Annotated in this window: 59 protein-coding genes and 1 pseudogene (1 of these 60 cut by a window edge); 35 read left to right on the plus strand and 25 right to left on the minus strand. The window is 59.9% G+C overall.

What is annotated here, in order from left to right; all coding sequences use genetic code 11:
* Positions 1–58: 58 nt before the first annotated feature.
* The 3 genes from AC1D05_RS33625 (at position 59) to AC1D05_RS33635 (ending at position 6717) form a co-directional block, all read left to right on the plus strand.
* A complete protein-coding gene (locus AC1D05_RS33625) occupies positions 59–2986 on the plus strand; it encodes an AAA family ATPase (RefSeq protein WP_477447128.1) in 2928 nt (975 codons plus the stop codon).
* 281 nt (positions 2987–3267) lie between these two features.
* Positions 3268–3879, plus strand: coding sequence for a cell envelope biogenesis protein TolA (locus tag AC1D05_RS33630; RefSeq protein ID WP_477447003.1), 612 nt, complete (start codon positions 3268–3270; stop codon positions 3877–3879).
* A 1563-nt stretch (positions 3880–5442) separates the two neighbouring features.
* Entirely contained in the window at positions 5443–6717 is a 1275-nt protein-coding gene (locus AC1D05_RS33635; protein WP_477447005.1) for an FAD-dependent oxidoreductase, read from the plus strand.
* A gap of 67 nt (positions 6718–6784) precedes the next feature.
* On the opposite strand, the gene AC1D05_RS33640 is transcribed toward AC1D05_RS33635, so the two are convergent.
* Together AC1D05_RS33640 and AC1D05_RS33645 are read right to left on the minus strand one after the other, a co-directional pair.
* Positions 6785–8029, minus strand: a complete 1245-nt coding sequence (locus AC1D05_RS33640; protein ID WP_477447007.1) for a PAN domain-containing protein — start codon at positions 8027–8029, stop codon at positions 6785–6787.
* A gap of 159 nt (positions 8030–8188) precedes the next feature.
* A complete protein-coding gene (locus tag AC1D05_RS33645) occupies positions 8189–8359 on the minus strand; it encodes a hypothetical protein (RefSeq protein ID WP_477447009.1) in 171 nt (56 codons plus the stop codon).
* 649 nt (positions 8360–9008) lie between these two features.
* On the opposite strand from AC1D05_RS33645, the gene AC1D05_RS33650 reads away from it, so the two are divergent.
* Positions 9009–9695, plus strand: coding sequence for an outer membrane protein (locus AC1D05_RS33650; protein ID WP_477447011.1), 687 nt, complete (start codon positions 9009–9011; stop codon positions 9693–9695).
* Between the two features lie 144 nt (positions 9696–9839).
* Here the strand turns inward: AC1D05_RS33650 and AC1D05_RS33655 are convergent, their stop codons facing one another.
* A complete protein-coding gene (locus AC1D05_RS33655; protein WP_477447013.1) occupies positions 9840–10298 on the minus strand; it encodes a hypothetical protein in 459 nt (152 codons plus the stop codon).
* Positions 10299–10508: a hypothetical protein gene (locus AC1D05_RS33660; protein WP_477447015.1), complete on the minus strand. Its 210-nt coding sequence runs from the start codon at positions 10506–10508 to the stop codon at positions 10299–10301.
* Between the two features lie 123 nt (positions 10509–10631).
* On the opposite strand from AC1D05_RS33660, the gene AC1D05_RS33665 reads away from it, so the two are divergent.
* Both AC1D05_RS33665 and AC1D05_RS33670 read left to right on the plus strand, forming a co-directional pair.
* Positions 10632–11225 (plus strand): hypothetical protein, encoded by a 594-nt coding sequence (locus AC1D05_RS33665; RefSeq protein WP_477447017.1) that lies wholly within the window; start codon positions 10632–10634, stop codon positions 11223–11225.
* Positions 11191–11937, plus strand: coding sequence for an SOS response-associated peptidase (locus AC1D05_RS33670; protein ID WP_477447019.1), 747 nt, complete (start codon positions 11191–11193; stop codon positions 11935–11937). Before AC1D05_RS33665 ends, AC1D05_RS33670 begins: the two co-directional genes overlap by 35 nt.
* A gap of 535 nt (positions 11938–12472) precedes the next feature.
* Here the strand turns inward: AC1D05_RS33670 and AC1D05_RS33675 are convergent.
* Genes AC1D05_RS33675 through AC1D05_RS33690 form a run of 4 tightly spaced genes read right to left on the minus strand, consistent with a single transcriptional unit; the run spans position 12473 to position 14033 of the window.
* Positions 12473–12694: a DUF768 domain-containing protein gene (locus AC1D05_RS33675; RefSeq protein WP_477447021.1), complete on the minus strand. Its 222-nt coding sequence runs from the start codon at positions 12692–12694 to the stop codon at positions 12473–12475.
* A 24-nt stretch (positions 12695–12718) separates the two neighbouring features.
* Complete coding sequence (locus AC1D05_RS33680; RefSeq protein ID WP_477447023.1) at positions 12719–12907, minus strand: hypothetical protein; 189 nt, start codon at positions 12905–12907, stop codon at positions 12719–12721.
* A 57-nt stretch (positions 12908–12964) separates the two neighbouring features.
* On the minus strand, positions 12965–13183 hold the full coding sequence (locus AC1D05_RS33685) for a hypothetical protein (RefSeq protein ID WP_477447025.1): 219 nt from the start codon (positions 13181–13183) through the stop codon (positions 12965–12967).
* Positions 13149–14033 (minus strand): ATP-dependent DNA ligase, encoded by an 885-nt coding sequence (locus tag AC1D05_RS33690; protein WP_477447027.1) that lies wholly within the window; start codon positions 14031–14033, stop codon positions 13149–13151. The genes AC1D05_RS33685 and AC1D05_RS33690 overlap by 35 nt, the downstream gene beginning before the upstream one ends.
* 86 nt (positions 14034–14119) lie before the next feature.
* Between AC1D05_RS33690 and AC1D05_RS33695 the strand changes: the two genes are divergently transcribed.
* Together AC1D05_RS33695 and AC1D05_RS33700 are read left to right on the plus strand one after the other, a co-directional pair.
* Entirely contained in the window at positions 14120–14305 is a 186-nt protein-coding gene (locus AC1D05_RS33695) for a hypothetical protein (protein WP_477447029.1), read from the plus strand.
* Positions 14306–14640: 335 nt separating this feature from the next.
* Positions 14641–15468 carry a thermonuclease family protein gene (locus AC1D05_RS33700; RefSeq protein WP_477447031.1) on the plus strand — a complete coding sequence of 276 codons (828 nt, stop codon included), beginning with the start codon at positions 14641–14643 and terminating at the stop codon, positions 15466–15468.
* Between the two features lie 452 nt (positions 15469–15920).
* Here AC1D05_RS33700 and AC1D05_RS33705 read toward each other — a convergent pair whose 3' ends face one another.
* On the minus strand, positions 15921–16115 hold the full coding sequence (locus AC1D05_RS33705) for a hypothetical protein (protein WP_477447033.1): 195 nt from the start codon (positions 16113–16115) through the stop codon (positions 15921–15923).
* A gap of 774 nt (positions 16116–16889) precedes the next feature.
* Here AC1D05_RS33705 and AC1D05_RS33710 point away from each other — a divergent pair.
* From AC1D05_RS33710 to AC1D05_RS33720, 3 genes are all read left to right on the plus strand, one after another.
* Positions 16890–17126, plus strand: a complete 237-nt coding sequence (locus AC1D05_RS33710) for a hypothetical protein (protein ID WP_477447035.1) — start codon at positions 16890–16892, stop codon at positions 17124–17126.
* Positions 17127–17346: 220 nt separating this feature from the next.
* On the plus strand, positions 17347–17517 hold the full coding sequence (locus AC1D05_RS33715; protein WP_477447037.1) for a hypothetical protein: 171 nt from the start codon (positions 17347–17349) through the stop codon (positions 17515–17517).
* A 1000-nt stretch (positions 17518–18517) separates the two neighbouring features.
* A complete protein-coding gene (locus AC1D05_RS33720) occupies positions 18518–19336 on the plus strand; it encodes a DUF3800 domain-containing protein (protein ID WP_477447039.1) in 819 nt (272 codons plus the stop codon).
* A gap of 360 nt (positions 19337–19696) precedes the next feature.
* Here AC1D05_RS33720 and AC1D05_RS33725 read toward each other — a convergent pair whose 3' ends face one another.
* The 3 genes and pseudogenes from AC1D05_RS33725 to AC1D05_RS33735 form a co-directional block, all read right to left on the minus strand.
* On the minus strand, positions 19697–20548 hold the full coding sequence (locus AC1D05_RS33725) for a transglutaminase-like domain-containing protein (protein ID WP_477447041.1): 852 nt from the start codon (positions 20546–20548) through the stop codon (positions 19697–19699).
* Positions 20549–20625: 77 nt separating this feature from the next.
* A complete protein-coding gene (locus AC1D05_RS33730) occupies positions 20626–21501 on the minus strand; it encodes a transglutaminase family protein (protein WP_477447043.1) in 876 nt (291 codons plus the stop codon).
* 135 nt (positions 21502–21636) lie between these two features.
* Positions 21637–21837: pseudogene (locus AC1D05_RS33735) on the minus strand (SOS response-associated peptidase family protein); the annotation flags it as partial.
* A 742-nt stretch (positions 21838–22579) separates the two neighbouring features.
* Here AC1D05_RS33735 and AC1D05_RS33740 point away from each other — a divergent pair.
* The 10 genes from AC1D05_RS33740 to AC1D05_RS33785 all read left to right on the plus strand — a co-directional run bounded on the left by AC1D05_RS33740 (position 22580) and on the right by AC1D05_RS33785 (position 31878).
* Positions 22580–24757, plus strand: a complete 2178-nt coding sequence (locus AC1D05_RS33740) for an alpha/beta fold hydrolase (protein ID WP_477447045.1) — start codon at positions 22580–22582, stop codon at positions 24755–24757.
* A gap of 210 nt (positions 24758–24967) precedes the next feature.
* Positions 24968–25354, plus strand: coding sequence for a hypothetical protein (locus tag AC1D05_RS33745; protein ID WP_477447047.1), 387 nt, complete (start codon positions 24968–24970; stop codon positions 25352–25354).
* 47 nt (positions 25355–25401) lie between these two features.
* Positions 25402–25569 (plus strand): hypothetical protein, encoded by a 168-nt coding sequence (locus tag AC1D05_RS33750; RefSeq protein ID WP_477447049.1) that lies wholly within the window; start codon positions 25402–25404, stop codon positions 25567–25569.
* Positions 25570–25602: 33 nt separating this feature from the next.
* Positions 25603–25896 carry a GYD domain-containing protein gene (locus tag AC1D05_RS33755; protein WP_477447051.1) on the plus strand — a complete coding sequence of 98 codons (294 nt, stop codon included), beginning with the start codon at positions 25603–25605 and terminating at the stop codon, positions 25894–25896.
* Positions 25897–26209: 313 nt separating this feature from the next.
* Positions 26210–27127 carry a ketopantoate reductase family protein gene (locus AC1D05_RS33760; RefSeq protein ID WP_477447053.1) on the plus strand — a complete coding sequence of 306 codons (918 nt, stop codon included), beginning with the start codon at positions 26210–26212 and terminating at the stop codon, positions 27125–27127.
* 29 nt (positions 27128–27156) lie between these two features.
* Entirely contained in the window at positions 27157–27897 is a 741-nt protein-coding gene (locus tag AC1D05_RS33765) for a class I SAM-dependent methyltransferase (RefSeq protein WP_477447055.1), read from the plus strand.
* Between the two features lie 19 nt (positions 27898–27916).
* The gene (locus AC1D05_RS33770) at positions 27917–28693 is read left to right on the plus strand and encodes a GNAT family N-acetyltransferase (protein ID WP_477447057.1); all 777 of its coding nucleotides are present in this window, start codon (positions 27917–27919) and stop codon (positions 28691–28693) included.
* A gap of 32 nt (positions 28694–28725) precedes the next feature.
* Positions 28726–30105, plus strand: coding sequence for a pyridoxal phosphate-dependent decarboxylase family protein (locus tag AC1D05_RS33775; protein WP_477447059.1), 1380 nt, complete (start codon positions 28726–28728; stop codon positions 30103–30105).
* Between the two features lie 127 nt (positions 30106–30232).
* Entirely contained in the window at positions 30233–30448 is a 216-nt protein-coding gene (locus tag AC1D05_RS33780) for an AMP-binding enzyme (RefSeq protein ID WP_477447130.1), read from the plus strand.
* A 1127-nt stretch (positions 30449–31575) separates the two neighbouring features.
* Positions 31576–31878 (plus strand): YdhR family protein, encoded by a 303-nt coding sequence (locus AC1D05_RS33785; RefSeq protein ID WP_477447060.1) that lies wholly within the window; start codon positions 31576–31578, stop codon positions 31876–31878.
* 703 nt (positions 31879–32581) lie between these two features.
* Here the strand turns inward: AC1D05_RS33785 and AC1D05_RS33790 are convergent.
* A complete protein-coding gene (locus AC1D05_RS33790) occupies positions 32582–33526 on the minus strand; it encodes a ketopantoate reductase family protein (RefSeq protein ID WP_477447062.1) in 945 nt (314 codons plus the stop codon).
* 264 nt (positions 33527–33790) lie between these two features.
* Between AC1D05_RS33790 and AC1D05_RS33795 the strand changes: the two genes are divergently transcribed.
* Positions 33791–34684, plus strand: coding sequence for a methyltransferase domain-containing protein (locus tag AC1D05_RS33795; RefSeq protein WP_477447064.1), 894 nt, complete (start codon positions 33791–33793; stop codon positions 34682–34684).
* A 52-nt stretch (positions 34685–34736) separates the two neighbouring features.
* Positions 34737–35081, plus strand: a complete 345-nt coding sequence (locus tag AC1D05_RS33800) for an antibiotic biosynthesis monooxygenase family protein (RefSeq protein ID WP_477447066.1) — start codon at positions 34737–34739, stop codon at positions 35079–35081.
* A 213-nt stretch (positions 35082–35294) separates the two neighbouring features.
* On the opposite strand, the gene AC1D05_RS33805 is transcribed toward AC1D05_RS33800, so the two are convergent.
* From AC1D05_RS33805 to AC1D05_RS33845, 9 genes are all read right to left on the minus strand, one after another.
* Positions 35295–36740, minus strand: a complete 1446-nt coding sequence (locus tag AC1D05_RS33805) for a DUF5939 domain-containing protein (RefSeq protein ID WP_477447068.1) — start codon at positions 36738–36740, stop codon at positions 35295–35297.
* 145 nt (positions 36741–36885) lie between these two features.
* Complete coding sequence (locus AC1D05_RS33810; RefSeq protein WP_477447070.1) at positions 36886–37185, minus strand: putative quinol monooxygenase; 300 nt, start codon at positions 37183–37185, stop codon at positions 36886–36888.
* A gap of 44 nt (positions 37186–37229) precedes the next feature.
* Positions 37230–38306, minus strand: coding sequence for a class I SAM-dependent methyltransferase (locus tag AC1D05_RS33815; protein WP_477447072.1), 1077 nt, complete (start codon positions 38304–38306; stop codon positions 37230–37232).
* Between the two features lie 389 nt (positions 38307–38695).
* Positions 38696–39403 (minus strand): NAD(P)H-dependent oxidoreductase, encoded by a 708-nt coding sequence (locus tag AC1D05_RS33820; protein ID WP_477447074.1) that lies wholly within the window; start codon positions 39401–39403, stop codon positions 38696–38698.
* A 26-nt stretch (positions 39404–39429) separates the two neighbouring features.
* Positions 39430–39906 (minus strand): DoxX family protein, encoded by a 477-nt coding sequence (locus AC1D05_RS33825; protein ID WP_477447076.1) that lies wholly within the window; start codon positions 39904–39906, stop codon positions 39430–39432.
* Between the two features lie 11 nt (positions 39907–39917).
* Positions 39918–40703, minus strand: coding sequence for an HvfC/BufC family peptide modification chaperone (locus AC1D05_RS33830; RefSeq protein ID WP_477447078.1), 786 nt, complete (start codon positions 40701–40703; stop codon positions 39918–39920).
* Positions 40690–41724: an MNIO family bufferin maturase gene (gene bufB / locus AC1D05_RS33835; protein ID WP_477447080.1), complete on the minus strand. Its 1035-nt coding sequence runs from the start codon at positions 41722–41724 to the stop codon at positions 40690–40692. Before bufB ends, AC1D05_RS33830 begins: the two co-directional genes overlap by 14 nt.
* A 42-nt stretch (positions 41725–41766) precedes the next feature.
* The gene (locus AC1D05_RS33840) at positions 41767–42036 is read right to left on the minus strand and encodes a BufA1 family periplasmic bufferin-type metallophore (RefSeq protein ID WP_023766714.1); all 270 of its coding nucleotides are present in this window, start codon (positions 42034–42036) and stop codon (positions 41767–41769) included.
* Between the two features lie 230 nt (positions 42037–42266).
* Positions 42267–43100, minus strand: coding sequence for a patatin-like phospholipase family protein (locus tag AC1D05_RS33845; RefSeq protein ID WP_477447082.1), 834 nt, complete (start codon positions 43098–43100; stop codon positions 42267–42269).
* Positions 43101–43443: 343 nt separating this feature from the next.
* Between AC1D05_RS33845 and AC1D05_RS33850 the strand changes: the two genes are divergently transcribed.
* From AC1D05_RS33850 to AC1D05_RS33875, 6 genes are all read left to right on the plus strand, one after another.
* On the plus strand, positions 43444–43602 hold the full coding sequence (locus AC1D05_RS33850) for a hypothetical protein (protein WP_477447084.1): 159 nt from the start codon (positions 43444–43446) through the stop codon (positions 43600–43602).
* Between the two features lie 79 nt (positions 43603–43681).
* A complete protein-coding gene (locus AC1D05_RS33855) occupies positions 43682–44050 on the plus strand; it encodes a hypothetical protein (RefSeq protein WP_477447086.1) in 369 nt (122 codons plus the stop codon).
* 209 nt (positions 44051–44259) lie between these two features.
* On the plus strand, positions 44260–45174 hold the full coding sequence (locus AC1D05_RS33860; RefSeq protein ID WP_477447088.1) for a LysR family transcriptional regulator: 915 nt from the start codon (positions 44260–44262) through the stop codon (positions 45172–45174).
* A 193-nt stretch (positions 45175–45367) separates the two neighbouring features.
* Positions 45368–45850, plus strand: a complete 483-nt coding sequence (locus AC1D05_RS33865; protein ID WP_477447090.1) for a cupin domain-containing protein — start codon at positions 45368–45370, stop codon at positions 45848–45850.
* A 92-nt stretch (positions 45851–45942) separates the two neighbouring features.
* The gene (locus AC1D05_RS33870; RefSeq protein ID WP_477447092.1) at positions 45943–47145 is read left to right on the plus strand and encodes an MFS transporter; all 1203 of its coding nucleotides are present in this window, start codon (positions 45943–45945) and stop codon (positions 47143–47145) included.
* Between the two features lie 29 nt (positions 47146–47174).
* Positions 47175–47639 carry a DUF302 domain-containing protein gene (locus AC1D05_RS33875; RefSeq protein WP_477447094.1) on the plus strand — a complete coding sequence of 155 codons (465 nt, stop codon included), beginning with the start codon at positions 47175–47177 and terminating at the stop codon, positions 47637–47639.
* 65 nt (positions 47640–47704) lie between these two features.
* Here the strand turns inward: AC1D05_RS33875 and AC1D05_RS33880 are convergent, their stop codons facing one another.
* Positions 47705–48616, minus strand: coding sequence for a LysR family transcriptional regulator (locus tag AC1D05_RS33880; protein ID WP_477447096.1), 912 nt, complete (start codon positions 48614–48616; stop codon positions 47705–47707).
* Between the two features lie 285 nt (positions 48617–48901).
* On the opposite strand from AC1D05_RS33880, the gene AC1D05_RS33885 reads away from it, so the two are divergent.
* The 5 genes from AC1D05_RS33885 (at position 48902) to AC1D05_RS33905 (ending at position 54504) form a co-directional block, all read left to right on the plus strand.
* Complete coding sequence (locus AC1D05_RS33885) at positions 48902–49684, plus strand: 3-hydroxybutyrate dehydrogenase (RefSeq protein ID WP_477447098.1); 783 nt, start codon at positions 48902–48904, stop codon at positions 49682–49684.
* Positions 49685–49707: 23 nt separating this feature from the next.
* On the plus strand, positions 49708–50865 hold the full coding sequence (locus AC1D05_RS33890) for a patatin-like phospholipase family protein (protein ID WP_477447100.1): 1158 nt from the start codon (positions 49708–49710) through the stop codon (positions 50863–50865).
* Between the two features lie 34 nt (positions 50866–50899).
* On the plus strand, positions 50900–52294 hold the full coding sequence (locus AC1D05_RS33895) for an NAD(P)/FAD-dependent oxidoreductase (RefSeq protein ID WP_477447102.1): 1395 nt from the start codon (positions 50900–50902) through the stop codon (positions 52292–52294).
* Between the two features lie 36 nt (positions 52295–52330).
* On the plus strand, positions 52331–53659 hold the full coding sequence (locus AC1D05_RS33900; RefSeq protein WP_477447104.1) for a dihydrolipoyl dehydrogenase family protein: 1329 nt from the start codon (positions 52331–52333) through the stop codon (positions 53657–53659).
* Positions 53660–53799: 140 nt separating this feature from the next.
* Positions 53800–54504 carry a peroxiredoxin-like family protein gene (locus AC1D05_RS33905; RefSeq protein ID WP_477447106.1) on the plus strand — a complete coding sequence of 235 codons (705 nt, stop codon included), beginning with the start codon at positions 53800–53802 and terminating at the stop codon, positions 54502–54504.
* Here the strand turns inward: AC1D05_RS33905 and AC1D05_RS33910 are convergent.
* Together AC1D05_RS33910 and AC1D05_RS33915 are read right to left on the minus strand one after the other, a co-directional pair.
* Positions 54488–55393, minus strand: a complete 906-nt coding sequence (locus tag AC1D05_RS33910) for a LysR family transcriptional regulator (protein ID WP_477447108.1) — start codon at positions 55391–55393, stop codon at positions 54488–54490. The genes AC1D05_RS33905 and AC1D05_RS33910 overlap by 17 nt on opposite strands.
* Before the next feature lie 173 nt (positions 55394–55566).
* A complete protein-coding gene (locus AC1D05_RS33915; RefSeq protein ID WP_477447110.1) occupies positions 55567–55866 on the minus strand; it encodes a hypothetical protein in 300 nt (99 codons plus the stop codon).
* Positions 55867–56074: 208 nt separating this feature from the next.
* Between AC1D05_RS33915 and AC1D05_RS33920 the strand changes: the two genes are divergently transcribed.
* Positions 56075–56653, plus strand: the 5' portion of a protein-coding gene (locus tag AC1D05_RS33920; protein WP_477447112.1) for a chloride channel protein. It continues 765 nt past the right edge of the window; 579 of the gene's 1344 nt are visible here — the first part of the coding sequence; its start codon is at positions 56075–56077; its stop codon lies off the right edge, out of view.

Here is a 56653-nt window from a genome sequence, read left to right on the forward strand (position 1 = left end):
CTGTGTCGCCTGTGTCGCCGATACGGTCGCCCACTTCGGCGGCTTTGTCGCCAAGTATATGGGCGACGGAGTTTTGGTGTATTTCGGCTACCCGCAGGCGCACGAGAACGCCGCCGAGCAGGCGGTGCGCGCTGGCCTTGCTCTCGTCAATGCCGTTAGGCGACTTCCAGAGCCCGAGCCATTGCGGGTTCGTATAGGTATCGGCACCGGACAGGTCGTCGTTGGCGATCTGATCACCGCCGGCGAAGGGCAAGAGCGCGGCGTCGTGGGAGAGACGCCGAACCTCGCCGCCCGCCTGCAAGCTCTTGCCGAGCCCGATTCGGTCGTGATCGGGCCGCAAACGCGGCAGCTGGTCGGCGATCTTTTCGAATATCGCGATCTTGGCGCCGTCGAGGTGAAAGGCTTTCCGGAGCCGATCCATCCCTATCAAGTGTTTCGTGAGAGCGCTGTCGAAAGCAGGTTCGAGGCGCTGCATGGGACGACGCCCACGCCGCTGGTCGGGCGTGAGGAGGAGGTCGACCTGCTCCAGCGCCACTGGCATCGCGCGAAAAGTGGTGAAGGTCGTGTGGTGCTGCTCTCAGGCGAGCCCGGCATCGGAAAGTCGCGCCTCACCGTCACCTTGCAGGAGCGGATCCAGAATGAGCCACACACCCGCTTGCGCTATTTCTGTTCGCCGCACTATCAAGACAGCGCGCTCCACCCGACCATTGCGCAGCTAGAACGTGCCGCCGGGTTGGAGCGCGACGACCCACCTGAGAGGAAGCTGGATAAGCTTGCGGCCCTGCTTGGCCCGGCCTCGCCGGAGGACATGGCGCTGCTGGCCGAGCTGCTGTCGTTGCCGACCGAAGGTCGCTTCCCGCCTCTCCAACTGACGCCCCAGCGTAAGAAAGAGAAGACATTCAATGCGTTGCTCCGGCAGCTCGAAGACCTGGCGCGACAAGGTCCGGTGGTGATGCTCTTCGAGGATGTGCACTGGATCGACCCCAGCTCGCGCGAGCTGCTCGACCTAGTCATCGAGCGGGTGCCGCGCCTGCCAGTTCTGCTTCTCCTCACGTTCCGCCCCGAGTTTCAACCGCCGTGGACCGGGCAGGCGCACGTCACGGTTCTTGTCCTCAATCGGCTTGACCGTCGTGAAGGCGCCGCGCTGGTCCAGCGGGTCGTCGGCACCGGAGAGCTGCCGAGCGACGTTGTCGCGGAGATTATCGAACGCACGGATGGGGTGCCACTGTTCGTCGAGGAGCTGACCAAGGCGGTGTTGGAGGGCGGCAACGCCAGGACAGTGCTCTCAAGAGTTGCTGCGACGGCGTTGAACGTGCCCGCCACGCTGCATGCCTCGTTGATGGCGCGGCTTGATCGCCTCGGCTCAACCGTTAAGGAGGTCGCACAGGTCGGCGCGGTTCTCGGTCGGGAGTTCTCCTACGAATTGCTGGCAGCGGTCGCACAGCGAAATGCCGCTGATCTAAATGGCGCACTGGATCAACTCGGAGGCGCCGGTCTGGTGTTCTGCCGCGGGACGCGGCCACTGGCCACTTACCTCTTCAAGCATGCGCTCGTTCAGGATGCAGCGTATGGCACGCTGCTGCGCGCTAAGCGCCAGGAGCTACATAAGCGTGCCGCAGATGTGTTGGAGGAAACGTGGACCGAAATCACTGAAGCGCAACCTGAGCTCCTCGCCCAACACCTTCAAAAGGCCGGAGATTTGGCGGGCGCGGTCGATCACTGGCAAAAGGCGGGAGGGGCCGCCCTGGCCAGAGCTGCCACCCGGGAAGCCGTGTCGCACTTTTCCAGTGCTATTGACTGCAGCAGGAGACTTGGCGACGTCTCCGGCGGCGCCGAACGGATGACACGTCTTCACCTTGCGATGGCCAATGCCTTGATGCAGGCCGAAGGGTATCGCTCTGAGCGCCTTGGGAAGACGCTTGAAGATGCACGTCTTGCTGCCGCGAACACTGCATCGGTCGAATTGCAATGTGACGTTGCGCTTTCATCCGCTCCATTTTTTTTAGCCACTGGGCGCAATCACGATTACCTGACCCTAGCCGAAAAGCAGCTCGCAGACGGTGCCGATCTCCTTCCACCGGCCTATCTGGGCGGTCTTTGGGCAACCAAGGGGATGGCTCATTATAGCCGGGGAGAACAACCACAGGCAGCTGAAGCTTTGCGGAAAGGCTTAGATTTGATCGATCATGTTGACCCAAATAGGGGTATCTTGTTCGATCAACTCCGTGTCGCTGCCGAGGAATATTTTAGTGAATCGCTGATTATATTGGGTTTCCTTGATGATGCCGTCGAAGAGAAAGAGCGCCTAATTCGAAATTTTGACCAGGTCGATAAGCCCTTCGAATTCGCGTGGCGTCTTCTCGGGCATTGCGAATTGTGCGCGCTACTCGGTCAATACGAGGAACTCCTTGAGAACGCTACGAAGATCGTCGAGATTTGCGATCGGCATGGCTACACGGCGCGTCGAAGCAGCGGCATTAGGTGGCGTGGCCATGCCCGCTCGCATTTAGGCGAACTGGATGCCGGCATCGATGACGTCCGGGAGAGTTTGGTTCTTTGGCGTGGGCACGGCGTCGTATTTCATACCCCTGAGAAAGCATGCGAGCTTTGTGATCTTCTCCTGCGGGCCGGTCGCACCGAAGACGCATCGCAAGTGCTTGATAATGTCGATACCCTCGTTTTCGATACGGACGAGGCGAGCCACCTAGCAGAATGTATTCGCATTCGTGGCCAAATCGCCGCTGGCCGAGGTGACCTGACGAGTGCCGCGCACCTATTCGAAACAGCAATTGCCACTGCCCGTCGGCAGCAAGCGAGACTCTTCGAGCTTCGCGCCTCGACGCAACTAGCACCAGTTCTGGCACGTCAAGGTCGTGTCCATGAGGCCGCGACGCGTCTGCAAGCGGTGGTCCACACATTTAAGACTAGGTATCCAATCGTCGACCTCATCGCGGCACAAAGGGCGCTGGACGCCCTGGGCCAATGACTTTCGCAGCCCTGCGTTGGGGCTCCGATGACGTAGTAGCGTGGATTCGATGAAAACTGTGGCGCCCGCCCGATCTCGTCGGGGTCTGCGATATTTGCCACGTCGACGATGCGTGAGGGAACGGACTGCAGCGTGTGCCGGTTGAGTGGTCAGCGCGGGACCCGAAGCCCACGCCATCGGTTGCTCTGCACCGGTGGCAGTGTTTCACTGTTTCCCTCACGGGCGCAAAGGTCCAGCGACAACTCAAATCCACCAGACGGGCATGTGAGGGTCTCTATCGGATGGCGAAGAAACTCAAAGTTTATCAAACCTCCATCGGCTTCTTTGACCTTGCCGTCGCCGCACCGTCGATGAAGGCTGCCGCGGAGGCATGGGGGTCGGACCCCGACATCTTCAAACGCGGGTTCGCGAAAGAGACTGAAGACCCCAAAGTGGTGAAAGCAACGATAGCCGCGCCAGGTGTCGTGTTGCGGAGGCCGGTCGGGTCGCATGAGGAATTCACTGAAAAGGCTGTGCTTCCGAAAGCACCCGAGGAGACTCGGCGGGCCCCGCAGGATCGTGCGGAAAGCGCGGACGGCAGCAAGCAGGCCGACACGAAATCCGACGATAAAGCAAAACGGAACGCGGCGGCCGCTGTCGAAAGGGAAAGAAAACGTGAGGCCCTCGACCGCGCAAAAGCGGAGGCCGAGCGCGAGCGTGCGAAGAAGCAACGCGAGCGGATGATCGCCAAGGCCAATGCCGCTTTGGAACGGGCTCGTAGCCGGCATGAGGATGCCATGAATTCCATCAGACAGCGACGAGAGGAGCTGGACAAGGACGAAGCCCGCGAGGAAGAAAGATGGCAGCGTGAGCAGCAGGCGCACGACGACGCGTTGAAGGAGGCAAAGGCGTAGGCTGCGAGGAAAGGTGTCGCCCATCGACCGGTCGGATCGCGTCGGACGGTCCGGAATAGGCGCAATAGGACCGGCGGTCATTGTCCACCTCTAGAGCTGTTGTCGGATCAAGGAACGCGCCAATCGCCGGCGTCAAGACCGCTGCCGAAACCAACGAAGCCCAATGAACAAGTGTGAGACGATCCGCAGGGTCGAAAATCGGATGGCTGCCGCCAGTGGCTCGGATGCGTGGATCGTTGCCCTTCGTATCGTCGATGGGGACGAGCAAGTAGTGTCAATAGCGGATGCAATGAAGCGAGATATAGACCGGACTCGCTCCACAAAGGCTGCGAGACCTGCAAAATAGAGACTGATATCGTGCTGGTTGAACGCGAATTTTATATCGCCCTCAAGCAAGAATGCGGACCGCGAGCATGGAGTGCGTGTTCGGTCAGTCCCGCTAATCCAGCGAAGGTCGACGAAGTAGGCGCACGCCAGGGAGTGCATCGCCAAGGCAATCGGGCGGCGGTTCTGGATGCCGTGGTAGGAAGCTGACAAACCTCAACTCGATTTCGGGGAACCAATCAGCTTTATTTGCGAAACCGGATGAACCCCACAGATGGAAGTCCTAGGTTTTCCATAGTGAGATCTAGGGGATGCCTTTTGTCGCCGGAGCAAAAATATCATCAATGCACCGCTTTGTGTGGGGTGCGGGCTGGACGTCTGAAAGGGAACAGGTTTGATCAACGCCCAAGTTGACAAACGTCAACTTATCCTCGCGATCGCCCACGATCCGGAACCAATTCTGTCAACCAGGAAGCATGCGTTCTCTTAAGCGGTAAGAGAGCGCTTTACGCTAAGTTTACATCAAGTTGACAGAAACAGCCGAAATCCACTTTTTGGGAAGCCGTCAACTTCGGCTGGAATCCGGGAGCTGCGCCGTGCTGAGGAGGCTACCGCAGTGGAGGCTGGCGGCTGGGCGCATCGGGCATACAAGCCCCGATACCCCAAGGAACCTATTTCGTGTCATTCCGAATTCGGAACCCGCTGATCCGCTAAGGCTCTGACAGGTCACACATAAATAGATGCATTTACAGGGCCGAATGCAGGTGCTCGGGAGACATGCGAGACCTGGGCGAACCGACTTCACCCCCTGTTTCCCCGGTAGAGAGTCCCGGGATGCTGCGATCTCAGCGCGATGGCTTTCTCAGTCGATGTCGTTCTCTATGATCGTTCATGCACCGCGCGTCGTCTTTGAGGATCTGAAGAAGTCCAGGAACTAACCGATGCCATGGAGGTCAGCGAGGTGTCGAAAGACTGCATCGGTCGCAGGGCGCCGAATTCGCTCGCCACGCTTGCAGGGGCGGCCGCCAGAGAGTGCGGTCGGGCGCCGTGTCACATTTGCAGCAGTTCGGTGGTCGAGCTCGCCAGTGAGCTCGCCTGGAACGCTCATCCCTGTAAATAGCCAGTTGAAGAAATCACTATCTAGAGACACTGGCGGGGCGATGCTCGTCGCCGTTTGACTCAAAGGTGGCGCAAGTTCAGTATATTAGCTAGATAGAATATTTCCCGTGGGCGTGGGCCATGGCGGACAGGAAAAACGGCGAAACCTCGTTGTCCGGCCGCGGTGGGGCTGACTACGACCTGATCATCGTTGGCGGTGGTCTTGCAGGTTCTTCGCTGGCCATCGCCCTTGCAGGTCGCGGGGCGAGGATACTCATTGTCGAACAGCAGGACCGGTTCAGGGATCGCATCCGTGGCGAAGTTCTCATGCCATGGGGAAGTCTTGAGGCGCAGCGGCTGGGCATCTATGATTTGCTTGTCAAAAGCTGCGCCATCGAGGCGGGCTATTATACCAGGTTCAGGACTGGCTCACCGCCCGCAGTGCGAGATCTGCTCGCCACAACGCCAAGTAACACCTGCTGCGTGACATTCCCCCATCCCGAGATGCAAACGGTTCTCTTGAATCACGCGGAGACCCTGGGAAGCGAGGTCAGGCGCGGAAGCGCTGCCACTGCGGTGACATTTGGAAATATGCCACGCGTTCATATCGGGAGCGATACCAAAGGTGTCTCAGCCCGCTTGGTTGTCCTGGCAGACGGTCGGGATTCACGGCTGCGTTCGCTCCTTGGCTTCGAGGTCAAGCACGACCCGGAGCAACTCATTACGGCCGGTATGATACTGGAGGGCGACGTCGATTGCTCGGAGCTACTCGAAGGCAATGCTCAGCAACCGGCAAATACGATCAACCTCTTCTATGATCCCAGGGCGGCACGGATGGTCATCGCCATGCGGATTGCGCCCGAGCGTAACCGTATCTACCTGATCTACCACAAGGACGTCCTGCCGAAGCGCCTATCCGGTCCCCATTCTGTGGCCGAAATGGTGCGCCAGCTTCAAGCGGTAGGCGCGCCAGGTCACTGGTTCGACCGGGGACGGCAGGCAGGTCCTTTCGCCAGCTTCGATGGATCGCACCGGTGGGTCGACAGGCCCTATCGTGATGGTGTTGTGTTGATCGGCGATGCGGCCGCTGCCACCGATCCCGCTTGGGGTAGGGGGCTATCGAGGACATTACGCGACGTCCGGCTACTCAGGGACCGATTGCTGGAGAACTTCGACTGGCGATCGGCAGCGGAGGCCTTTGCACACGATCATGATGATTTCTACGGTCGGATGCGACGGCTGGAAGCGATGGAAACTACCCTGCTGTTCGAACGCGGAGAGGCGGCCGACCAGCGACGCGAGCATGCATTTGCACTTTTTGCTGCTGATCCAACACGCGTTCCCGATGTAATAGGCCTTGGGCCCGAGGCGCCGTCGGATGAGCGGGCGCGTGCCCGTTATTTCGGAGAAGTTTGAGGTCTAGAACGACCGACTCAAAAGACAAGAAAAATTGACCGCCCGTTGGGCGACGCTCGCGTCGACTTCATTCGAGGCTGATGATCGACGCAGGCGCAAAGGTCGACATCTTCTTGAGGCCGCTGATCATGCCGTCTGCATATCGCGGCGCGCCAACTGCGCCTTTCAGCCAGCATTGGCTCTTGCGCTTCATGTAGGTGAATCCGATGCAACGATCGTTTGCAACACAGGCCAATCTGCACTGCGACGCGCTCACGCTCCTCCCGAAGGGTCTCCGTGACAGATCTCCCCCAGGCAAGTCGACGTTCTCGAACAGGGCCGTCTTAGGGTCGATCACTCCCATCGAGAATGTATTAGGATCTGGGTCGGCGCTGCTGAGAAATTTCCCAGAGATTGCGGCCGAGTTGCCGTCGGCTCTACCTTGGCTGGCCTTCAGAAAGCAGTTTGGACCTGCCGTGACACGCGGGTCGACATTGAATGTGAATGCCTTGCACTGGCCACCCATGGACAGACATGCTCTCGCGCAATTGGCAGCATCGGCCGTTCGCTGAGAGCTGATGTCATCGCCGTAAAGGTCCAGGCCGGCGAAGACCGCCATTCGTGTCGGCCGGCGGGTGTATTCCTCGATCGAAGACAGTTTGGACAGCGATGGGCCGTCAACTGCACTCGTCTGATTTCCTGTGGGCACCGATGAGGGGGCCGTCACCACCGAAGGCTGGTCCGAAGCTGTTGCTACACGGGTTCCTTCGTTCGGGCCCGTGGATTTCGGACTGTCTCGCCTCCGATCAAGCCCAAAACGTGCGACTTCGTCAGGAGTGAAGACATGCATATCCTTCGGAGGTGTCTTGAACATCGCCGTGAGGACCTCGACCGGCGTTTCGAAACGATTGAGACGGTCAATGATGTCCGCGATGGAAAGCTGAGCGCTGACAAGATCCGTAGAGTCAGATGAGATCTGATGGACGCCAAGCTCGCCTTCGACCTGGCGTTCGACGCCGGCCAGGAAAACATATGCACAGGCGGAATAGCAGCCCGCTCCTTTTGGGATGTAAGTGGCAAGCTTCCTCTCGTGCACATCGTCAGCGATCAGAAGGGCGATCTGCACGACACCGCCAGGGCTGTTCAGAATGACCAGCTTGGCATTGGGGGCAGCTTCTGCTGCGCGCCGGAAATTCAGCGCAGCGCCGACATCGATCTCGCCGTTGAGAGAAATAATGTCCGAATGGGCGTCATCGACCGAAAATGGGCCAAACGACTGCACTGCCGCTTGAGCGGAGCACAACTGAACCGCCAACAACAAAACGACCGGCATAAACCGGCTCATGCAGTATGAAAACGATCGCACCACTTTCGCCCCCCAACGGCGAATTTTCGATATGAAGACACCGGGTAGACCCAAGTAGCAAGGGCCAATTGAAGATCTCTTGATTGGCGGTTAACAGGGGTCGTAAGAACGCTAATTGCGCTGACTTCAGCTCTTCACCTTCGGCGTGATCTCCTCGACCCGAACCTTATCGCCGATCTCCTTGGCCATCGCCAGCGCCGCCTGCTTGTCCTTCGTAGTCAGCACCGTGCGCCAGTGCGGTTTCTCGAACAGGCTCACGATGTAGGTGGTTCTTGCGGACTCAGGTCCGGCTGGCATACTTCACCTTGCCCGACTGGTTGCATTGAGGACACAAAGGACGGAGATAGGCCAACTTGTCGCCCGGAATATTCCCGGAACTGGTGATCGTCAGGCTACCGCCGTTGAAACCCTCCAAGCTGTAGGATTCCCAAGTGCCGCTGACAGGCTGATCGTCTTCTCGTAGTTTCAGATACCCGGTGCGACCGCATTCGCAAACGAGCTTTTCCCGCAATACAGTTGAGAGCACTTAAGGACTGACCTTTCCCATGCGGCAAACAAGCCCGATGCTACATGGGCATTTTACGCCTGCCGCCATTCATTGTGATGATTGCGGAACAACGCTTGCGGACCAAAGGGGCGTCCCGATCGGAGGGGCCGCATGCCCGGCGCGGTGGGGCATGCTTCGGGGGTTTTGGGCCGCGCCGGCCATCGCGGGTTGGGGTAATGGAGGGTCCCCGCACTGATTAAATTATAGGCATATTAGCAATCATGCAATTAAGCCTATCGGGCTACCCGGCGGCGGGAGGACGCACCGGTCCGCGGTGCGCCGGCGTCAGGCTGAAGTCATAGATATTTCCGGGGTGTTACAAGAACAGCACAGATTATATGAGCAATTGCTGATCTTATCTGGACTCAAGCTATCGCCTGGCTTGGGGATTTTTTCAAAATGCGCATCCTGTCCATCCTGCTCGCAGGGCTTTTGTCACTCGTTGCCGGCGCAGCGCTTGCCGCCGACGCGATATCGATGGACGTTGCACCGACTAATTTCAACTGGTCCGGTGCCTATGTCGGCGGTGTTGCCGGCTATGGCTGGAACCGTAACACCTATACTTACGCTCCCTTCGCCTCGTCCGTTGACTTCGATGCAAACGGTTTTGTCGGCGGCCTGACCGCTGGTTATAATTGGCAGCGTGGTCAAGTAGTGTTCGGCGTTGAGGGTGACGTTTCCTACGCCAACATTCGCGGCAGCGACCGCGAAGTTCCACTTGTCGCACCATGCGCTTTTCAAGGTTGCTCGGCCAATGTCAATTGGTTTGGCACAGGTCGTGCCCGTGTCGGCTACGCCTTCGAGAATTTCCTTCCCTACGCCACGGGCGGCTTTGCCGTCGGCCACGTCAAAGGATCAGCCGATCTCGGGGCGTGCTTTCCCGCTCCAACCTGCGGCTATAGTGATACCAGGTGGGGCTGGGCCGCTGGCGCCGGCATCGAATGGGCCATGAACCAGAAGCTTTCCTTCAAGGCCGAGTATCTGCATGTCGACCTGGGCAAGCCCAGCTTCGATCCATTCGATATTCCCTCTACCGATCGCATCGATTTCGATACGGTTCGGGTGGGCATAAACTACCACTTCTAGTCACGATGAACGCTTCGGCGTGATCTCTTCGATCCGCACCTTGTCGCCGATCTCCTTGGCCATCGCCAGCGATTTGGTGGCAACTTGTCACCGGCTGGGGGCGGTGAAGCGGGTCGGAGTCGGCGATCTGCCGGCCTTTCTAAGCTATCCCCGCGGCAGCTTGTGGATCTCCAGTCGAACCGGGCCTCCTCTGTCGCAACTCGTGCAGAATAGCGCTCTTTCGACGGTGCTGAGCAGCGCACCCTTGCCGTATCGTCTGATTAGGCCGGCAGGCTTCACCTCCGCATGGTGCGAGCACTTGCACCAGGCCCGCAGTGTGTGCCATTCGCGAAGGTCGCCAAGGGCCACGTCCAGGGCGGCATGGACGCTGCCATTGATGATTGTTTGAGGCGGGATCTTCACCTCGCCTGGCGTGACGAGCTTTTCCATGATGTGCCGGCTGTTGTAGTGGATTAGCAGCATGCCCGGCCGACGGCGTATCGCCGCCTGCCATGCCGCCTGGCTGACCATCGCATCCGGTGATCGACAGATCGTTTCGAGGTGCGTCTTCTCCTCGCTATCCCAAACCTCGATCCGAAAATTGTCCTCGGCCGTGTCCACCATCTAGGGACGCGCCTTGTGCCAGCCGCGAGAAAAGCCGTTCGAGACCGCCGCGCGCGACAGGGCCAGGTCGCGCTCCAGCCGAGCGCACCTGGCAAGAGCATTGAGCAAGGCAACCACAGGATCGCCGTCGGCAGCAGCAAGGGCCTGCTGGGCAGCCAATTCTAGTTCCGACATAGCTTCGCCGGCCGGCGCGTTTCGGCGCTCTCCCATAGCCCTTTTCCTGCTCAGATGGCATTCAGGAATAAGGAACATATTCCTGTTTCGTCAAGAGGTCTTGACTCTTGTGTTCTCTTTTTGTTCACTAATGGCCTGACAGCCACAGGGAGGTCGGTCATGGATATGTTGATGAATGCCAGGGGCGCTACTCCGGAGGAAAAGCAGCGCGGGCTGGATGCCGCTCAGGCCGTTCTGGACCGAGCTGGAATTACAGCAGATGAGGCTGCGGACGGGGCACACGCGGTCGAAGACTGGGACGACATGGGTTCGCCAGATCAGGAGCCGCCGGAAGAGGTGTGCGCCGCCGCCGATGTTTGGTGGGAGGCAAGCAAGGCCGCGATGGAGGCATGCTGCGCAGGTTGGCCGGATGAAAAGAGACTTCATGTTAATGGGCTCGAGCTGGTGCACGACCCGGAGACGCAGTTGGCCGATCGGGTAACGGCGCTGGCACAAATGCGTGCCATCATTGAAGATGAGGATGGTCGAAACGAATACCATGACGACCGCATTTTCCTCTTGGCGCTCGCCGCCACTGCCGAAATGGCAGACGGCAACAAAGCGCGAGATCTCGTCAACGAGGTAACGGTTGCTTACACGCCGCTGGCGCTTGCGGGGGTTACCCCAGACGAGCCTATTGAGCCAAAGCGGCAAGCCGTGCTCGATGCGATCAACGCGCTTGAATCTGCAACTGAGAAGCCGACGTCGCACTGAGGCAACGAAGGGGCAAGACATGTGCGGTCGCTACACCCGATATCTGTCCTGGTCGGAAATTCACCGGCTCTACCGGCTGACAGCGCCCGCAGAAACCGGGCGCAATGATGCCCCTCGCTACAACATCGCGCCCACGGACGAAGTCCCGTTCATTACCGCCGGTGACGATGGCAACCACAGGCTCCGCACCGGCCGCTGGTGGCTGGTGCCATTTTGGGCAAAGGAAATGCCAAAGGGAGCCATGTTCAACGCGCGGATCGAGGGCGTCGACACAACACCCGCCTTCCGCGACGCGTTCAAATCGAAACGCTGCCTCATACCTGCGGATGGCTACTACGAGTGGACGATATCACCGGCTGACGGCAAGAAAGACCCCTGGCACATTTTCCTGCCTGAGCACGCGCCGTTCTCGTTCGCAGGGCTGTGGGCCCACAATTCGAACCTCGACATCACCAGTTGCACCATCATCACTGAACCGTCCGCCGCACCGGTCAATCAGATCCATGATCGCCAGCCGCTCATGCTCGACCCAGCCTATTACGATGCCTGGCTCAATCCCAAGACACCTGCCGGTGGCCTGAAGGACATCCTGCGCCACGACATCGACGGTAGCCTTCAATTCTATCGCGTCGGCCGCGAGGTCAACGCCGCTGCGATCAACAAGCAACCTAACGACTACGCCGGCCTCATCGAACCGATCAAGCTGATATGAGTGACGAACCTACCAGGCTTGCCGAAGGCATGACAGCTGTCCCGCGCGAGCGGGCGAGAATCGAGAACCATGTCTGCGACCATTCTGGATGTGGCATCCGCGCGCCGTTCGGCTTCGCCAGACCAAAGGGACCGTCTCGCTGGTTTTGTCTCGGGCATCGTGGGGACGGGGACCAATATCTTTCAGGAGGAAGGCACCAATGACCCGCTCGACCTTCGCAGAAGAACTTCAGCTTCGACGCGGCGTCGGAAACCGCCGAAGCCTGGCGAGCGTCCTTGCGGGGGAGCAAAAGCTCCGGCGCTCTTGGAGTCCATCTCCAAAATTTACCGCGTTGAACGACTAGGCGCCTGCCCGGATTGTAGCCCCACCTCTCTCGGAATAAGATGCTCAGGGGATGGGGAGATGAAATGTCTGATTTTTGGATGGGAGGAACGGCTGTCGTCGTCTTGGCGTTCGTCGCGATCGTTGCTTTGGATTACGTGAGCAACAGACAGAAGCGTGACACGACCCAGCCGTAAGCCGAAGCTCGCGGCTGCTACTCAGGCAGGCCCGGATCGTAATGCACAATCGCGTCGAGGATCGTGCGATAGAGGCTGTCTACCTCTTCGTCGATCTCAAGGCGTTTGATGCCCAGCGCCTTTGCATCAGCGATCAGCTTGTGCGTTAGTTCGTCAACGGAGATGACATCGGCCTTCGTCGACTCGGGGACGTTGTTGGCCAGCCATCGGTCCAGGAAGTTGATTCCGCGTGTGCTCATGTCGCGATAAGCTCGACCTGTCGCTTAGGTTCCGGCATCCGGGTTGCCGACGGCGGCCTCGTCGACTTCCGCTTCCATGCCGGCCCGAATAGGCCTGACCTGGCCGCCTGCGGACACGTCGTCGAAGCCCTGCAGCCAGGCATCGGCATGTTCCTGCCAGAAATCCGGCACCTCCCGTTCCTTGCCGTCCTTGCGAGCCTGTGCGCCATACATCCAGGCGTAGTTCGCGGCTCCTGGTCCTTCTTAGTGACTGCCACTGTCTTCCTCCCGCTAACGCCCCAAGGGCTGTTTTGAAAGCGAGACAAGTTCAGCCTCGTCTTTGATGCCGGCCATGTAGTTGGCGATGATCCGGGAGGCGATGGCGTCTCGCGCTTCCGAAGACTGATTATCGAGCCTCAAGTGCTCAAAGACCCTGCCGAGCAAAGCCACCTCGGATGGGTCGAAAATACCTGCCTCAGTCGCCTTCTTTCGTATTGGCATGTTCGTCATCCCGGAAATCCTGCAGCGAAGCGTGCCGCAGATCCTCCTCGCCGCGTAGATGCTTCACGCGGCCGATCAGCCCCGGTTTGACCCATTGCGTGGCCGGCCGCTTCATCCCCTTCGGCGCCGTGCTTGCGCGGTCCTGAACACGTAGCCAGAGCCGTTCACGCGTCTCCCGGTTCAAGGTGATGAAGGCGCTACCAACATAGCGCCCCGTGCCGCGCTCCGCCATCAGCGCGAAAGCCGGCTTGCCAGCCTCGCGCTCGACACCTAGCAGATCAAATTCCTCGACCGAATAGCACTTCGCCTTCAGCCAGTTCGTCGACGGGCCGCTACGATATTTGCTGTCGCGCCGCTTCGACACCATGCCTTCAAGACCGGCCTGGTCGACAAGGTGGAAGATCGCCTTGGCTTCGCCCGGCAGAGGCTCGCTGAACTGTATGCGTCCGCCCGGCTCGATCATGCTGGCCAGGATCTCGCGCCGCTCCTCCAGCGCCATGTCGCGCAGGTCGTGGCCATTGAGATGGAGCAGATCGAAGGCAACGAAATAAAGGTCGTGTTGCCGGCGGGGGATGGCCTTACGCAACTCGCCAAAGTCGGACAGGCCGGCGTCGTTCAGCACGATGATTTCGCCGTCGACGATGGCGCTTTCGGCGCCGAGGCTTGCTGCCTCTTTCACAAGGTCGCGATATTTCGCCGTCCAGTCGTGACCGCTGCGCGTGTAGATGCGCGTGCCGTCTTCGTCGATGATCATTTGCGATCGATAGCCGTCGAATTTCACCTCGTGAATCCAGTCGTCGCCCGCGGGCGGCGTCTCGACCAGGGTCGGCATCAACGGGGCGATGAACTTCAAGCGCATGCACAGACTCGCAAAACCGCGATTCAAATTAGCATGCGCTAAAATGGTTCCGGGAACATTTTAGACGAATTGAATGTTTGATAGCCATGACGAAGCTATCCGACATTGGGCCACCAATACGCGGCAAGCGCCACGACGGCGACGCCGCCGACGAGGAGGACAATTTCTATTCCTGCGCTACATGCGGGCAATTAGTCGATATGCGTGACCTGCGCCAGGTCATCTGGCACGAACGGCCAAAGCACAAGCCGCTCCTCGTGCTGATAGATTAGGCGGCGACATCATAGGGAAAGGTCGCGGATCGGGAGGGACGATGTCTCTGCGCAAGGACGACTATCGAACGAACAGAGCCGACTACGTGATCGCTGCGACGCATGGCCGAGCGACCGCTGATGATGACGGCCGCGATGAGTTACTGGCGAGGAAAAGGAAGGCCCTGTGGCTAAGAGATCGGCGATTCGCCAAAGTGACCGCTAACCCGTCCGACAGCTTGCCGGGACCGAGAGCCAGACGGCGCGGTTAACGCGGTTGCGCTGACTTGGCTCTATGCACGCTTTTCTGGACTCTAAGCAGAACAGTCACATCCTTCGCTCGGGGAGCGAGGGGCGTGGACAAATACCGATACGACAACCAGTCTGACCAATGGCGCAACAGGCAAGGCGCGCAGCGGCGACGTGCACGTCTGCTGGCGAGCATTCCGAAGCGGCTTGTCTTCGTGACTGTGGCGGCGATGGCCGCTTTTGTGGCGCAGTTCGTCGTTCAGCACAGTGAAGGCGCCCCCGACCTGAATGTGTCTCATTGGATTGGTCAATCGCCGGCGCTGATCGCCGGCGTTGCGTCGGTCATCGATGGCGACACGATCGATATCCACGGACAGCGGATCCGCTTCAATGGCATCGACGCGCCCGAGAGCAAGCAGTATTGCGACAACGCCAAGGGCTTCGAATATCCGTGCGGTCGTCGCTCGGCCGAGGCGCTGGACAGCTTCCTGGCGACCTCGAGGCCGATCAATTGCACGTTCGTGACGTGGGACCGATATGGCCGCTTCGTCGGCGATTGCAAGCGTGCGGACGGCGCCAGCGTGGCTTCCTGGATGGTCGAGAACGGCCAGGCACTGGATTGGCCGCGCTACAGCCACGGCGCGTATGCAGGGCAGCAGGCCAAGGCCGAGAAGGCCAAGGTTGGGCTGTGGGTCGGCACGTTTCAGGCGCCGTGGGCTTGGCGTGCTGGGCATACAGACAACAAGGCGCGTGTGGTGAGCCAGCCGCTGGGCATCATCAACAGGCAGGTAGCGCAGAGCTATTCGTGCCAGCCGCGAAGGACATGCCCACAAATCAGATCATGCGCGGAAGCAAACTGGTATCTGGCAAACTGCCCGTGGGGCGGCAAGCTTGATCGCGACAGCGGCGGTATCCCGTGCGAGAGCCTATGCTGATGGGGTGGTTTGACGGGAAGTCCCAAGCCTGGAAGTGGCGGCTACCGGTCAGCGCGTTCGTCGGCGCCGGTTCCGGGACATATGTGGCCAGCGAGGGCTTGCCGGCGATGCCGCTGCCTCGGCCGCGATGCTGAAGACAACCGCGATCGGCGGCTAAGTCGGCATCGACCTGTCGGATGCGTCACTGAGGCTGGCCGATCGCGCGCTCGAGGGGCTTCCGTGCCCGGCGGAGCCGCGCCGCGGCGATTTCGCGGAAGCGATGGACTGATCACCGTGAACGGAAGCGCCGCCGGCACACCCGCGCAGAATGATGACCTTGCGAAGAAGATGGGGCGTCAGATGGAGGCTACAATTCGTCGCCGATGAACTGCGCAAGGTGTCAAGGCCCGGCGACCTCGCTAACAATCGAGGCCGCTAGCTCTCTGAAGCGGTGCCGAAAGCAGGCAACTGCATCACATCTGCGATTCAGAAAGTTTTTTCCAGACCTCTTTGATGCCACCCCGCACCGTCACACCGTGAGTATCATCGAACTGAAGGCGACTTGTGCCAGCTTCGTCGAAACCTTCCCTGATCACGCGCACAGCGTCGGCGTTGACCAAGATGGCAGACTCAGAACCAGCGTCGACCAACAAACAGAACTTCACCATTTTTTCGTCTCCATTTCGCAATGGCGCGGATATATGCGGAGGCCAAGATTTTACAAGACGTCGATAAATAAAAATAAATCCTTCATTGTCTAAGGGACGCAAGAAATTCTGCTATAATGTAAATAAGACCAAAAGTCCGCTCGGCTGATACCCGTTAAGGACCATACTGGCACCACCACCAAGGGCGACACCCCGGACACCGGACGGGCGCTATCAGACAGCCAGGTCGAACGGAAAATCCAGCCGCAAGCTCCCCGATGGAAATCATCGGACGCCCGGCTCGGTTAGCGCCGATGCTCTCACCAGCATTAAAGACCTGTCAAAAGACGGTGCTCTGCCAGTCCCTAGATTGTGGAACGACATCACCGACCATGCGGCGATTGAAGGCAAGTCGCGCATGATGCGGGAGCTTCGGCTCCCTACCGCTTTGATCGCAAGATCAGGAATCGGAGTTATGGCGCGGGCAATGGAAGCCTCCGCGCCGGTCTATCAAACCTAAGCTCTTCACCACTTTTGAACGCAGACGTTCGATCGATTCCCCTGTCCTAAGTGTCATTATTTCGTGCTGACTTTTAGGACAGGGGGAAAGTCATATACCGCAGGGATTGGGCGACAAGAGAAGGAAGCCGGGCAGGGAAGAACAAAGTTCCGGTTCGAGGAGACAAAGAGGCCGCGCAAAGCGCGGGCAAGGCCGAAGGCCGCGCAGGGAGGGCCGAAGGCCCGAGTAGACACGTAGCCCCTTGACGGTAACGTTACCGAAGGCCATTCCACCCTATGGCACTTACACCCGCGGAAAAGCAGGCACGTTACCGCGACCGGCAGAAGCTGAATTTGGCGGCTTTGGCTGAAGGTAACGTTACCGACCTCTCATTGACGATCAAATCCGCTTCGATCGAATGGCTCGAAACTACGCGGGCGATGATCGACGCCGAACTTGCCGGCCGTGGTAACGTTACCGGGTCGAAGAAGCGCACCAGGACTGAGGATCACCCGAACTTCGGACGGTTCTAGCCGGTCACGTTACCAAGTCGCCGGCATAGGAAAAATTTCCTCACCTTCTGACGTCCCGGCTCGAACTCTGCTATACTGCAATTATCGGCTTCCGTTCGATATCTCCCAACTCAACCGCTCGGTCTAATCGCCGGGCGGTTTTTTCCCTTTGGGAGGGCAGGTTCGCAGAACTACGCTCGCGTTCATACTTTGCGAGCAAACCAGCCAATGGAGATCCCGCATGGACACCTACATCGATAACGACACATACACCCGGCTCACCCAGGCACTAGCTGCGATCGAACCTTGTGCCTTCAGCGGCAAGCGCGAGCCCGACCAGATGGTCGAGGCCCTGATGGTCGGCGAGATATGGCCGGCGAGCGTGAAGCCTATGCCGTCTGTCAACAAATGATGAACAGTGTGTTCCAAATCGAGAGCAGCGAGACCGCTATAGGGTAAATTCCGACGCTCCTGTCGGCTGACCAAGGAGTTCCAACACAATGACCACACCCCTAGATGCTATTCGCGACCGCGCGCGGACCGAGATCGACGACGCCCGACGCTCAGGAAACAACCCCAACTACGGGGTAACCGAACTGATTGCTGATCGCATGTTACACCAAGTGCGAGACTGCTACCTCGCAATTGATGCCCTCGCGGCGATTGTCGGGGCACCTCGCGACCCGTGGCCGGGACTCACCGACGCAATGGTCAAGGAAATGATCGGGACTAAGCAAGAGCGGATCAACACTGCTAGCAACCTTGGCTTCTATAGCCACCGAGGTGGCGTGACAAACAGACCGTGCGCTACAGACGAGAAGTGGTTCGCGGCGAAAAGCCGAGACTGGTTGGAAGCTGGCCCTGATTTCGAGGGCACACCTAGAGCCGCCAGGGGTCGCTCAAACAGAACAAGCCACGAATCCGCGCGCCCGTCAACACACGACAGGTGGCGTGATGGAGCACCAAGTCCCTCACGCTGGTGACACTGGTGAATGGATAGGTCGTGTTGCTGACTGCTGGTTACACTAGCCACATCGATCGCCGATGACACATGCGAAGGGCGGATCAAGCCGCGCCCTTAAGGCAGATTACCACTCGGCGACGGAAGGGCCTGGACAAGGCCCTCGCTATCAAGTTCGTCCTCGACATCACCAGCCATGATATTCTCCCACAAAGCGGGACAGCTGATTCTGTGTTAGTGGCGAATATCAGGGCAGCGAGTGCGGAGTGCGGCGGTTGACTTACCCCAGAAACAACTACAGCCACCAAGGGGTGGCTGTAGGGAGTGCCGCCCGGTTGCCCGGTTCGGCGATTAGCTATTGCTACGGGCAATATGTGGCATTGGCCACTGCCACTGTCAACCCTCATTAAGAACTAATCAGAGCGATTTTTGTTCCATGAAGATTTGTTATGTGGACGAAGCCGGTTGCACCGGCATGCTGCCAAATGCGCAGTCAAACATTCAACCGGTGCTAATCATCGGCGGAATGATCATTGACTACGGGCGACTTCATTACATGACAGATAGGTTACTAAACCTTAAACAGCAATTTTTTCCCGGATCTGTTCCAATCGGCACACAGCATATGGGTTGGATGCTGAAAGAGATAAAGGGTGCGGATCTTCGGAAAGGCGCATGCGATAGCAACCGCAGAGTTCGGAGGCATAGCCGAGGTTTCATGGACAAAATCTTGGATCTTTGTGAGGCGTGCAATGCAAAGCTGGTAGGGCGCATCTGGGTTAAGGCGATCGCTGAGCCTATAGACGGCACCGCGATTTACACCTTCTCGTTGCAGTCGATCTATACCGATTTCCAAAATTATCTCGCGCAAGAGGGGGACGTCGGTTTCGTCATTGTGGACAGTCGATTAAAGCACCTCAACACCCAGGTCGCTCATTCGATTTTCACCCAGAAATTCAAGGGCACAGGTGACGCTTATGACCGGATCATTGAACTGCCAGCCTTCTCTCACAGCGACAATCATGCCGGTCTGCAGATGATAGACGCAATTTGCTCCGCCATCATGACGCCGATCGCCGTGGACACCTACTGCGCCGGACATCTCACCAACTTACACGTCCGCCCTTCCTACCATGACCTGAAGGCGATGTTCGCTGATCGCTGCCGTAAATTACAGCATCGATACTCAGAAGCTAGCGGGCGTCCGCGAGGGGGGTTTGTCGTAGCCGATGGACTCAATAAAAAGCCGGGTAGCTTGATGTTTCGTTAGTTCGAGCGCTCATTGATGAGCCGCCCGCCCGGGACCGAGACAGGTGACCTAGAATACTCTGCATCAAGAAATTGAAATTCATATAAGTGGTTGATTTTGTTATATAAAGAATCGATGGCCGGGGCGCCAGGATCCTAATCCGGCCCGCGACGCAGCCCCAGATGTGGAGGCCCACTAGCAGGCTGGTGCTGCAGCAATGTCCGGCAACGATAGCCGAGGTAGTGATTTAGGTTGTCCACGTTGTCGCCCGCCACAATGTTACAAGATACCCGATAAGCTATTGATTTTATTAGAGAGGTCGAGAGTTCATTCCTTTGTCGCAGCACGAACATGCCCGGAGCCGTGGCCACAGCGATCAGATCAAGGTGAAGACACTGGATTTCCGATAGGGGCTAACAAGTGCTCCGCTTGGACTTCCTCCGTGACAACTTCGAAGCCAGCAAGTCTCGATGAGCCGAAACTGGTTGAGAGAGCAACATCAGTCGCATCGCAACCCGTCGCCATCAGGATCCTACCTATGCGAGGGCGGTTATGCCGAGCATCAAATGTGAACCAGTGACCGCTTAGATATGCTTGGAACCATGCGCTGAAATCCATGGGATCCGGCACCGGCGGCACGCCTATGTCGCCGAGATAGCCAGTGCAATATCGCGCCGGGATATTCATGCAGCGGCATAGCGTTATTGCTAGATGCGCAAAGTCGCGACAGACGCCGGTTCGATCGACGAGAGCGCCGTGGGCGGTCCGCAGCGGGTCCGCGGCTTGGTAGCTGAAAGCGATGTGATTGTGCACGAAATTGCAGATCGCCTGCACCCGCGCCCAGCCGGATGGGGTATTGCCAAAATTCGCCCAAGCGAAGTCGCCAAGCCGGTCGGTATCGCAATAGCGGCTGCCCAGGAGAAACCTCAGCACCTCGTCGGGCAGTTCCTTGATGTCGTGCTGGATGGCTTCTGGCATGACGACATCAGACTTCCCAGTATCGTAAATGTCGAAACTCGTAGATATCGTTGTCAGACCCGCGGGCGCCTCTATTCTCGTGCACGCGTTGCCAAAAGCGTCAATGTAGCCGCGGGCTTCGATCGGGCGATCAAAGCCTATGACCTGTTCTGTCAACAGATCGAGGCGGCGTGAAGGATGGATCTCAAGGACGAGCAGCATTGGTATCCGCTGCGGACATTCGTAGGTGAGGTTGAAACCCGCGCGGATCCGCATCGATGCTCCAATGCCTTGATTCAGGAACGGGGCAAACTCCAAATTGCCCAAACAGTTCCGGAAAACATCAGACCGAGCTAATTTTGCTTCGCCACCTTCACCTCAACAGTCATGCCAAGAAAACTTGAGGCGCTGCCGGAGTAGCTTCCCGAAAGAGGTATGGCTTGCTGGGGATGCCTGGCCACGGCCACCCGGATCAGATCCCGATTGCCGACAATGCCATTGGTAGGATCGAACTCGACCCAACCGGCACCAGGCAAATAGACCTGGCACCAGGCGTGCGTCGATCCTCCCCCGCGCACATCAGCACTGTCGCGGCTCGGCACATAGACATAACCTGTCACAAATCGGGCTGCGAAGCCGAGCGACCGCACCGCCTCCATCATGAAAAGCGCAAAGTCCCGGCATGTGCCTTTGCGCAAATGCAACGTCGCGACAGGCGGCTGCGTCCCGGTTTCGATCCGACGGGAATACACGAAGCTTTCATGGATAGCGTAGCAGAGCGTCATCAGCAATTTGCCGGTCTCGGTGTGTCCTGCCGCACTCACGAACTGCCGTGCCCATTTGCCGATCTCGTCGCCGTCATCGGCATGATGTCGCTCCATGGTTTGCGCGAGGTCCGCCGCCTCATCGGGATCGTAAGAGAATGGATAATTCAGCGCGGCCTCATAAATACGGAAATCAGGCGCATGCTGCGGCGTGTGATCGAGCCGAATGTCAGTCGCGAAATGGAGTTCATTGGCCGAACCCTTGAATTCGATCACGGCAACGCAGTTTCCAAAAACGTCATGGATCCATCGAATCCCCCTCGGCTCGGGATCCACTGATAGGGCGTGGTCCAGAAGTCGTTGATCGAAACTGTCACGCGGTCTGAACATCAGCCGGTGCTCGCCAAACCTCACCGGCCGGTTATAGCGATAGACCGTCGAGTGCTTGACTGAAAAAATCGGCATCGGCTTCCGTCAGCAACTTTACGAGGGATATTCGCGCGATCATATAATCCTTTCGACGTGTATCCGAAGGGCCCTGCTCGGAAACCTGTGAACTATTACCGCTCCAAGCGACCCTTCCCGTGCCGGTCGCAGAACTCAACCTCTGGGCGTGAGGTTGATCCAGGCCGCCCAACCTGCCGGTTGGAGCACAACCATTTTCCGGTTGTGGTAAGACGCCACATCCGGCCCCGGCTCAGCCGTCAGTATGGTGAAGGTGGCCGGATTATTGCCGGCAGCTTCCCGCCAAAGCCCCGCGACGACCATGAACGGAGAGCCGTTGAGTGTGAATCGATGCTTCGCCTGGTTGCGCGACGAATTGCGCGGTAGCGCGGCCGGTCGTCATGCCACCATCAGCGGCCATCGGCTCCCGCCCGCCGCCCTGCCTGCTATGCCGTTGCATCTGCCCACGCCCTCTCGCAGGCGACGACTGCATCAGTCACTGTCGGTCGACTGGGTCGAAAAATACCATCCGATCGTGACCGCAGAATGTGTATCGACGGGTTGCGCTTCGCGGGCAGCAATAGATCGCCGGGACCTAGAGCAGACTTCAACGTGGCCTGTGCTCAGTCGAGCCGATCATTCCAGAGGGCGATTGGGTTATCGACGGTGACAACCTTTCCAATTTCTCGGCCGCTCCGATGGGAGCGACCAAGCGCCTGAGAAAATCCCTCCCGGCATTTGCCACCCGCACACATGCGCGGATCGCCGTCGTCGGGAGTTCGAACGAGCGGACCGTTGATTCTCGGCCGGCCCGTTGCTTCTCAAGATAGCGCGCGAGCGCAATATCGTGACGCAGCGGCGCAACCCCACCGCGCGGCTGCCGATTCTCCCATGGTTCGTAATGCCAGATGGGCCATTCGGTCGGGTGCAACATAGCGTCCTCCTGAGACAAGGCCTGCCTTGTCCAGGCAATCTCTTCCAGTGCCGTGAGAAACGCGCTGGAACCTGCGTGAAGGATTCGTGAAAAGCACCACGCCGTGCAAAATCACGGTTGAATTGGTGGTAAGTAGGGACAAGGTTTGCAGAGAAAGTTGTGGCTGTGGCGGATCCGATGGCGCACCCTCATCTCTATCTATTCGGCGGTTTCGACTTTGCCGGTGTCGGCGTCACCGTCCCGGTCCTCAGCCGCAAGGCACGGGCGATGGTGGCTTATCTCGCGCTGCAATCCGGGCATTCGCAGTCTCGCGAGAAGCTCGCGACCCTGCTTTGGGGCGTCAACGGCGAAACCCAGGCCCGGATGAACCTCCGCCAGGCGGTGTCGGCCATTAGAAAGGCCATGCACGCATCCGGCGGGCGCTTCATGACGGATGGTGAGAACGTCGCCCTCCATCTCGACGGACTTGACTTCGACGTCGCGCGGTTCGAGGCGCTAGCCGCGAGTTCGGGGCCTGAGAACCTCGAACAGGCGCTCGCGTTCTATCGCGGTGACCTGCTCGACGGGTTCGGCCTAAAGGAGGAGGCGTTCGAGGACTGGCTGCAGGTCGAGCGCGAACGCCTGAGGGCGATGGCTGTCGCGGTGCTGGACACGCTAGTCGCGCACTACTCCGTGACGAACGATCCTGCCTCATGCGTCCGGGTAGCAACGCGCCTCCTCGCCATGGAGCCGCTCAGGGAAGACATCCATCGCGCCTTGATGCGGGCCTATGTAGGCCAGGGCCGCGCCAACCTAGCACTGAAACAATATGAGCGTTGCCGCGATGCCCTGCAGCGGCAGCTCGACTTGCGACCCGAGCCTGAAACCCGGAAGCTGTATGAAGACCTTCGGGCGCGCCGGACATCGGACGCGGTTTTTCCAACACCCAGAGCACAGACGCGGTCCCAAGCCGATGAACGTCCGGATTTCTCAAGTCAGCCCATCAGGCCGCCGACGCACTACGTCAAATCGGCCGAAATCAACATCGCTTATCAGGTGACCGGCGACGGGCCGATCGACCTGATCTATGTGCCTGGATGGGTCTCCAACCTCGACCTTGCCTGGTCGTCGCCGCGGCTGACGCACGTGCTCTACCGCCTCGGCGCCTTCTCGCGCCTGATCCGCTTGGACAAGCGCGGCACGGGGTTATCCGATCGCAATGTCGGTTTGCCGACGCTGGAAGAGCGGATGGAAGACGTGCGGGCAGTGCTGGATGCGGTCGGCTCGAAACGCACGGTCCTGTTCGGCAGTTCCGAGGGCGGCCCTATGTGCATGCTATTCGCGGCGACCTATCCCGAGCGCACGGCGGCACTCGTGCTCAACGGAGCCTATGCCAGCGGCAGATGGTCGAAGGATTACCCCTGGGCGAGAACAAGCAAGCAGGTCGAAGAAGATTTGACCGTCGTCGAGAGAGAGTGGGGAGAGCCGGCGGACATGAGCAACGCGGCACCCAGCCTGATGAGCGACATTGTCGAGAGAGAATGGTTCGCCGCCTACCTGAGGAATTCAGCCTCGCCTGCCGACGCGATCGCGCTCTGGCGCTGGGGGACCGAAATCGACGTTCGCGACATTCTCCCGGCTATCCATGTTCCGACGCTGATCGTGCAGACGATCGGCGACCGCTGGGTAAAGCGGGAGGAAGGACGCTATTTGGCGACGCATATCGAAGGCGCCAAATACGTCGAACTTGCCGGCCGGGATCATGTGATCTGGGGCGAGAATTCCGACCGCATCGTTGACGAGATCCAGGCTTTCGTCACTAGCGCCATGCCGGCCGCGTCGAGCGAGCGGATCCTGGTGTCGGTTCTGTCCGTGCAGATCGAGGGCTCTGGTGCCGGCGCGGATTTGATCGAGCGGCATGCCGAGGATATTCGAGTCGAACTGCTGGCTGCCGAAGGCAAGCAGATCAGACGCACCGCAAGCGGCTTTCTCGCCGTGTTTCAGCGGCCGACGCGTTCAATCCGGTGCGCGATAGCGATCCGTCATCGCCTCAGGCAATCCGGTCTCGACGTGCGGGCTGCGGTCCATACCGGCGAATGCGATGAGCGTGGCGAAGATTTTTCCGGCATCGCGATCGACCTGTCATCGCGGCTGCTCGATCAGGCGCTGCCGGGCGAGATCGTCGCATCGCGAACCGTGCGTGATCTTGTGGTCGGCTCCGACCTGGTATTCGAAGAGCATGGCGAGATTGAAGCGAGCGGGCTGCCCGGTAGCTTGCAGCTTTTTTCCGTCGGATGGGCCAGCAGCCTGACCGCGGGCCCGAAGTCGGCGCAAGTTCCACGCGCGTTTTCAGCGAAAAGGTGACCTAGAGACGCGGTGGAGCGGTGGTGCCGCGGACCACCAGTTCGACCGGCATGACGATCTGCTGTGGGGGATTGTTGGCGAACACCATTGCCACTGCAAGCTTTCCCTTCCATCGATCGACAGACCGCCGCTGTTCGCAGAGCCGTTCTCGTGTATATTAATTATTCCTAATATACATTTAGGTTGGAGGGAACCTACTTGGGGAGGCACTTGGCAGGTCCGTTCGCCGCGATGCTGGTGTCATTTTTGCCGGCAGGAGCTCAATGCTGGTCCAAGGACGGCCTACCTTACAAGCCGATCTCTGAAGAAGCAGTGAGAGCGGCTAGTGCCACTGTGTATTCCGAGTTTTTGAAGATGGAATGCCAAAAAGGCCGGCGGTATCCCCGAGGCCAAATCGAAAGTGGCTTCAAAAGGAACTTCGATGAAATGAGACTAATGTTGGTCGACGAAGGCTATACCATCGTGCCCAACGTGACCAAGAATACCTCATCCTGGTCTCTCTCGGAGATGGCATTTGACGCCAAACGACGGCTTGATCTCTCGCCCCAATTCGGCTGTCATAACGCATACTGGCTGAACGATAATCAGGATTGGTAACCTCGCAACAGGCCGCCCGCCTCAGGTGCCGACGGCAGAGTTCGTGCATGAAGATCGTGGCCACGGAATTGGCCTCCTCGAGAAAGCTCGACGAACTCCACTTCTGTCGTCGTTTGATTGAAACGACATTGGCGCTCGATGGCCTTCTTGCCGCAAGTGGTCCGCCCACCTGGTTCGTGTTATGGTATTTCAGGGAGACGGCGGACGCGCCGTGAGCGCCCGCCCGCTCCCTATTGTGGGAGGAAACAATGGCTTATTACGTATTACTCTCGAATTTCACAGATCAAGGCATCAAGACCATCAAGGATACGCAGAAGCGTGCTGAAGCCTTCAAGGCGATAGCCAGCAAAAGCGGTATCAAGGTTCACACTCTATTGTGGACGCTTGGTCAACATGATGTCGTGGCGATTGCCGAAGCCGACGACGACATTGCTGCGACCGCACTAGCCTTGTCAATCGCATCGCTAGGCAACATCAGAACACAGACATTGAGGGCGTTCGACACTGCAGATATGGCCAAGATAATGGCAAAGATGGCCTGACGCCACTGTGCCGTGCGCGGGCGATCGAAGTCGGCCGCTAAGCCGAACGGCGGGAGGCACTGTCTTTTCCTTTCATGCGGGTGTCGGTGATTTCCTGGTCGACCGACGACAGGCAAGGCGAAATTGCCGCCGACGCCATGATCGCGGCGTGGCGGGCGGTAAGGTAGGCGAGGGCTCGTCGTGATCGGTTTGCCGTCGGACATCTACCCTTCGGCTGGCCTCGCATTCAAGGAAATGATAATATTCACTAGGCCGGCGGATGCCATTCAAGCTTCGCGCGGCTAATGGCGGCAGCTGGCGTCGAGGGGACGGCATGCGGATCGCAATGATAGGGGCGGGCGGCATCGGCGGCTATCTCGGCGCAAGGCTCGCCGAGGCGGGGGGCGACGTCAGCTTCATTGCTCGCGGTGCCCACTTGCAGGCAATGCGGCGTGGCGGCCTGCGAATTCAAAGCGATATCGGCAACGTCTTTCTCCCCAGTGTGTCCGCGAGCGACGCGCCGGCCGACATCGGTCCTGTCGATCTCGTGATTTTTGCGGTCAAGCTCTACGACAGTGAGAAGGCCGCCGCAGCGCTGGGACCGCTCATCAGCGGGAATACGCGTATCGTGACGTTGCAAAATGGCATCGACAGCGTCGAGACGCTCGGTCGTCATGTTCCTGGCGACCAGGTGATTGGCGGAGCCACCTACTTGTCCGCATTCATCAAACAGCCCGGAGAAGTCGTCCACGCTGGCGGGCTGCCTCACATCATGGTCGGCGGGCACCGCGAGCCTCTCATCAAGGATCTTCAGGCGCTCTGCGATCGTGCTGTCGGGCTCGAGCTGAAGCCGGTTGCCGACATCGACAATGTGCTGTGGGAGAAGTTCGTGACCCTCGCGGCCTTTTCCGGAGGGACGTCGCTCATGCGCTCCGGGATCGGTCCGATCCTCGACGACCCCGAGGCGCGTATCTTCGTCGAGCAGCTGCGCGACGAGGGGATGGCGGTCTCGGCGGCGGCCGGTCATCCGATGGCTGACGGGTTCGTGGACCGCGTCACGGCCCGGTGGACTGCGCTGCCTCCCCACGGAAAATCGTCGATGGCCAACGACCTCGAAAGGGGCAAGCCAATTGAGGTCGCCTGGCTTTCCGGACGCATGCACGAATTGGGCATCAAGTTCGGTGTTGCGACCCCTGGCCACACGGCGGTCTTCCGCGCCTTGCATCTCTACGCAGCGGGTGCCGCCCCGTAGCGGTGTCCCATAAATGTTAGGAGGATAACATGGCAAGTTGGTCGAGCGAGAGCATGCCGGTGACGCCAGCGAACGAGGCAACCGGCTCCCAGGACATGTTCAACAGGGAGCTGGAGACTTACCGCAGGATCGTGGCCGCAAACCTCATGTTCCATCGCGAGGTCTACGGGCTCCTGCGCGATCTGCTCGTCGAGCATGCTCCAGGGTCGTTTCGATTCCTCGACGTGGCGTGCGGCGATGCCGCTGCCTCGGCCGCGATGCTGAAGAAGAGCGCTATCGGCGGCTATGTCGGCATCGACCTGTCGGAAGCCTCACTGAGGCTGGCCGATCGCGCGCTCGAGGGGCTCCCGTGCCCGGTCGAGCTGCGCTGCGGCGATTTCGCGGAAGCGATGGCGAACTGGTCGGAACCCGTCGACGTGATCTGGATCGGCATGTCGCTGCACCACCTGGCGACCGAGGGCAAGGCGAGACTGATACGGCACGCCCGCAGGGCCTTGGGCGGAGTGGGCCTGTTCGTCATCTGGGAGCCGGCCCTGTTCGAGGGAGAGGATCGCGCCGCCTGGCTCGCCCGCTTCTCCTTGCTGCGCGATAAATGGTCGACCGTTTCCGACGAGGAGTTCGCTTCCATGGAACGGCATATGCTTCTGGCCGATTTCCCTGAAACCGCCGACACATGGCTCGGCATGGGGCGGGATGCCGGGTTTCGCCGCGCGGAGGAGATTTTCATGATGCCCAACAGAATGGGCAGAGTATTCCGCTACTGGAATTAGCCAGCGCGTCGGGGCGACCATGTCATCAATTCCGAAACAGGGTGAGATCCTGCCTGGCGACGCTCCGGTTCCCTCCGCCGTCGTGCTGGTCGGTCGCTGGGGCAGCCTGCGCCCGCTCGACGCCGAGCGCGACGCATCCTGTCTCTACCCGCTCTCGCATGACGAGCACACGAATGCCACATGGGTCGACATGAAGGTCGGCCCGTTCGCCAGTGAGCAAGCTTTCGCCGACCATGTCGCCGAACTGGTGGTCGACAAGAAACGGGCCTTCTTCGCCGTAGCCGGCCTCGACGACAAGCCGCTGGGATGGCTCTGCCTCATGGAGGCAAGACCTGCCCATCATGTCGTCGAGCTCGGCTATGTGCTCTACACGCCGCCGCTGCAGCGCACGCGGCTCGCGACCGAGGCGCTCTACCTGATCCTGCGCCATGTCTTCGAGGACCTCGGCTACCGGCGCCTCGAATGGACATGCACCTCGACCAACCAGCGCTCGCGCAAGTCGGCCGATCGGCTCGGCTTCGTCTATGAGGGCACGCAGCGCCAGGGCTTGTTCCTGAAGGGCAAGCCTTGCGACATCTGCGTCTACTCGATGCTTTCTAGCGAATGGCCGGCCCATCGCGCGGCCTTCGCGGCCTGGCTCGACCCTGGCAATTTCGCGGACGAGCGGCAGCTTCGCTCGGTTGCGGAGATCAGGGCCGGCCTCGTTTCGATCGATCGGGCTCGTCATGCGGATGCCGAAGCCTTGTCTGTCATCGCGGCACGCTTTGGAAATGAAAATGTCGGTCGACGGAACTGAACGCCGGTAACTCGCTGGCAGGGCAGGACTTTATGAACGCGCTCGAAATCTCCAATCAGCAATTGTCGCGGCTGGCCGACGAGGCGATAGACCTCGCCCGGACCTATTGGGCGTCGCTCGATGAACGTTCGGCCTTTCCATCGACCAGCGGCAAACAGACAGCGGAACTCTTCTCGCGGCCCTGGGCCGAGGAGGGGCGAGGTCGGGACGTCCTGCAGGACTTCAAGTCGATCGCCGAGCACGGGCGGCCATCCACCGGCAGGTTCTTCGGCTATGTCCTCGGTTCGGGCGAGCCGGTGGGCGCCCTAGGAGAATTGTTCGCTGCAGTGCTCAATCAGAATGTGACGTCGTGGCGGTCGGCTCCAGCGGCGACGTCGATCGAACACAGCGTCGTCGGATGGCTGGCGCAAGCAGTCGGTTGCGCGGGGTTCACCGGCAGCCTGTGCGGCGGCGGCTCGGCAGCGAACCTGATGGGGCTGGCAATGGCTCGGGAAGCAAGGTTGCCGGCCAACGAAACAGGGATACGCGGCGGCGTCATCTATGCCTCCGAGCAGGTGCATATGTCCATTCCCAAGGCGGTGGCGTTGCTGGGCATCGGCAGAGCGAACCTTCGCCTAATCCCCGTCGACGACCAGTTCCAGATGCGGCCGGATGCGCTCCAGGCAACCATCGCCGCCGACCGCGAGGCTGGAGACATCCCGATTGCAATCGTCGCCACGGTCGGCACCATCGTCTCCGGTGCGATCGATCCGCTGCCCGAAATCGCCGAAGTCGCCAGCCGTGAAGGGCTGTGGCTGCATGTCGACGGTGCGTATGGGGCTCTGGCGGCGCTGGCATTGCCGGAGAAGCTCAATGGATTGGCCCTGGCGGATTCCCTGTCGCTGGACGCGCACAAATGGCTGTATCAACCGCTCGATTGCGGCTGTCTGCTGCATCGCCACCCGCAAATCGCGCGCACGACTTTTTCGCACAGCGACGACTATGTCGCGATGCTGAGCCAAGACCCGACTGAAGCCTTCGCCTTCTTTGAGGAGTCGTTCGAGCTGTCACGACGTTTCCGGGCGCTGAAGCTTTGGTTGTCGCTGCAATATCATGGACGCCGGGCCTTTCGTGAGGCAATTGCCGAGGACCTGCGCCATGCCCGGCTTCTGGCGGAGACGGTCAAGGTGTATCCGGAGTTGGAGCTTCTGGCTCCAGTGCCTCTCAGTGCAGTCTGTTTCCGCCACCGCACCAAAGACAATCGGGCGATCCTGAGGCGCGTGATCGCACGCGGCCGCGTGTATCTCTCGAACGCGACGGTCCGCAACCAGTTCGCCTTGCGGGCATGTTTCGTCAACCACCGGACGACAGACGAAGATGTGCTCGAAATCATATCCGAAGTGATTGCGGCGGCGGGCGAACTGAACAGTTGAGGCACGGTCGGTCCCTCATCCCGATGGCGTTGCTAATAGCCGGTTCAAGGAACGCCGCAATGCGCCCGATCTGTTCGCCGTTCAAAACACGGCGAAGCGCCTCTCAGTCGGCCGGCAGCCTCATGCGATCAAGGGAGAGATCGGCAAGGCCTACATCATTCTGAAGGAGGGCGCGAAAGCTGACGCGGAGGGGATCATGGCGCATTGCCATGCCAATCTCGCTGCCTACAAGTGCCTGCGTAAGATCCAGTTCGTCAAGGATGTGCCGTGCGCGAGTTCAGGCAATATCACGCGACGGGAGTTGGCGACCATCGAAGACGAGACCGTTGCATTCGCAAGCTGACCCCGCGCCTTCTCTTTTTTCCCAATGGTCAAGCGGCCCCTGCATCAAGCGGGGCCGCTTTGAAGTGCGCGTGTCGGAAGAAGATACTAGGAAAACTCTGCCCGCCGGATGGAGTCAGGACTTCAGTCTTAGTTGAGCCATCGCTAATGTATGTATAGCATTCGGCAAATGCGGGGGACGATCCCAAAGAGAAGCCAATCCCGCAGTGGCCGGTGCGGCTCGCTTCACCCAAGCGTCCAGCATCGGCCATCCTTTTGGGGCCGCCTAGCGCGCGATAATTCGGTTGATCATGCTCACGTCAGGGTCGCGGTTGGTGAAGTCACGGAGGAGCAGCTGGCGTATGCCGCCCTCGCGAACGATGTCAAAAGCGAAGGCCGAAACGCTACAGGTCCGGTGCAGGCGAGGCAAAGGCTGGCGACTTCAGTCTTTAGTTGAGCAATTGCTAATATGCCTATAGCTTAGGCATTGCGGGGGACCACCCGATCCAAAACCCAACCCGCGATGGCCGGTGCCCACGCAACCCCTAGACTGCCCCAGCACCGGCCACCCCCCGCCCTTTTTGCGACAGGTAGCTCCAACTTTCAGCCTATGATTAGAGGTCGCTAATATGTTATGCCATTCGCGAGGCGGAAACATGGGACGGCCGCAACGATATTTTGCATTTGTGTGGATTGTCTTGGCCGGCGATGCCCACGCTCACGACTGGTATACAGGCAAGACTGACCCTGTTCTCCATTATCGATGCTGCGGCAAGCAAGATTGCCACCCGATCGATTCCAGCGATGTCCGGATTACCAGGGACGGCTATATCGTAAAACAGCCTCAACCCTACTCTCGGAACGATCCGCCAACAGGGGAGTGGTTTATTCCCCGAGACCGCGTCCAAGCGGCGCCAGATGAGCGTTTTCATATCTGCGAGTCTTTGGTGCCAACGTTCCGTGTCGGCAGATACCGGATGCGATGGATGTGCTTCTTCGCCCCGATGAGCACAGGTTCAGTCGCGCCAAGTCGCTAGGCCGATTTGGCCATACTCCGGTGCACGATGTTAGGAAGGAGTCGTCGCGACGCCTCTAATTGAGATGATTTGATAAATTCATTCGCCCTACAGACAATAAGGGAGGAAAGACATGTCGGGCAAAATTCTGCAAATAAACTACAAGCTTAACGGGCCAAGGGCTGAGTATGAGAAAGAAAACTTGCCCTATGCTAAGCCGATCGCGGACATGCCTGGCCTGCGCTGGAAGGTCTGGATTATAAACGAGGCCCAAAGCGAAGCCGGCGGGATTTACCTGTTCGACGATGACGCTGCCGCGCAGTCCTTCGTGGACGGGCCAATTATTGCGGAGATGAAAGGTGACCCGACGTTGAGCATCAAGGCGTTTGACGTGATCGCGGAACTCACGACCATCACCCGTGGCCCGGTGAAGTAGTATTGCAAATTACTATCTGAAATCTACTTTAAGACCCCGAAAGGTTTCGGAAGGAAGTCCGATCCATGTGTGTCGGCCGGGTCAGCTCATTGCGCGAAAGCCCGTATTTCAGCGCGTAGAGGGCATCGCGTTCGGCTCGCAGAGCCGAGCGGCGAATGGGATCGAAGGCAAACGGCGAAGCCGAATGGCCGAGGTCTTCGGCCCAAGGTCGCATAGAGTGCGAGGTATATGAGAGTTCGAGCACGCGCGGTGTGATGAAGGCGTGATCTTCTCGGCTGAATTGGTGTGGGGCAAGGACGGGCAGTTGCTTCATGCAGTAGTATTTGAACGGCGTTCACCGGCCTTCGGCGAGCAGCGTAGTCCAGCGGCAAGGAAATCAAATTCGCCCGAAGGCTGTCTCAACGCCGCGTATGGTGATCAGAATCTTGTCGCCCGCTCCCACTTTCGGGAACACGTCTGGCAATCACCGTCCGTTCGTCCGTAGAGCGACAGATATCCCGCCAGCCCATCAGCCAGCGCTGCCTGCGGTTGATCAGGGTTCAAGACACGGCCGGCAATGCGCCCGATCTGTTCGCCGTTGGTATTGCGCCGGTTGCGCGCGCTACGCCGCAGGGCGCTTTTGCGCAACCGTGTCGAAAATCTTGAATTTCTAATGTCGGTCAAGTCACGTCGGTGAATGTTGGGTCAGATTGCACCGGCAAAGTTAGGCAAGGCGCCCAGCGGCCAGCCTCTGTTCGTAGGCCTTGATGTGGGTGTAGGCGAGCAGGAGCGTCTGCACGTCGAGACCGGTTCCGCTAGCCTTCTGTAGCATAAAGCCGATGATATGATCGACCTCGGTTCGACCGCGCCGCTCGATATCGCGCAGCATGGAAGTCGTGTAGAGCGAGTCGCGGTGGGAGAACGTCCTTCGATACGTCTCCAGGAACTCGCTGCTTGGACGGTAGCCATAGGCCGCAGCAATATCGCTGACGGTGTCCAGCAGCCCGATAAATATCTTCTCGCCGTCAGGGGTTCGCACGATTTCGCCGACGTTCGCTCGCATCAGGCAGGTCATGGCGGCCGCGGTGGCAAGGTGGACCAGCTTTTCCCACATGCGCTGCATGATATCGGTGACGGTATGAACTTCGACGCCTCGCGCCTTGTCTAAAATGGCTTTCAAAGTCTCGACGCGATTGGAGATTTCTCCTGATTGTTCGCCGATCGTGATCGCACGCCAGTCGTTGAGCTGCCGGACGACACCGTCTTCAGTCACGGTAACCTGTATCCTGGCCGATCCGCCGAGCACGCGGTTTCGACCGAATGCCTCATTCAAAATGTCGATATGAGCCACGCCGTTGAGTAGTGGCAAGACGAAGCCGGATGGAGCAAGAGCCGGGGCGATTGTCTTGATGGCATCGTCGAGATCGTAGGCTTTGCACGTCAGGATCACAGCGTCGTAGTCAGCCTCTGCGTCCGAGGCCAGGATCGTCTTGACGTCCAACTCGACATTTCCAAATTGGCTTTCAATCCGCAGGCCACGCTCGTCGAGGAGTTTCTGACGCCCCTGTCGCACGAGAAAAGTGACGTCGGCGCCAGCTTCCGCCAGCCGCCCACCGAAATAGCCCCCGATGCCTCCGGCACCAAGAACCAATATCCTTGGATCACTCACCGCGTTTCCTAAACGGCAATTTTGAAATCGATCGGCGTTCACCAACGCAGGGATTAGGTCACTGCGCTATCGGTTAAATTAGCACAGACGCATATGTCTTGAAGCCGGTTTTCACTCCTATTGGCCGCCAGGGACGAAACACCCCATCTCCACGATGCAGTTGATCAAAGAATCCCGTGGCTAAGCATTAGTGCGAGCCTCCGATTGTTCAAAGGGCGCGCCTGGGACAACTAGCGATTGATGGAGTGTTTTACGAAATGATCTATGATCCTAGAGGCGACCGAGGTGTGCGCTATGGGATCTCAGCCTACCGACACAAAGCGCCGTTACGAATATGAGCTCGGCCACACCGATCGTGAGTTGAGACGGCTGGCGACGCAAGCTGCGCTGGTCGAACCGTTCACACGAAGTTATTTGCAACGCGCCGGGGTAGGTCTGGGCATGCGGGTGCTGGATGTCGGCAGCGGCGCCGGCGACGTCGCGTTTCTTGCCGCGGGTTTGGTTGGACCGGCTGGGGAGGTCGTCGGAACCGACCGGTCGCCAATGGCGGTTGCCGCTGCGACCGCACGAGCGAAAGAGCAGTCGCTGGGCAATGTCGGCTTTGTCGAAGGGGATCCGGCGAATTTGACGTTTGATATGCCATTCGATGCAATCGTCGGCCGGTATGTGCTGATGTTTTCCGCAGATCCGGTTGCGATGTTGAAGGGGATTTCCAAACATTTGAAACCTGGCGGCGTCGTCGTCTTCCACGAGGTGGACTGGACAGGGGCGAGCTCTTTTCCACCTGCGCCGACATACGACCACTGTCTCCGATGCATCGTGGACACGTTCCACAAGGTGGGCACCAATCCCTACATGGGCCTCGGTCTTCATGCGGCCTTCATCAAGGCCGGTCTGCCTGCACCGACCATGGCGGTCAGCGCCCTAGCTGGTGGCGGCTCCGACAGACTGAGCGGCATCGACCTCATTTCCGATCTCGCCGTGACCATGGCACCGGTTATGGAACAGACCGGTGTTATCAACGCCTTGGACCTCCAACCCGAAAGCCTGCAGGAGCGGATACGCGACGAGGCCACCACCAACGGAAGCGTCGTGGTCGGTCGCTACGAGGTGGGAGCGTGGGCTCGCCTGACAGAATCATCCACGTCTGGCCGATAAAACAATACGCTTCCACAACGCATTTCGTGTGACTCACTGGCGGAGATTTCCTGTGATCGCTGTTATTTCGGAATTGTGGCCCCACCCGGATCGGCAAAATGACTACGACACCTTGGCAGCAGAGTTACGCCCGCTGCTGGAATCCATCGACGGTTTCATCTCGGCGGAGCGGTTCGAGAGCTGCAACGAACCCGGAAAGTTCCTCTCTTTTTCGCTCTGGCGCGACGAAGCTGCGCTGGCACACTGGCGCAATCTCGAAGAGCATCGCGTGATTATGGCTAAGGGGCATGACGGCATACTGCGCGATTATCGTATACGGGCCACCAATGTCCTCTGGGATTACAGCTTGAAGGGGCGTTCCGAAGCGCCTGCTGATTCGCGCGCTTTGTTCGGCTAGCGCCACCCGGCCGTCACTTCGACTTCATGGCCCTGCGCGGTCATTTCGACGGCCGTCACAATGTTACAAAATGTCTCATAAGTTATTGATTTTATTAATACAATCCAGAGTTAAATCCTCGCGCAGCACAAGCCTATCCATAGACCTGCCAAGACCTTGACGGAGGCCTAAAGTTCCGGTTCTCAGCGAAAGGGAGTTGGCACGCAATAGTGTCTATCCGCGCATGATGCGATAAACGGTTGCGTCACCCTGCACCCCCCGAAGAGGCGCGTCAAAAGCCTCGACACGATGGCCGGCAAGCGTTTCGCGAACCCCGGGCGCGGAGCAGAGCGCCTCGGAAATGCAGATCTGTCCGGCTTCCGCCAAGGACTGCACGCGCGCAGCGACATTCACGGTCTGGCCGAAATAATCGAGGTTGTCGTTAAGCGTCACGGCGATCGACGGTCCACAGTGGGCCCCGATCTTAAGGATGATCCCCGGCCCGCCGTGGTCGCCGTTGAAGCGATCGATTTCTTCAAGGATGTGGAGTGCAGCCGAAATCGCATGCGACGGCTGCGAGAATACAGCCATCACCGCATCTCCAATCGTCTTGACCACCGCTCCGGAATGTTGCTGAACCGCCGCGTTGACCAGAGCGAAATGCTCGCGGACCAAAGCATAGGCGTTGAGGTCACCCAGGCGCTCATACATGGCGGTCGAACCCTTGAGGTCCGTGAACAGGAAGGTGATCTGCCGGATGCCGAGCCCTTCCTTCTCGTCGACACGCTCGGACCGGAAGAGCTGGCGGAAGGTTTGCCGCGCGAGCAGCGCTCCACCGGAAACATAAGGGTCGAAGTCGAGCGCCGGCTTGGTAGTCAGCGCGACAAGCTCGGGCGGCCAGTTGATGACAAGCAGCGAACCTCGCACTGGCCCTCTATTTGCTACCTCAATGACAATCGGACCCTGTGGCACAGCAGGCATCGCCGGCAAGAAGCGCTTGCCGTCATAATCGATCTTCAGAAGTGTCGGCGCCAACACCGGATCGCCTGATATTGGCACCGCGAATGCGGCCTGCGTCTGCACGTTGACGCCCGAAAGGGCGCCCGGTCCCAGGTCTGCGCGGAGCACCGTGGTGGTGCCGGGCAGCAGAAACGTCATGCCCCGAACGAAGCCGCGCAGAACGTCAAGAAAGCGAACGTCTTGCCCTGGTAGCCGCCCATCATGTCCGAAGTGGAGCTTCCAGTGAAAATCCTCGACAGGGAGGGTCTCGGGATCGTGGTAAGGCAGGCGCCGTAATTTCGGCGATACCGAGAAGGTGACCTCGATGAAGTCGTCGAGGTCAGTGTCGCCCGATACGTCGCACAGGCCACAGACGTAGTGGGTCTTGAGCGTGCGCAGGGCGCCGAAACTATCGAGCACCATCCCGGACTGGGGACACAGGACATCCCAACTCATGTCGAACAAGCCACAGCGGGCGGCATGAAGGAAGAGGTCGATTGCTTCAGCCTCGGCGATTGCGCGGTCGCGAGCAAAGCTCAGCGGATTGACGCGATAGAGTGAGTGGTCGTCGGCGCTTTTGATCAGCGTCTCGAATTTCGAGATGACGCGTGGGCTCCAGGCTCGCGCCTGCTCCACCTTGGTCATCTTGCTTTCGAGAAGGCGATTGTCGACTACCGTCATGCCGAACCCTCAACCTTTCCTCGCGACAACCTATACGCCGAAGGCTCAGCGCACTCCACCAGTTCGTGCGTCGCTCGCTGATTGTGATGGACCGGCCAGCACATTAGTGGTCGAGCGGGTGCACCAAGCCCGCAGATGGGCCCCTTCAGATCCTGATATCGGCGACGACCGTTCCGGAGACAGGATCGGTCACGCCAAGGTCGCCGCCGAGATCCTCCAGCATGTCTCGCATGGTATCCAAAAGGCCGATCATCTGCGGCCGTGCCGCCGCGAGGCTGTCCAAGTCGTTCCATTCACCGACGACGCAGAAGGTCCGGTCGCCGGTCTTGATCAGAGCGGCTTTTCGGAAGCCCGTGGCGTCGAGGCTCGCCTTCTTGTGGGCGTCGATGAATGCCTGTTCCTTGCCTGGCTTGGTGCGGAACCGAACGACGTTGTAGGCAGTCATGCCTTCCTCCAATCGATTGCGAAGACTCTCTTGCTTGGCCAGCCTTACGGGCGTGCCTCGAGAACCATGTTAAACGGGGTTTCGGTGGCGCGGCGGAACCGCTTGAACCCGCCACCCGACACGACCTTGCGCAGCCTCGCCTCGCCGGCCTGGGCGCCGAGGCCCAGCCCGACCTCCTGGGAGAGCGACGCAGGCGTGCAGATGAAAGTCGAGGCGGCGTAGTAGATGCGACCAACTGGGTTGAGGTTGGCCGAGAGCTTGTCGTGGGCGAAGGGCTCGACAATCATCCAGGTGCCGTCCGCCTTGAGCGCGTTGTGCACATGCCTGGCAGCACCCTCCGGATCGCCCATGTCGTGCAGGCAGTCGAAGAATGCGACGAGATCGTAGGTGCCTGGGAAATCCTTGGCCGCCGCAACCTCGAAGTTGGTGTTGCCGGCGACGCCGGCCTCTTTCGCGGCGGCGCGGGCGCGCTCGATCGATGGGGCGTGATAGTCGAAGCCGGTAAAGCGCGAGTTCGGGAAGGCCTTGGCCATCAGCACCGTAGAGGCGCCATGGCCGCAGCCGACATCGGCGACGTCTATGCCGCGCTCGAGCCTTTCGACAACGCCATCAAGCGCCGGCAGCCAGGAGCCGATAAGATTGGCGTTGTAGCCTGGCCGGAAGAAGCGCTCGGTGCCACGAAACAGGCAGGCGCTGTGGTCGTGCCAGCCGAGGCCCCTGCCGGAGCGAAACGCCTGCCGCACCTTCTCCTCGTCGAGCCACAGCGCCGAGACGACCTCGAAGGCGCCGGCCATGAAGGCGGGGCTGTCCTCGTTGACGAAGACCTGCTCCTGCTCGGGGCTGAGGTAGAAGCTGTCGCCCACCTCGTCATATTCGACATAGCCTGCCGCCGCCTGCGCCGAGAGCCATTCGCGGACCAGCCGCTCCTGCGTGTCGGTCCTTCTGGCGAGCTGCGCGGCGGTCATCTTGCCGCCCGCGCTCATTGCCGCGAAAAGGCCGAGCCTGTCTCCCAGCAGGACCGCCGCCCCGGTGGTGATGGCGCCGAGATCGCCGACCATCCTTCCTAGCAGGGCCTCCAGCTTTTCCTGGTCGGGCAGTTTTTCCTGATTGCGCTCTAGCATCGGCTTTCTCCTCCGGCTCGATCCCAAACACCCGCCATTGGCGACAAGCCATATCCCGTCTCCGGGGAAGGCCTGGCCATAACAGTCCACTATTCGCCCCATAGCGATTGACTGTTACAGCTTCACAGGAACGTGACCGATGCCTTTGAGTTCTCAGAGAGAGCGGGCCTCTACGCCGGCAGAACATCGGAGCGAATGTGCTACCTCAGGGTCGCCTGGCTCATCGCGTCAAAGGATGCGTATCTTCATGCTAAGGCGCTCAAGCTTCGGAAAGAACAAGGCGCATCGCACAACGTCGGCTTGCTGGCATCCCGCAAAGCCCTCCTGCCAAAGCCTGACTGATGGCCAAACCGTTGATTCACGAGTTGATGTCCCGCACGAGCCCCAATTCATATCGATCTCAGGACGTAGCTGTCGTCGAAGTCGACGAGCCTGGGATACGTAATCGTCGGAGCACTAACGAGGCCTAGAACGCGTTCGCAATAACGAACCAGGTGCTCCCGGCGCTCGCTGTCGCTAATGCGCGCCGGTGCATGCACGAGGAACGGCTCGATCACCGTGAAGCCGACAAAGTAGAGCATCCCGTGGTTGATCGGGAACAGGATTTCCGCGATTGGACCGTTTAGTCCGCGGCCGGAATAGATCGGCGTCGGGCCGCCAATTGTGACGGAACACATCGCGCGCTTTCCTGCGAAGACTCCGCGGTCATACCATTTGCCGCCGCCGTAGATACGGCCACCCGACGCGAACACTCGGTCAACCCAGCCCTTAAGGATTGCCGGCAGCCCAAACCACCAGAGCGGAAACTGCAGGATCAAGGCGTCGCACCAGAAGAGTTTGTCCATCTCGGCCTGAATGTCCGGTGCGAAACCGTTATGGATAGCCGCATTAGCTTCCTCGGCCTGCTGGCGGTAATAGTCAGCATCTCGGATGGTCGTGAAGTTGCCTCGATCCGATACCGGATTGAAGCCCATAGCGTAGAGATCGGAAATAACGACCTCGTGGCCCGCCCCGGACAGCGCCACTTGCGCTGCGCGGGTTAGGGCGCCGTTAAAGCTGTTGGGCTCTGGGTGGGCATGAACGATGAAGATGCGCACCGCGCTTCCCTAGCTGGTCGAGATGCTCATTTTCTGGATGCTGAAAAGGACCGCTCGGCAACGTAGTCGAGCGAAAAGACGCCGGCGCCCCGGGTCAGCACGAGCAACAGGAGCGACGCCCACAGCAGATGCTCGGCCCAGTTTTCGGGGAAAACGAAAATTTGGATTACCGATACGACACTGAGCAGCATCAGTGCGCCAAGGCGGGAGAATAGCCCCAGGAAGAGCAGCACCGATCCCGTGATTTCGGCAGCCGTTGCCAAAGGGGCCGCGATCGACGGATCGATGAACGGTAGGTTGTATTCGTTGGCAAATAGCTGCAGCGTCACTGGCCAGGAGGCCAGCTTCGTCTGTGCCGACTGCCAGAAGACATGCGATATCGCGAGGCGGGCCGCGAGTTGGACCAGGGAAAACGGAATGCGTTCGGGTAGCTTGATGAGGCGTCTGTAGAGGCCGACAAGACCGCCAGCATTGGACGAGGAATATTCTGGTATCGCGGTCATAACTTTCTCCATCAGTTTGAGAGGGGATGTATCGGGATATGCACGTCCGTAACGAGCCCGTCGCCAAACAGACGCACGAGCGCGGACACGAGATCGAATGACGGATCGAGAGCGAGGGCGCGGCCCATGGCGTGTTCGAGGCCGAGGCCGTGCTTCAACGAATGCCGGAACGCAAAGTTCGCACGATCGAGAAGAACCAGACGAACATTATCCCCGGCCCGCCACAACGCCACGCGTTGAGGGCGCCTTATCCAGGCACTCTGCTGGTCGATCGTCGCCGATTGCTGGTGCGCCGTCCAAACGGACAGGATCGACCAGTGCGAAACGATCAGCCGCAGGGAGGGCTGCAACAGGATATCGGGTGAGGGTCCCAGATTGGTGCTGTCATATTCAGATAGGGTTCGCGACGGCAGGCATACGGCGTCGAGCGCTTCTGCGATGGTCCATTCGAGCCGTGCCGTCTCGGCTACGATCGGCATGTCGGAAAGTGTGTCGATCGTCTTCAGGAAGCGCGGGAAGCCGGCGCCATAACGCGCCAGCCGCGACTCCACCGGCGGATGCCGTCGAATGAACTCGCTGGCTACGAAACGGAAGAACCGTTCATCGACAAGGCGAACCGTGACGGGAAACACCGCCATCAGGACCGAAGTGAGCGAACTGCGAGTGTTGTTTTGGTAGATACGCAGGCGCGCCAAAGGATCGGCCTTGCCGGCGGTCAAAATTTTTGCGGCGACCAACGGCTCCATGGCAAGCACCGAGCGCGCGATGGTGGTCTGCAAGTCTTCAAGCGGCAGCATGATATCCTCCCTGTATTATTGGCGGCAACGCTAACGGCATGACCTGTCTGGCCTTGGCGACAGCAAATGCCGCAAGCACGGGCATGCCTGTCCTTGCCTCGGTTTCGAAGGAAACGAGGGTGGACTGTGGTCGGGGTTTTGCGGCCGCCGTTTGTCTCGCGGCCTGCTTGCGGTTGAACATGATCGAAGCGGAAAGCATGTCGGCCCACATCGCTTCGCCGAGCAGCACATCGAGAACAGGAACATCGGTGTCCCATTCGATCAGGGTAGGGCGCGGCCCAAGCCGACTTATGGCATGCTGGTAGAGCGTCCAGACAACCGGTGGCACGCGCGAGCCATGATCGTCGATGAGCACGGTGTCGGTCCCGACGTGATTGGTCGCATGTCCGGCAAGATGGATCTCACCGATAGCCTCTACTGGCAGCGCATCGATGAAGGCTTTTGCATCATATTGGAGGTTGTGCGCCGAAACCTGGACATTGTTGACATCCAGCAGCAGGCCACAGCCGGTCCGCGCGACGAGCTCGGCCAGGAATTCGGCCTCGTTCATAGAGGAACCCACAAAGGCGACATAGGCAGACAGATTTTCGATCAGCACCTGCCGCCCCAGCGCGCCCTGGACAGTCTCGACATTGCGCGCCACGATCGCCAGCGCCTCTTCGTCATAGCGCAGCGGCAACAGGTCGTTCAGGTAGGCGCCGTCGGCCACGCTCCAGGCGAGATGTTCCGAGACGAGATCGGGCTGGAATCGCTCGCAGACCTTGCGCAGCCTTTCCAGATGATCGCGGTCCACTCCTCGCGCGCTGCCCAGCGAGAGGCCAACGCCATGAACCGATAGCGGATAGATTTGGCGCAGCCGGTCCAACGCTTCGACGCCGGCGCCGTGTCCCATGTAGTTCTCGGCATGCACTTCGAGCCAGCCTGCGGAGGGTCTGCGGGTCAGCATCTCGCTGATGTGAGGTGAGCGAAGACCGATGCCCGCTGATGCGGGGATCGAGAGGCGCTGAAATGCACGGGACATCGGTCTGCTCCTTCCAAGGGGGTTGGCTCGAAGTCTGATCGGTCAGGCCTTAGGCTTGTCGCTGCCGCCAGCGATCTTCGCGCAGCTGCCCGCGGGCACGTAGAGCCACGAATCCGGCTGGTTGTCGGCGGTGGAGGTGCCGGCGCAGGAATGCGTCGCGGTCTGGCAGTCGTTCTGGCCAGCCTTGACGACGCCGTAGCACTTTTCGAAGGCGAAGGCGGGCTTGGCGGCCGGGCCGCTATAGGCGGCCGTCGCGGCCAGCGAGGTGGCGGCCGCTAGGGCCGATCCGATGAGGGTTTTGGCGTTGATCACAGACGTGTCTCCTGGTTGCGTTTCGAGGGAAAGACCGACCTTGCGGCCTGTCTGCAAGCAGTGTCCCTGATCCGGCGGCCGAGCTGAAATGCTGTCTCGGCATGGATTTGATACGCGGTCACTATGTTGAAGCCCCTGCCAAGCAAAAGCCCTCCGGCGGGGAACCGGAGGGCTTGGCGCCTGCGTTCGTGAGCGGGCGAAGCAGGCGCGGCTAGGCGGGAGGGTGGCGCCTAGACGTATCGATTGTTGCTGTTGGCGGTCGGGCATTCGGCGAGAAGCCAATCCTCAGCCCGCTGCCGCCCTCTGTCGCGCATGTCGGTGAGTTCACCCCAGTCGGTCCACGGTCTCGTGAACAGCGCCGAGGCGGCCCGGTGCTGGCTATCGAAGATGATGTGAATTGGCGTGCACGTCATCGAGCAAGGACTGGCGGCGAGACGGCGATCCGCACAGGGCGTCATGGACAATGATGCCTTACCGGTGACGATCAGCCGATGGCCGGTCTCAAACGGCTGCACCAACGGCAAAGCCGAAGCGTCGCCTTGGCCCCAATAGGTATCGCCGCCAATCTCCACGGCCGGGAAGAAGAAGGGGATCGTGGCCGCCGCCAGGATCGCGTCGATCGACAATTGATCGCTGGCGAAGGTCTTCAAGGCGTCTGTGCGGGAATTCGAAGCCTGAATGCTGAGGCTCACCGGGCAGCCTGTCTTGCGGATCTCCGCAATGTCGATTGACTGTTCCAGGATCGATCTTAGCGGATTGGCTGCATCGAACATCGACGCATGACTGACGCGTCGCCAGAAGTTCGTAAGCGCCGTCCGGGCGCCACGCCGACCGCCCAGGGCCAGGCCATAGGCCAGAACCGCCGCCTCCGTTGCGCCGAAACCGGACGCCGTGATGTTGCCGAAGGAAAGGGCAGGCTCGTCCAGCAAGCGGTCGAGGACACCCCAGACAAATGCGCCGTGTGCATCGCTCGTCAGAACAATGTCCACGACTACTTGCATGTCTGCCACTTCAGGTCCTGCAGCGACGAGTTGGTCGGTTTCGATTCCGGTCTGGATATGCATTGTCTCAGTCTCCATCCCAAAAGCGCCAAGCTGGGCGTTTGATGGAAAGACTGCCGCATCTTCTCCTGTCGGCGAAATGCCAAGGTGGCATGAACTCCATAGGAAGATTGCATTGGCTGCATCGCCTCGTGCGTCGCAAGGTAGGCAGGCAAATCCGAGGATTTTGCTTTGAACCTGCGACACGCAGGTCGCCGGCGAGCCTTCAGCACAAAGAAAGGAGCGTGTCGTGACAATACGAACTGCCTGCCTGGGGGCTATAGCCCTCGGCCTGCTTGCCGGGGCCGCCGCCGCAGATCCCTTCAGCGATCTTGCTGCGTTGCCGACGTTCTATACAGACGCCTCGATGAAGACGATGAAGCCGATGGCTGGCTTCAAGAAGGCCTGGTTCGCCATGCCGAAGCATGACCGGGTCACGATGACCAAGGCGTGCAAAGATCCGGCAATGAGCAAGCCTCATGCGCAATTTTGCGCCAACGTGCTCGCCTTGGGTGGTGCCAAATAGCGGCCGCCACCAAGCATCCGCAGGATGCAGAGCTGGTATAAACTTCATACGCGGACGGCATTGGCGAAATACTGAGTGATTGCAGCAAAATTCGCCCTGGCAAGGAGGAAATGCCGAATATTACCGCAGTCGTCGATGGGATGATTGCTCAACGCCAGAGAAAGATCATACTATGAATATAAAATCTATCTGCCTCGGCGCCTTCGTTTTTTCCGTTCTGAGCGGCGTTGCTTTCGCCGGCGCGCTCGACGAGCCGTCCAACATGCAGCCTTTCTTCACCGACGCCGGCATGAAGACGATGAAATCGGATGCCGACTTCAAAGCAGCCTGGGGCGCTATGTCGAACGACAAACGGGATGCCTTGAAGAAAGAATGCAACGAAGCAGCGATGAGCAAGCCCCATGCCGAATTCTGCGTGAAAGTTCATCAGCTCGGCGGCAACAGCTGAACGTCACCCTGGCTTTCCAGAGCGCGACGGCGAGCAAGTTGCTCGCCGCCGTCCCCTATGTCCCGCCAAAGCCTTTCAGTGGCGCCAAACCGCGCAAGCTCATGACGATATGCTATGAACTCTATAGCAGCGGTGCATTGGAACGTTGATGTCGTTTGCGGCAAGGTTCGGTTGAGCAAAAAAGAACTGCGCAACGGGGACAAATCGGCATGGACATTCATCACATCCGCTACTTCCTTGCCGTGTGCGAGACGCGAAATTTCACGCGCGCCGGCGAAAAGTGCAATGTCACCCAGCCAGCGCTGTCTCGCGCCATCCAGCAGCTCGAAGACGAGGTCGGCGGCCTGCTGTTTCGCCGCGAGCGAAACCTGACCCACCTCACCGATCTTGGCGTGCTGCTGCGCCCTCGTTTCCAGCAGATCCTCGACGAGCTGACCGGAGTGCGGCAGGAAGCGTCGAGATTCTTGTGCCTGGAAAACGCCAACCTCAAGGTTGGCGTCATGTGCACCATCGGGCCGCGCCGCTTCACTGGCCTGCTGGCCGACTTCAACAGACGCCAGCAGGGCATCCAGCTGCAGCTGGTCGAAGGCGTGCCGGCGTCGCTTTCCCAACTGCTCGAATCAGGGGAAATCGACGTTGCCATCATGGCGTCGAGCAACAGCTTTCCAGACCGGTTCGATGTGACCCCGCTTTATCGCGAACGCTTTGTCCTTGCTTTCCCAAACGGCCATCGGCTGGCTCGCAACGACAATGTCGCCATCTCCGAACTCGACGGTGAAAACTATCTCAGGCGGCTCAACTGCGAGTATCGTGATCATCTCGCCGGACTGTGCACCGACCGCGGCGTGAAGCTCAGGATCTCCTACGCCAGCGAGCGCGAGGACTGGATCCAGAATATGGTTTCAGGCGGACTTGGGATCTGCTTCATCCCGGAGTTCAGCGCAGTGATCCCGGGCTTGCAGGTCCGGCCCGTCATCGATCCCGAAGTCTGGCGGGAAGTGTCCCTGGTCGTCGTCGCGGGACGCAGGTTCTCGCCGGCGGCATCGGCCTTCGTCAACAGCGTCAAGGCGCATGGCTGGCCGGAAAGTGCCATAGTCCAGGAAATTCGCAAGACCGCAGCCTGAAGCAAACTCCAAGAAATTTTGGCACGGCGTGGCATGTGATGCTATGCGTCTGCGTGCAGCCATGATGGCTCACGATAGTTTTCAGGTATCGAATTGAAAGCCAGTCAGCATTTCTCTTTCTTCGCGGCTCCGATCACTCTCCCTGCCATGCCCCGCCTCCCGCGTTTGGGCACCGACAAAGGAGAAATACAAGATGGCTACCAAGAAACTCAACCTCGCGTTTGCGGTCGGGCTGCTTTCCGCAACTGCTGCCTTTTCCGTTGCTCCAGCCTTCGCCGGCGACTGCCCTGCCGGCCAGGCCGCCACGACCGACATCCAGCAACATCCAAGCAAGCCGGTCGGCGTCGTCGACACGGTTCTCTCCGCGATCGATCTGAGCAGCAAGGGCGAGGCCTGGAAAGGCAACATGCTGCGCCTGCGCAAGCTCGTCGTGCAGCCGGGCGGCGTCGTGCCGTGGCATGAGCACAATGTCCGCCCAGCCAACATTATCGTCGTCGAAGGTTCGATCACCGAATATCGCAGCACCTGCAAGGTCGGCATCGAGCATCCGGCCGGCGACGTGACCGCCGAGTTCGGCCAGCTCGCTCACTGGTGGAAGAACAACGGCAAGGTGCCCGCGGTGCTCTATTCGGCCGACGTCCTGCCACCGGCAATGCACGAAGACCACATGATGTGAGCCGCTCGGCGCGGCGAACAGATTCCAGCACCAGCAACTGAAAGCGCGTCCTCGGGTGATCTCCTGGGGACGTGCGGCCACGGAGCCTTGTCATGACGACCAGTGAACAGACTGAACCGACGCGGCTGCGCATGGTTGCCGCTGACAGCTGGCGCTTCGGCCTGATTGCCCTGATCGCGTTTCTCACGCTCGTCGATCTGTTCGCGACCCAGGCCATCCTGCCTTCGCTCGTGATAAAATTCGGCGTTAGCCGCGCGACCATGGGTTTTGCCGTTAACGCCAGCACGTTCGGCATGGCTGTGGCCGGGATCGCGGTGGCACTTTTCGGCAGGAACCTCGATCGCCGCAACGGCATCTGGATCAGCCTTGCGGTGCTGGCGATCCCGACGACGCTTTTGTCGCAGACCGACAGTATCTTGGTCTTCGCCCTGCTGCGTGTTGCCCAAGGCTTGTGTATGTCGACCGCGTTCACACTGACGATGGCCTACCTGGCCGAGCATTTTTCCGCGCGGCAGACGACGAGTGCGCTTGCGGCCTATGTGACCGGCAACGTTGCCAGCAACTTCTTCGGACGGCTGATGTCGGCCGCCGTCGCCGACACATTCGGCATTTCCACCAACTTCCTAACATTCGCCGCCCTCAATCTGATTGGCGCGGCTCTCGTCTGGTTCACGCTGCAGAAGACATCCGCGATGATGCGTGCCGACACGATGGGCGGGCCCGCCCGTGCGGCTTGGAAGGGTCCGCTGAAAAACACCGAGCTGCGCGGATGCTTCGCCATCGGCTTCCTGATCCTCTTCGTATTTATCGGCACTTTCACCTATGTGAATTTCCAGCTCGTCGCCGCGCCACTATCGCTGTCGCCGATGGCGCTCGGACTGGTCTATTTCGTCTTCCTGCCTGCTATGCTGACCACTCCCCTGGCCGGGCGTGTCGCCGCGGGCCTCGGTCCAACGGTCGGCATCGGTTCGACGCTCGTGCTGGCGATCCTGGGTTTGCTTTTGCTGCTCACGACCAGCCTTCCGATCGTTCTCGCCGGGATGGCACTGGTCGCAATCGGCACCTTCCTGGCGCAGGCAATAGCGACAGGACACGTCAGCCGCACCGCCTCGCACGACCGCGCCGCCGCAAGTGGCATTTACCTCGCGTCCTACTATGCGGGCGGGCTCGCCGGCAGCTTCGTCATCGGACAGATCTACGACCGGATCGGTTGGACCGCATGCGTCGCCGTTCTTGCCGCGGTCCTCGCCGGCGCGATCGCAGTGGCGCGCGTGCTTCAAACTCCAAAGGCATGAATCTTGACTATCCAACAAAGGAGACTGAGATGACCAACTACCTGAAAACCATGATTGCCGGCGGCGCCATAATGATGGCGATCGTTCTCCCAGCCGCAGCTTCGGACGGTGTTGTGACGGTGAAGAGCGACTATTCCGTCGGCGAGACGGTCGCGCGCATCAAGAGGGATGTTCTCAAGAAGGGCATCAAGTTCTTTGGCGTCATCGACCAGGCAAGACTTGGGAAGAATGCCGGCAACGATGTCAGGCCGTCTCGGCTGGTGATGTTTGGCAATCCGGCGCTTGGGACGACCTTCATAACATCAAATCCGGAAGCCGGGCTCGATTGGCCGGTGCGTGTTCTGGTTTATCAGACCGCGGATGGTGCGGTTTATGCGGCCTACAGCGATTTCGACTGGATCGCCAAGCGGCATGGAATTACCGACCGCGAGGCGCAGTTCAAGATGGCGACCGACGTCATCCGGTCCGTCACCTCGACGATCAGAAAAAACTGAGCGCGAACGATGCGCCGGAGATCCGTGGCCCGGGTAGGCTAGGCAGGATGCTCGCCGCGACAGGGTTACTCGGCGGCGGACAATGCCTTCGCCCGCTCGCCGAACCACCTTTTCTGCGTAGCCTCGCGCACCAGCGCGCCAACCGCTGGCGAATGCCTGCGGCCGCGCACGGTGACGAGATTGACCTCGCGCCAGAATTCCGGGTCGGTGATCGGCAGGGCCACCACTCCCGGGTGCTTGGCGGTATGCTCGGGCATGAAACCGAAACCAAGCCCGGCGGCGATCATCGCGAGTGTCCAATCGTCGCGATCGCTCCAGTAAACGGGGCTGACGGTCACGCCCTGCTCGGAGAGAACGGCGTCCGCATAGCCGGCAAATTCACAGTTGTTGCGGTGGATGTAACTTTCATTGCTCATGTCTTTCACTTGCACTCTGCGCTGGTTGGCGAGGCGATGGGTCAGATGGACCGCCATCACCATCTGCTCGCGAAAAAGCGGCAAGGAGTGCACTTCCTCGTCGGGAACGTTCGACGGCAATGCGTAAATGGCTGCCTCGAGATCGCCCTCGAGCAGCCGCCGCCGTAAACTCGGCGCGTCGGCGTCGCAAAGATGAAGCTCCACACCCGGGTGATGGCCGCGGATGGACGAGATGAGCTCGATGATCTCGTCGGGAGCAATCGTGCTCATGATGCCGACCCTGAGCGGCGTCTTCTTCAGATGCACATACTGCTCGGCTATCTGCTTGGCCTGCCGGGAGTTCTCGAAAACACCCTCAAGATAGGTTTCGACCATGCGGCCGAGCTCCGTGAGGTGGGTGAAGCGCCTCTCACGATGAAAAAGGGCGCCGCCAAATTCGTCCTCCAGCAGCTTGATGGCACGTGAAAGCGCGGGCTGCGTGACGTTGCACTCCTCCGCCGCCCGGGTGAAGTTCAATTCCTTCGCGACGGCCAAGAAATATCTGACCTGACTGATCTCCACTGCACGCTCCCCAAGCGGGCATGCATACGGCACGACCCGTGTTGCGGCGCGATCTTACTAGTTGACCTTACGTCAAACAAGCCAACGCGGCGAAGTCGATGGCTTCGCCGGCACCGAGCTTACGATCTGACCGTCAGCTATCGAATCCATGTCTCAACGGCATTTCCGCTGCTTCGCGCGTCTCGCCATACTCCGTGCAGAACTCCAGGACCTGGGCGCGCAAGCCCGTTGCTCGCAGCCGTTTGCCGGCGAATCCGGCCGCGGCTCCAACCGAAGGAAACGACGATGCTCAGCGGAAAGACAGCACTCATCACCGGCTCGACCAGCGGCATCGGCAAAGGCATCGCCGAGGCCTTCGCGGCCAAAGGCTGCAACATTGTGCTCAATGGTTTCGGCGATACCGGTGAGATTGAACTGCTGCGGGCAAAGCTTGCCGCTGACCACGGGGTGACCGTTCGTTACGACAATGCGGACATGAGCAAGGGTGGCGCGATCACTGCGATGATGGACAAGGCGATCGCCGAGTTCGGCGCGGTCGACATCCTCGTCAACAATGCCGGCATTCAGCATGTCGCACCGATCGACGAATTCCCGATCGAGAAATTCGAGGCGGTCGTGGCGATCGATCTGATGTCGTCGTTCTACACCATCCGGCGCGCGCTGCGGGCGATGAAGGAGCGAAAATGGGGTCGCATCATCAACGTTGCCTCCGCCCATGCCCTTGTCGCCTCACCATATAAATCCGCCTATGTCGCGGCCAAGCACGGGGTTGCCGGCCTGACCAAGACGGTTGCGCTGGAGGTCGCCGAACAGGGCATCACCGTCAATGCGGTTTGCCCGGGATACGTGCTCACCCCGCTGGTCGAAAAGCAGATACCGGACACCGCCAAGGCCCGCGGTATCACCGAGGAGCAGGTCATCAAGGATGTGCTCTTGGCGGCCCAGCCGACCAAGCAGTTCGTGACCGTCGCCGAGGTCGCGGCGCTCTGCCTGTTCCTGGCCTCGAACGACGCGGCCTCGATCACCGGCGCCATCATCCCGATCGAAGGCGGCTGGACCGCTCATTGAACCGGCAACGAGGAGCAAAGACCATGAACAAGATCACCCGAAATCCTCCGACCGCTGAACCTTTGCCGGAGGTCGCCCATGCAGCCGATGCTGCCGTCCAGCGGCAAACGGTATTGGTGCTGCAAGGCGGCGGCGCTCTAGGTGCCTATCAGGCCGGTGTTTACCAGGCACTCGTCGAAGGCGGGATCGAGCCGGATTGGGTCATCGGCACCTCGATCGGCGCCATCAACGCCGCGCTGATCGCGGGAAACGAGCCGAAAGATCGGCTGCCGAGGCTTCAGGAATTCTGGGACGGCGTCAGCCGGAGCAGCCCGCTCGACGAGTTTTTCCGAATGATGGTTCCAAGCAATGTCTTCGCCAATATGGGCACCGTGATGCGCGGCATACCGGGCTTCTTTGAACCGAACCCAAGCGCCATGTTCGGGGTGAACCGCGAAGTGGGTGTGGAGAATGCCTCCTACTACACCACCGATCCGCTCAAGAGGACGCTGAATGACCTGATCGACTTCGACTATCTCAACCGGCGCCATACGCGGCTGACTGTCGGCGCGGTCAACGTCAACACCAGCGAACTCAAATACTTCGATACCCGTGAGATGACTCTCTCAGCGTCGCACATCATGGCATCGGGCGCCTTGCCGCCGGCGTTTCCGGCGGTCTGTATCGATGGCGAGCCCTACTGGGATGGCGGCATCTATTCGAACACGCCCATCGAGGTCGTGCTCGACGCGCGTCCGCGGCGCGACTCGCTGATCTTTGCCGTCAACATGTGGCAGCCTCGCGCCACCGAGCCGAAATCGATCTGGCAGGTCATGGGTCGGCAAAAGGACCTTCAATACGCCAGCCGGGGTCGGAGCCATGTCGCCAGGCAGGAGCAACTGCACCGTCTGCGGCACGTCGTGCGTGAAATGGGAAGGCTGGTTCCCGAGGAGCGGCGTGAGGATCCGATGTTCAAGGAACTTGCTTCCTATGGCTGCCCGTCGGTCATGCACCTTGTGCGGCTGCTTTCGCCACGCCTGGACGGCGAGGACCACACCAAGGACATCGACTTCACCCGCGCCGGCATCCGCACGCGCTGGCAGGCCGGATACGAACACGGGCAGCGCGTCCTCTCGGAGAAGCCGTGGGAATGCGACGTCGACATGCTGCAGGGTATCGTCATCCACGAATCGCAAGAGTGACGGACCAGCGGCTCGGAAACGATGGAGAATACCGATGCACATCATCACCCCCGGCGTGCGGCTGATCCCTGAGGCGGTGCTTGCCAACAACGCTGCCCTGTTCCGCACGATTCCGGAGACGCCTTCCCATGCGGACACGTCACTGCATCGCGTGGTCATCGTCGGCGGCGGCGCGGGCGGACTGGAGCTCGCGACGCGTCTTGGCCGCAAGTTCGGCAAGCGACGGCTTTCCGTCACGCTTGTCGACCGCAACCGCACCCATATTTGGAAGCCGCTGCTGCATGAGGTGGCGTCCGGCGCCTTGAACGCGTCGCATGACGCTGTCGAATACATCGCCCATGCCAGCCGGCACGGCTATCGATACCGCATCGGCGAGGTCGTCGGCATCGACCGTGCCAAACGCCAGGTCTTTGTCGCGCCCAGCTTCGACGATGACGGCCGGCAGGTCGTCCCGCCGCGTGTGCTGGGCTACGATACGCTGGTCCTGGCCGTAGGCAGTGTCAGCAACGACTTCGGCACGCCAGGGGCGGCACGCCACGCAATCGCGCTCGATACTGCTGAGCAGGCCGCCCGGTTCAACAAACGCATGATAGACGCGTGCCTGCGCGCCAACGCGCAATACGAGCAGCTTTCGCCCGGTCAACTCCATTGCGTCATTGTCGGCGCCGGAGCCACCGGCGTCGAGCTGGCCGCGGAACTGCATAGGTCGATGCGGGAGATCGCATCGCACAATCTCGACAACATCGATTTTGAAAGGCTGATCCGCATCACCCTCATTGAGGCAGGGCCGCGCATCTTGCCGGCTTTGCCGGAACACCTTGCACGCGCTTCAGCACGTCTGCTTGTTGATCGGGGCGTCCAGATACGGTGCGGGATCAGGGTCACCGAGGTGACGGAGGAAGGCGTCAAGCTTGGCGAGAAATTGTTTGTGCCTGCCGAACTCGTTGTCTGGTCCGCTGGGATTAAGGCCCCGGATTTCCTGAAAAAGCTTGATGGCCTCGAAACGGACCGCATCAACCGCCTGGTCGTGGATGAGACACTGCAAGCCAGAGGGGACGAAAACGTGTTTGCGATCGGTGACTGCGCGAGTTGTGTTTTGTCCGGCGGGGGCGACCCATTGCCGCCGCGCGCCCAGACCGCTCATCAGCAGGCCCATCACCTGGTCAAGGTGATTGCCGCGCGCCTTGAGGGACGGGCCGCGCCGGCTTTCCGCTATCGAGACTACGGAATCCTTATTTCGCTCGCCGACTATGGCTCGTTTGGCAGCCTGATCGGTGGACTGAAAATCGAAGGTCTGCTCGCCCGGCTGATGTATCGCTCGCTCTACAAGCTGCATCTCAAGGCAGTGCACGGCCTTGCGAAGACCACCCTGGATTCGATTGGCGAGATAGTGGCGCGGCGCAGCAGGCCCCGGATCAAGCTACACTGAACCTGTGCAGGCGGCGCGATGAAAAAATATGATGTCGTGATCCTCGGCGGTGGCAACGCCGGAATGGGCGTGACGGTGGCTACTCGCGCTGCGGGGCTGTCGGTGGCCATGATCGAAGCACGCGACCTCGGGGGCACTTGCCCCAATCGTGGATGCACGCCGAAGAAGGTGCTCGTTGCGGCGGCTCATGCGCTCCACGAGATCGAACGGGCTGATAGGCATGGGATAACGATCGGCAGACCGAGGCTCGACTGGCGTGCCCTGATCGAGCGCGAAAAAGACATTATCGATGACATTCCGTCCCGCCTGTCCGGATTGATGGCCAAGCGCGGTGTCGATGTCATCGTCGGGGAGGCCGCTTTCATCGGGAGCAATGCCATCAGTGTCGACGGCCGCGAGCTTGAAGCCAGGAACATTGTCATCGCAACTGGTTCGAAGCCGCGATCACTACCAATTCCTGGTGCCGAGCACCTGACGGTTTCCGACGATGTCCTGAATGACCCGGTGCTCCCTCGCGCGGTCGTCTTTGTCGGCGGTGGTGTCATTGCCTTCGAACTGGGCCACGTTTATGCGCGTGCCGGCGTTGACGTGACGATTCTTGAAGCATTGCCACATCTGCTGGGAGCATTCGACGCTGATGCCGTGGGCCAGATCCGTAGCGAGAGCGAACGTATAGGCATTCGAGTCAGCACGCTTGCCTGGGTCAAGAAGATCGAGAAGGCCGAAGGACGATTGCGCGTCACCTTTGTGGCGGATGGCGTCGAGCGCGCAGTGCACGCGGACAGGGTTGTGAATTGCGCCGGGCGCGTAGCCAATGTCGAGGCGCTCGATCTTGGCGCCGGTGTTATCGTGCATCGCGAAGGCCGCATCGAAATCGACGATCATCTACGTTCGCGGTCGAACCCGGATGTCTATGTCTGTGGCGACGCAGTGTGGAATTCTCCGCAGCTTTCACCTGTCGCGACTTACGAGGGCGGCATCGTTGGCCGCAATATCGTCGATGGACCGAGACACCGGCCGGACTATGGCCAGATACCGTCGACTCTCTACACGGTCCCCGCCTTGGCCAGCGTCGGGCTGACCGAGGCCAGTGCGAAAGAGCGAGGCCTTGGCGTAAAGGTCCATGTTAAGGATATGCTGGGCTGGCTTTCCGCCAGGACTTATGCCGAGACGGTAGCGTGGTCGAAGATCATCGTCGAAGAGGCGACTGACAGGGTCGTTGGCGCCCACATGGTGGGCCATGCCGGCGAAGAGCTGATCCATATTTTCGCGCTTGCCATGAAACATGACATCACGGCGTCGCAGCTGTCCGAAACGGTTTACGGCTTCCCGACCTTTGCCTCGGATATCAGGAACATGATGTAACGAATCGAGGAGAGGCTGCGAACAGAATACGAACGTCTCCTGCGGTGATGCACGCGCGGCATCAAAACCATGCGAGAAAAACATGGCCGTGGCGGCGGCGCTTCAATGATAGGCTGCATCCGACCTATGAGAGCGCGGAAATGGCTGTCGACGATCAATCAATGACATTTGAACAGTCCGTCCAGGCTGCCATAGAACTCGATGCTCCTCTGAACGAGCGGCTGGCGGTGATTGCGACCGCGGTGCGCCGGCTCAACCCAGGTTTCGCCGATGCGGTGGACCGCCTAGTAGCGCGCCTGGAACAGCAAGAGGCCGGAGCGATGGCGCCGACTCCCGGCGAAGTCATGCCGGCATTCCTGCTACCTAACGACGAGGGCAAACTGGTCGGTCTTGGCGAGATCCTTCTCCAGGGGCCGGCCGTGATCACTTTTCAACGCGGACATTGGTGTCCCTATTGCCGGTTGAATGCGATCGGAATCGTCGAAGCTCAGCAGGAGATTGCGACGTTGGGCGGGCAAGTCGTGGCAATCATGCCCGAACGGCGCAGGTTTGCGAAAGCGATGAAGGCGGCCGTGGGTGCCAACTTTCCGTTCCTGACCGACATGGACAACGGCTATGCCCTCTCGCTTAATCTTGCGATCTGGATCGGGACCGAAATGGAACGGTTGATGGGGGTTGCGTATGATCTGCCAAACTACCAAGGCAACGCCAGCTGGTTCCTGCCGATCCCCGCGACTTTCGTCGTTGGCACGAACGGAGTGATCACGGATCGCTTCGTCGATCCTGACTACCGTCGGCGCATGGACATCGATGACTTGATCGCGGCGCTCAGGCGGGCTCGCTGACGCCGAAGGTCGACCAGTCGGTCGACCGCAACAGGTTGAGCAACGTCGTAGCCACTGGTGACCGGTGTCGGCCGGCGACCGCGTATGCGGCGACGATCCGCGAAATGTCCAAGTCACGCAGCTTGAGCCTGCGGACATTGGGCGAATGCGGTGCTGTCGCCGAGACAAAGCCTACCCCGGCGTTGGCCTCCAGCAGTGCGAGCAAATCCTGATCGGTCTCCACCTCATGTGTGGTTCGGGGCGCCACCCCCTTTGCCGCAAGGTTGCGCGCCAACTCCTCGCTCGTTTCCCAGTCGATTCGGCTGAGCACAGGTTCCGCCGCCAGCTGGCTCAGCGCGACCTCTGCCTCGTTGCGGCGGGCCAGCGGGTGATCGGAATTCACGACAAGCTCTATTCCCTCCTGGAAGAGCGGCCAGGCGTCGAGCCGGTCCCAAGCTTGCCCCAGAACACCGGCAACCGCCAGTTCGGCCCCTCCGTTCTTGAGGGCTTCGACGACAGCGGTCGGCGAACCGCGACTGATCTTGAGATGCACTCCGGGGTAGGCCCGGAACAGCTCGGTGAACGGTGAAACCAGCAGCGCTATGTTGACGCTATTGGAAATGGTGACGTTGAGAGGAGCTACGTCGCTGCTTTGCACGGCCTTGGCGAGGGACTTGGCAGACGTGGCAGCATCGTAACATTGCTGCAGCAGGGGGAGCATGCGTCGACCGAGTTCGGTCAGGTGCGAATGCTGGCGCTCGCGCCGGAGGAGTTCTCCTCCCAACTCATCCTCAAGGGTCTTGATCGCACGCGTCAAGGCAGGTTGAGTGACGTTGCACTCTTCGGCGGCCCTGGTGAAGTTCAACGTGCTGGACAGGGCCAGAAAATAACGGACCTGCTGCATTTCCATGAAATTTCGCCCCCTCAGCGAAATCCGATTCGTCAGGCATAGCTAATTTGCGCTTATGCTAACGCAATGGGAGGCCGAGGCAAACCCGGAGACGGTGGCGGCGAAGACCTTGCACAAGGCACCCCGGGAGAACCCGCCGGATTTAGCGGACGGGTTCGTCAGCGTGGCTCGTGTCACATAGCCATTTTTTCACATTCTGCTTGGGCCTTTTTGGACGATGTGTCGAACATGTATGCCTTACCCTTGGCATCTGTCATCATCATCATGCAATGCTTGATCGGCTTGGCCATCTTCATCATTTCGGCGCTCATCTTCGCATCCGGCATCGTCGTTCCCATGTGGCCATCGGGCATGATTGCCGTCACTTCTCCGCCCTTCATCATCGACATTTTGCCCATCGCGTCTTCGGCAAGAGCTTGCGAGGCGGAAAGACCGAGGAGGCCGATAATGGCAACGAGCTTGATCGAGTTCATTCACTTACTCCCATTTTGGGCACAATCGCCCCTTTTTGAATTCGGAGATTCTGGCCAAATAGTTACGCCATCACGAACACGTGACCGTCACGTATCAAGCAGGAGTTCAATCTGGCTTCCAGCGGCTCACCGCCCTTGTTGACTGCAACCGCGGGCTTGATTGGCCGCATGGGTGTGCTAGGGCGCGCTAATCATCACGAGGACAGACATGGCCGGCACATCGCGAAAATACCCCATGCTGCGGCGTTCGCGTGCGATGTGGGCCTCGCGGCGCGTCTGGCAGCCGCGTCTGGTGTTCTGGGCCGGTGCAGTTTCGATCGGCGTCATCAGCGTGCTGTTCGCGGTGCTCGCCGACAAGGCACAAGCGCTGTTTCACGTCATGATCGGCGATCATGGTGGCTGGCGCGTCTACTTGCCGCTCATCGTCACGCCGCTCGGCTTCGTGTTGTGCGCGTGGCTCGCCAATGCCTTCTTTCCAGGCTCGCAAGGCAGCGGCATTCCGCAGGCTATCGCCGCCCGCCACCTGCGTGATGACGACGACCGCAGCCACATCCTGTCGCTGCGGCTGGTGGTGGGCAAGATCGCGCTCACCATCATCGGGCTGTTCTGCGGTGCTTCCATCGGTCGCGAAGGCCCGACCGTCCAGGTCGGCGCATCGCTGATGCTGCAGGCGGCGCGCTGGGGTGGCATGGCGCAGGCGCGGGGCCTGATCCTGGCCGGTTCGGCGGCTGGCATCGCCGCCGCATTCAACACGCCGTTGGCTGGTATCGTTTTCGCCATCGAGGAG

This window comes from Mesorhizobium sp. P2_E9 (assembly GCF_056403815.1).

Coding starts and splice junctions, on each gene's coding strand:
- AC1D05_RS33675 (WP_477447021.1), bottom strand. CDS start 12,694: ATGAGCACACGCGGAATCAACTTCCTGGACCGATGGCTGGCCAACAAC.
- AC1D05_RS33795 (WP_477447064.1), top strand. CDS start 33,791: ATGATCCTAGAGGCGACCGAGGTGTGCGCTATGGGATCTCAGCCTACC.
- AC1D05_RS33650 (WP_477447011.1), top strand. CDS start 9,009: ATGCGCATCCTGTCCATCCTGCTCGCAGGGCTTTTGTCACTCGTTGCC.
- AC1D05_RS33750 (WP_477447049.1), top strand. CDS start 25,402: ATGAAGATCGTGGCCACGGAATTGGCCTCCTCGAGAAAGCTCGACGAA.
- AC1D05_RS33730 (WP_477447043.1), bottom strand. CDS start 21,501: ATGCCGATTTTTTCAGTCAAGCACTCGACGGTCTATCGCTATAACCGG.
- AC1D05_RS33805 (WP_477447068.1), bottom strand. CDS start 36,740: ATGACGGTAGTCGACAATCGCCTTCTCGAAAGCAAGATGACCAAGGTG.
- AC1D05_RS33890 (WP_477447100.1), top strand. CDS start 49,708: ATGAACAAGATCACCCGAAATCCTCCGACCGCTGAACCTTTGCCGGAG.
- AC1D05_RS33875 (WP_477447094.1), top strand. CDS start 47,175: ATGACCAACTACCTGAAAACCATGATTGCCGGCGGCGCCATAATGATG.
- AC1D05_RS33905 (WP_477447106.1), top strand. CDS start 53,800: ATGGCTGTCGACGATCAATCAATGACATTTGAACAGTCCGTCCAGGCT.
- AC1D05_RS33765 (WP_477447055.1), top strand. CDS start 27,157: ATGGCAAGTTGGTCGAGCGAGAGCATGCCGGTGACGCCAGCGAACGAG.
- AC1D05_RS33655 (WP_477447013.1), bottom strand. CDS start 10,298: ATGGTGGACACGGCCGAGGACAATTTTCGGATCGAGGTTTGGGATAGC.
- AC1D05_RS33685 (WP_477447025.1), bottom strand. CDS start 13,183: ATGACGAACATGCCAATACGAAAGAAGGCGACTGAGGCAGGTATTTTC.
- AC1D05_RS33760 (WP_477447053.1), top strand. CDS start 26,210: ATGCGGATCGCAATGATAGGGGCGGGCGGCATCGGCGGCTATCTCGGC.
- AC1D05_RS33715 (WP_477447037.1), top strand. CDS start 17,347: ATGGACACCTACATCGATAACGACACATACACCCGGCTCACCCAGGCA.
- AC1D05_RS33695 (WP_477447029.1), top strand. CDS start 14,120: ATGACGAAGCTATCCGACATTGGGCCACCAATACGCGGCAAGCGCCAC.
- AC1D05_RS33815 (WP_477447072.1), bottom strand. CDS start 38,306: ATGCTAGAGCGCAATCAGGAAAAACTGCCCGACCAGGAAAAGCTGGAG.
- AC1D05_RS33665 (WP_477447017.1), top strand. CDS start 10,632: ATGGATATGTTGATGAATGCCAGGGGCGCTACTCCGGAGGAAAAGCAG.
- AC1D05_RS33710 (WP_477447035.1), top strand. CDS start 16,890: ATGGCACTTACACCCGCGGAAAAGCAGGCACGTTACCGCGACCGGCAG.
- AC1D05_RS33625 (WP_477447128.1), top strand. CDS start 59: ATGGGCGACGGAGTTTTGGTGTATTTCGGCTACCCGCAGGCGCACGAG.
- AC1D05_RS33870 (WP_477447092.1), top strand. CDS start 45,943: ATGACGACCAGTGAACAGACTGAACCGACGCGGCTGCGCATGGTTGCC.
- AC1D05_RS33725 (WP_477447041.1), bottom strand. CDS start 20,548: ATGCGGATCCGCGCGGGTTTCAACCTCACCTACGAATGTCCGCAGCGG.
- AC1D05_RS33755 (WP_477447051.1), top strand. CDS start 25,603: ATGGCTTATTACGTATTACTCTCGAATTTCACAGATCAAGGCATCAAG.
- AC1D05_RS33825 (WP_477447076.1), bottom strand. CDS start 39,906: ATGACCGCGATACCAGAATATTCCTCGTCCAATGCTGGCGGTCTTGTC.
- AC1D05_RS33915 (WP_477447110.1), bottom strand. CDS start 55,866: ATGAACTCGATCAAGCTCGTTGCCATTATCGGCCTCCTCGGTCTTTCC.
- AC1D05_RS33770 (WP_477447057.1), top strand. CDS start 27,917: ATGTCATCAATTCCGAAACAGGGTGAGATCCTGCCTGGCGACGCTCCG.
- AC1D05_RS33830 (WP_477447078.1), bottom strand. CDS start 40,703: ATGCTGCCGCTTGAAGACTTGCAGACCACCATCGCGCGCTCGGTGCTT.
- AC1D05_RS33635 (WP_477447005.1), top strand. CDS start 5,443: ATGGCGGACAGGAAAAACGGCGAAACCTCGTTGTCCGGCCGCGGTGGG.
- AC1D05_RS33775 (WP_477447059.1), top strand. CDS start 28,726: ATGAACGCGCTCGAAATCTCCAATCAGCAATTGTCGCGGCTGGCCGAC.
- AC1D05_RS33860 (WP_477447088.1), top strand. CDS start 44,260: ATGGACATTCATCACATCCGCTACTTCCTTGCCGTGTGCGAGACGCGA.
- AC1D05_RS33910 (WP_477447108.1), bottom strand. CDS start 55,393: ATGGAAATGCAGCAGGTCCGTTATTTTCTGGCCCTGTCCAGCACGTTG.
- AC1D05_RS33630 (WP_477447003.1), top strand. CDS start 3,268: ATGGCGAAGAAACTCAAAGTTTATCAAACCTCCATCGGCTTCTTTGAC.
- AC1D05_RS33690 (WP_477447027.1), bottom strand. CDS start 14,033: ATGCGCTTGAAGTTCATCGCCCCGTTGATGCCGACCCTGGTCGAGACG.
- AC1D05_RS33680 (WP_477447023.1), bottom strand. CDS start 12,907: ATGTATGGCGCACAGGCTCGCAAGGACGGCAAGGAACGGGAGGTGCCG.
- AC1D05_RS33845 (WP_477447082.1), bottom strand. CDS start 43,100: ATGCATATCCAGACCGGAATCGAAACCGACCAACTCGTCGCTGCAGGA.
- AC1D05_RS33865 (WP_477447090.1), top strand. CDS start 45,368: ATGGCTACCAAGAAACTCAACCTCGCGTTTGCGGTCGGGCTGCTTTCC.
- AC1D05_RS33660 (WP_477447015.1), bottom strand. CDS start 10,508: ATGGGAGAGCGCCGAAACGCGCCGGCCGGCGAAGCTATGTCGGAACTA.
- bufB (WP_477447080.1), bottom strand. CDS start 41,724: ATGTCCCGTGCATTTCAGCGCCTCTCGATCCCCGCATCAGCGGGCATC.
- AC1D05_RS33895 (WP_477447102.1), top strand. CDS start 50,900: ATGCACATCATCACCCCCGGCGTGCGGCTGATCCCTGAGGCGGTGCTT.
- AC1D05_RS33705 (WP_477447033.1), bottom strand. CDS start 16,115: ATGGTGAAGTTCTGTTTGTTGGTCGACGCTGGTTCTGAGTCTGCCATC.
- AC1D05_RS33810 (WP_477447070.1), bottom strand. CDS start 37,185: ATGACTGCCTACAACGTCGTTCGGTTCCGCACCAAGCCAGGCAAGGAA.
- AC1D05_RS33640 (WP_477447007.1), bottom strand. CDS start 8,029: ATGCCGGTCGTTTTGTTGTTGGCGGTTCAGTTGTGCTCCGCTCAAGCG.
- AC1D05_RS33785 (WP_477447060.1), top strand. CDS start 31,576: ATGTCGGGCAAAATTCTGCAAATAAACTACAAGCTTAACGGGCCAAGG.
- AC1D05_RS33885 (WP_477447098.1), top strand. CDS start 48,902: ATGCTCAGCGGAAAGACAGCACTCATCACCGGCTCGACCAGCGGCATC.
- AC1D05_RS33645 (WP_477447009.1), bottom strand. CDS start 8,359: ATGCCAGCCGGACCTGAGTCCGCAAGAACCACCTACATCGTGAGCCTG.
- AC1D05_RS33850 (WP_477447084.1), top strand. CDS start 43,444: ATGAAGACGATGAAGCCGATGGCTGGCTTCAAGAAGGCCTGGTTCGCC.